The organism is Serratia liquefaciens (genome assembly GCF_027594825.1).
GTDB lineage: Bacteria > Pseudomonadota > Gammaproteobacteria > Enterobacterales > Enterobacteriaceae > Serratia > Serratia liquefaciens_A.
In genome coordinates, this window is sequence record NZ_CP088930.1 from 2,658,807 (window position 1) to 2,716,477 (window position 57,671).

Here is a 57,671-nt window from a genome sequence, read left to right on the forward strand (position 1 = left end):
GCTGCAAGGCAGCGTCTGCGGCCTTTAGCGCGCGGTCGATAGCGGCATCATCCAGGCGTTGCCGCCCCGCCAGCGTATCGGCAATGCCCGCCAGCAGACGCGGGCGATCGGCTTCAATTCCCAAACGGCGGTTCTCTTCCTGTAAATGCATAATGTCACGCCCCAGCGAAACCCCGGCGGCGTAGGCCTGCTTATCCGCATCGCTGACCAGCTCCGGCGGTTGTCGCTGCGCGGCTAGCTGACGGTTGAGTTGCTGCAACTGCAGCTCTTGCTGCGTGGCGATCCGTTGTTGCCGGGCCAGAGCCGTCGCCATGGCGATCAAGTCTGGCGGTGTGGTGATGGCCTGACGAACACCTTTCAACGCTGCCACCAGCGGCCGGATATCAATAGGATCTGGCTTGGGTGTTGCCTTGATGGCTGGCGCCGCCGGTTGAGCCTGAGCTGCCAGCTGCTGTTCCAATTGGCGGATGGTCTCGGCCTGCCGTTGCAGGGCCTGATTCAGCGCGGTCAGACGGGCGTTGTCTCCGCGCGCAACAGCGGCGGGTTTGGGCTTGGCAGTCACCGGCGGAGGCGCTACAGGTGCAGTTTCCACCACCGGCGCCGCCTGCTGTTGCTGGGCAAATTTCAGCAATGCGGGAATGCCGTCATCCTTGCCAGGTGCAGTCTCTGCCGCCGATGCAGCGCCACATGCCAACAACAGCAGCAAAGCCGCGGCTCCTTCCGCGCACTTTTTCATGGTTACAGGCTCTCCACCCGGCTCGACAGATCGGACATCAGCTCATGTTCAACGTCGGCGCAGAATTTCTCGGTTTTATATTTATAAAGCGCATCTATGGCTTTACGGGTGCTTTCATCGACATTACTGCGAATGCCGGCATATCCCGAGGCGTTGGACAACAGCCCGTTAAAATAAGCAATCCGTTTTTGATAGCTTTGCGGATTAATATTCTTAAGTGAGTTGACCCGCTGCTGACAAAGCGCGATCCGTTGCTCATCAGTGTTTTCCTTAGGATTACTCTGTGAAACTTTTTTCATGGCAACCGTACCGGTGCCATTTTTTCCTACGCAACCGGACAGCAGTAAACAGGACATTATCATCACCGCCGTAGCGACGGCGGAACGGCGAGTTGAATCATTAATTATGGTAATCATTCCGTTTATCATCCCTTAATTATCACTTAGGTCATTATTATGTCGCGAAGCCCTGTTTTATCTGACTGCTTCTGATTAATCCTAACGAGTTAAATAACAGAAACGCACAATAACAGTCGGGTATTGGTAATAATCCGACACACATCTGTATTGTTATGTTTTTGTTAAAATCCAAAAAGGAATTATCGTAGTCACAATGAATGAATGTCACATCCCAGGCCCGTATTACCGACCTGTTCATCCATAAAAACAAAGAGTTAACTTTTTACCCGCGATTAACGCGCAGAATTCATCTTCTGCTGTCTGAGGGCGATATTATCAAAACAATATTGCTAATTGTAGTGCGAACACTAATTCTGGCGATCTAATATCTCGCATATTGCTATTTATATAGTCATTTATTCTGGATAATATTTGTATACGATCTATTGATTTTCAATTATATATATTTCTTTTTCCTTTTGGTTTTATATTCTGTATTTGACTTAACTTAATAAAAGCTATTTCCAACCGCACCTATTATTTGCAAGAATAATCCCAGCAAGACGCTATGGTGATATACCTATTTTTCTTTTATGGATTTCGCTTGTACGACTTCCAAAATATTTCGTTATTCACCCATGAATAACGGAGGGTGGCGTATTGCCCAGAGCAAAAGGATCTGGCTCCAACTACGGCGTCGGCGACATGACGTTGCCGCTGTTGTGGGGGATTTAGATGTGCTGTTCTTTTTATTTAAATACTCTCTACAGGAACTTGAGAAATGAAACTGAATAAATTAATGCTGGCAACCGTGATTGCTTTCGCTTCTGCATCTGTTGCTCACGCCGCATCTAACCAGGGCAGCGGTAAAGTCACTTTTACCGGTGAAATTATTGACGCGCCATGCAGCGTAGCACCGGAATCTGTTGACCAAACTGTCCCTATGGGCCAAATCAGCAGCCGTCTGCTGGCTAAAGAAGGCAAATCCAGCTCTGAGCCATTCAGCATCGAACTGAAAGATTGCTCCATTGCGACCATGAAGAACGTCCAGGTAACCTTCACCGGTACACCGGATCCAGACAACAGCAAACTGCTGGCACTGAGCGGCACCGCAACCGGCGCTGGCATCCGCATCTATGACAACCTGCACTCCAAAGACGTTGAACTGGGTACCGCGACCGATGGTCAGGGTCTGACCGAAGGTAACAACTCCCTGAAATTCGCCGCTTATCTGCAAGGCAGCAGCGCTTCTGGCGCCGTGGTCCCAGGCGAATTCACCAGCGTTGCAAACTTCACACTGGCTTACCTGTAATCCCCCCCTCGGGGACGCCCTTTAGGTGTCCCCGTTTTACCTGCACGGACATTGGGTAACGGGACCAACGGCTACAGGGAGACGCCAGCATGACAAACCGGATTTGGCGCGTACTGCTTATCGCGCTCAGCTTTTGCAGCGCAGAGGCGACGGCGAAAAATCAGGGCCACGGCACACTCAACCTGGGTGGAGAGATCGTCGAAACCCCTTGCGGGATAGCCAGCGAAAGCCTGGACCAGACCGTTGATTTCGGGCTGATCTCGATGACCGATGCGGCATTGGATACGCAGCCGGTGCTGATCGGCAGCCGCCGCAACTTTGAGATCAAGCTGGTTAACTGCGAATTGGCCAGCATCGTGAAACCCGACTTTATCTACCGCGCGGCCACCGTCACTTTCAACGGTATCGCCGACAGCCGGGATCCCGATCTCTTGGGGGTTTATGGCGAAGCGCAGGGCGTGGCCATTGAATTACTGACCGCCAACGGCGTTCAGATACCGCTGGGCAGTACCACCGCGGATTACCAGATTGTCGCCGGCGACAACACGCTGCGCTTTGGCGCTCAGTTACGCATTCATCCCGACAGGGCCAGAGCCGGCGGATTCAGCTCACTGGCGAAATTCACCCTGTCTTATCTGTAAGTAACGCCTCGTTAGGCGGGTGCCGCCGTCAGGCACTGAATGACATCACGTATTACGTATTCAGGTCGTACAGGATGACCTGCTATTGGGCGCGGATTTGCCATGAGTGATTATTCTATGACGTCATTACTGACACGGAAAAAAATACCCCTTACCGTCATTCTATCTTTCCTCTGGGTGCATTCGGCTTTTTCCGCCACGGAATTCAATACCGACGTATTGGATATTGGCGATCGCAGCAAAGTGGATTTATCGCGTTTTTCCGACGCCGATTACGTCATGCCCGGCGCCTATCTGCTGGATATCAAAATCAACCAGAAAACCTTGCCGCAGCGCAGCATTCAATATTATCCGTCGCCGGATAAAAAGGATCGCTCTCGCGTCTGCCTGCCGCCGGATCTGGTCGAGAAAATGGCGCTGAAAGAAGACGTCCTCAAAAAAATTACGCTGTGGCACGACAACAGCTGCGCCGATATCAGCGGCATCAAAGGGGCGACCATCTCCGACCGCATCGGCGGCGGCGTATTGGCCATCACCATCCCGCAGGCCTGGATGAAATATTCCGACCCGGACTGGACACCGCCGGAGCAGTGGGACGACGGCATTCCCGGACTGTTGCTGGACTACAGCATCAGCGGCCAGGTCGGCAAGCAGAGCCACAATAACAATACCGCCGAAAACCTCAGCAGCTACGGGACGGTGGGAGCCAACCTGGGTGCCTGGCGCCTGCGCGCCGATTATCAGGCCAATTACAATCAGCAGGCCGGCGAGCGCGACAACAACTTCGACTGGAACCAGATCTACGCCTACCGCGCGCTGCCAATGCAGGCTGCCAAGCTGACGCTCGGTGAAATCTTTCTCGACTCGGGGGTCTTTGATTCTTACCGCTTTACCGGTCTGAATCTGGCCAGCGACGAGCGCATGCTGCCGCCAAACCTGCAGGGTTACGCGCCGGAAGTGCGCGGCATCGCCAAAAGCAACGCCAAGATCACCGTCTCGCAAGAAGGCCGTACGCTGTACGAAACCACCGTTCCCGCCGGGCCGTTCGCCATTCAGGACCTCAACAGTTCGGTACGCGGCCGGTTAGACGTGAAGGTAGAAGAACAAGACGGCAGCGTCTCCACCTTCCAGGTCGACACCGCCACCATTCCTTATCTGACGCGTCCCGGCTATGTCCGCTACAACGTCGCGGTGGGCAAACCTTCGGCATACGATCACCGCACGCAAGGACCACTGTTTTCCGCCAGCGACTTCTCCTGGGGGCTGACCAGCGCCTGGTCGCTGTACGGCGGAGCCCTGCTCGGCGGCGATTACAACGCCTGGGCGCTCGGCCTGGGTCGCGATCTTAACGTGTTCGGCGCCATGTCGGTGGACGTGACGCAGTCCATCGCCCGTTTGCCCAATGAACCCACCGCCAGCGGCATGTCGTTCAAGGTCAACTACGCCAAGCGTTTCGATGAGCTCAACAGCCAGATCACCTTCGCCGGCTACCGCTTCTCACAGCGCAAGTTCATGAACATGTCGCAGTATTTGCAAGAGCGTTACAACGACTACGACGAACGCTACAACGGCCGCCAAAAAGAGCTGTACACCATTACCGCCAGCAAAACCTTTATGGCGGAAGACAGCGCCAAGGCGATCACCGCTTACCTGACCTATTCGCACCAAACCTATTGGGATGCCAGGGCGCAGGATCGTTACGGGTTATCCGCCAGCAAACTGTTCAACGTCGGCAATGTCAGCAACGTTACCGCCTCGCTGTCGGCCTACCGTACCACCTATCACGGCCGCACCGATGACAGCGTGATGCTGAACTTCAGCATACCGATTGGCGATCGCCGTCGACTGGGTTACTCACTGCAAACCAGCAACAGCGACGTGACGCAGATGGCGTCTTACAACGACTATACCGACCCGAACAACACCTGGCAGGTCAGCGGCGGCTTTAACCAGTCCGGCAAATCGCTGGCCCGTGGCTACTACAGCCATAACGCCTCGTTCGGATCGCTCAACGCCAGCGCCTCTTACCAGCAGGACAGCTATTCGTCGATCGGCGGGACCTTCCGCAGCGGCATTACCGCCACCCGACACGGCATAGCCGCCCACCAGAACTCCAGCAACGGCGGCAGCCGGATGATGTTGGACACCGACGGCATCGCCGGGGTGCCGATCAACAACGGCCGCGCCTACAGCAACCGCTTCGGCCTGGCGGTGATCTCCGACATCACCAGCTACTACAACACCGACACCCGCATCGACGTCAATACCCTGGCCGACGACGTGGAGGCCACCCGAGCGGTGGTGCAGGGCACGCTGACCGAGGGCGCCATCGGTTACCGCCACTTTGATGTGGTGAAAGGCAGCAAGCTGTTGGCCACCATCAAACTTGCCGACGGCAGCGAACCGCCGTTCGGCGCCACCGTGCTGAGCGAAAAAGGCCGCGAGGTGGCGGTCGTGAACGACGGCGGCTCGGTCTACCTGACCGGCGTACAGCCGCAAGAGCAGCTGGACGTCGCCTGGGAAGGCCAACGCCAGTGCCGCATTGTTATACCGGGCGCCGCCAAGCCGCTGGACCAGCTACTGCTGCCGTGCGCCAAACTGTAATCCGTAACGCAGAGAATTGATGATTATGAACAACTTTCCGTTAGCAAAAATGGCCGCACTGGGCCTGGCTTTGACCGCTGCAGTACCGGCCGCCAACGCAGCGATATCGCTGGATCGTACCCGCGCCGTTTACCTCAGCGACGCGAAATCCATCAGCCTGAATATCGTCAACGAAAACAAGGAGCTGCCTTTCCTGGCGCAGTCCTGGCTGGAAAACGAGCAGCACCAGAAAATCACCTCGCCGCTGGTGGTGTTGCCGCCGTTGCAACGGGTCGAGGCCAGCGAGCGCAGCGTCGTGCGCATCACCAAGACCCCGGAGGCCGACCGTTTACCTCAAGATCGCGAATCGGTGTTCTATTTCAACCTGCGTGAAATTCCGCCGAAAAGCAGCAAAACCAATGTGATGCAGTTGGCGCTGCAAACCCAAATCAAACTGTTTTACCGGCCAAAGGCCATCGTCGCGCCGAAAGGCGAAGTGTGGCAGGAAAAGCTGGTGTTTCGTAAAAGCACCGGCGGTTTCACCGTTGAAAACCCTACGCCGTTTTACATCACCCTGACCGGCATGACCCGCCAAACGCAGAAACAGGGCGGCGGCGCGCTGGGCGACTTCCAGCCGGTGATGCTGAAACCGAAATCGAGCGAAACCGTTAAAGTGCGCGACAACGGCCTCAACAGCTTTGTCGTTACCTATATCAATGACTACGGCGGTCACCCGGAACTGCGCTTCGCCTGTAACGGCAGCGTGTGCAACGCCGTGCCCGAGACCAAAAAATAAGGAGATTCCGCATGGCTGAATTCACCGGCGGCCGCCTGCGGCCCCTGCTGATCGCCGCGCTGCTGGTTAGCGGCAGCGCGACGGCGGCAACGCCATTGGGCGTGATCCAAGGCACCACCGGCACCGTCAGCTTTCATGGCGGCCTGCTCAGCTCCCCGTGCAGCCTGACGCCGGACAGCCAGGATCAGTCGATTGATTTGGGCGATGTTAACGCGCGCGACTTCCAAAATGCCGGCGATCAGAGTACGCCGGTGCGTTTTCGCCTCTCGTTCCGCAACTGCCTGCTGGGGGCCAAAGCCTTGGCGGATAACCCGGCCGGGCAGCGCAACGGCGATGCCGGGCAGCTCTACTTGCAGGGTGAGCAGGCCGCCACGCTGGTGTTTCTCGGCGAAAGCGACATCAACAACCCCGATCTGCTGAAACTGAACGGCGGCGTACAGGGCATCGGCCTGCGTTTGAAGGATCAGCAGGGCCATGCGCTGTCGCTCAACCAGCAGAGCCGGCCTTACATTCTGCAGCCCGGCAGCAATACGCTGTGGTTCAGCGCCAGCGTGGAGTCCACGCAGCGAGCGGTGATGGCGGCCGGTTTTTCCGGCGTGGCGCACATTCAGGTGATTTACCTGTGAGGTTCACAAACGCGATGAAAAAAACCTACCTTAACTCCTGCCTGCCGCTGGCACTGGCGCTGACGGCTCCGGCCGTCTGGGCCAACGGCTACGTGACGCCGGACGGCGGGGCAAAACAGTTTTATATCGACCTGAATGAAACCAACATTACAAATACCGTCGGTTTCACCAAATTGTTTCCCTATAATCTGGGCGGTACTTATACCGGTAAGGTCTATTGCGACACTCCCATTCCCCTCAGCCCGCATTTTTATAAATCGGATTCGGCTTTGCCGCCTTCCGACTACGGTAACGGCTATTTAAAACTGAATGATTTTCTGGACCTAAAAGCCGAGGTTTGGATCGCCGGCAATAAAAATGCCTATATCACCGTGCCGTTTTATAACGAGTCCAATCTGCTCAACCAGCACTCCTGTAAACCACCTTATTTACAGGTCAATAACTATGGCAGTGGTTCCAAAGGCAAAATCACCTTCCGGGTGCGCAAAAAAATCATCAACGGCGTACAGATCAACGACCGGCAGATCATCGAGATGTATGGCCGTTTAGGATCAACCGACGCCGGTTTCGGCCCCAACCCGATGGCGCAGGTCTTTATTCAGTCCGCCATTCTCTACGTGCCGGATAAATGCGTGGTGAACGAAGGCCAACTGATCAACGTCGAGTTCGGCGAAATCGGCGGCAGCAACCTGAACGGTGCCAGCTACCCGCAAAGCATCCCGGTGCGCTTCCAATGTGAAGGCGGCAGCTTCGAGGACGGCACGCTGAATATCAAACTGGCGGTCTCCGGCACCCCGGCGCCCTTCACCAATAACGCATTTAAAACCGATAAAACCGACCTCGGTATCGAGATCAAACATAACGGCCAGTTGGTGATCCCGAATGAATTTTACCCGGTGCCGAATATCGGTAACGGCGGTAGCTGGAACCTGGTTGCCGCGCCGTTGGCCAACGGCGGTAAAGAAATCGCGGAAGGGGAATTCAACGCCTCTGCCACCATTGTGGCGGCCTTCGAGTAATTCAGGGAGAAACAGACGATGCGTTTACGCGCTTTAGCGATGCTCAGTTGCACGCCGCTACTCTTTTCGGCACTGCCGACGCTGGCGGACACCGAGCTGGTCGGCTCACCGCTGCAGTTCCACGGCACCGTGGTGAGTCGCCCCTGCAATATCGAACCGCAGTCGGCCGATCAGGTGGTGGAAATGGACACGGTGATCGTCAAAACCCTGTACCGCTACGGCCATAGCAACCCGGTGCCGTTCAACATCAAGCTGACCGACTGCAAAACGGCGGTGTTCAAAACCGTCAATGTCACCTTCAGCGGGAATGAGGACAGCGAACTGCCGGGCAAGCTGGCGATCAATAACGGCGCCAACGGTGCCGCGATCGCCCTGTTTGACAGCAAGGGCGCGGACATTGATTTGAACCAGGCCACCAGCGCGGTGACATTGCAGGACGGCGCCAATATCCTGAATTTCACCGCCTATGTGCAGGGCCATCCCAGCGCGATACAGAATAAAACCATTACCGAGGGTGAATTCAGCTCGGTAGCCAATTTCGTACTGGCTTATCAGTAAGTCGGCGCCGCAGGAACACGTCATGATGTCCAAACCCAAAGTGGCCTGGTTATTCGGGCTGGCGGCATTTTATTGCCTGATCGCCATGCACATTTACTGGCCCAATCGCGGCGGCAGCGGATTCTATCTGCCGTGGAACCTGGTTGGCGGGATCTTTATCGCCCTGTTGATCATGGGTGCGATGCTGTTCAGCCGTCCGCCGCTGGTCACCTCCGGCTTCTTTAACCTGCTGGCGTCAGGCAGCCTGATTTTGCTCTTGCCGCTGTTGTGGGCTCAGCAGCCCTGGCTGAGCGAGGCCCTGCCGCGCCTGATGGGGCTGGCGCTGGGCGTTCTGGCCTACTTTGCGCTGCTGCAAATTCCACTCGACCGCCTGCGGCGGCGCAGGCTGTTGATGCTGCTGCTGGCAGCGACGGTCATCGAAGCCTTGCTGGGGCTGGTGCAATACAGCCTGCTGCAGCCGGGCAACTGGATCGGCTACAACACCCTGAAAAACCGCCCTTACGGCATCTTCCAACAGTGGAACCTGATGGCCAGCTTTATGGCCACCGGCCTGGCGCTGGCACTGTATCTGCTGAGCACCCGTCGCCCTTTGTCGCGCAGTCTGCAATGGCTGGCCGCCGCCATGCTGCTGCTGGCACCGCTGTTGTTAATAGTTATCGCCTCACGCGTCGGGCTGCTGGCGGCGGCGCTGCTGTCACCGCTCCAACTGTGGATGTTGTACCGCCTTAACCGCCGCCGCGCCGGCGTCGCCCTGCTGTTGTTGATGGCCGGGGTAACCGCCGGACTGTTGCTGGTGATGCTAAATGGCGCCACGCGGGCAATCACCGTGGCGGAGCCGATTTTTTATCGGCTGGCTTACTGGCAGGAGGCCCTGCGCATGATCGCCGAACGCCCTTGGCTGGGCTGGGGTTACGGCCATTTTCAGCACGATTTTCTGCATCATTTCTACACCACTCACAGCAGCGGCATGGAAAGCGTTGCCATCAGCCACCCACACAACGAACTCTTGCTGTGGGGCATCGAAGGCGGCCTGTTGTGCCTGATCGGTATCGCCCTGATCGTCTGGGGGCTGTGGCGTTTGCTGCGGCGTACCCGCGCCCTGGCGTTACGACCTGCGCCCTGGCTGGCAGCGTTGCCGATCCTGCTGCACATGATGGTGGAATACCCGCTTTACCTCTCCGCCGCCCATGCGGTGCTGCTGCTGGCTATCCTGCGCGTTGGCGACGTTCCTCGCCGTTTGCCGCTGCCCTCCCGTTTGCAACTCCCGCTGCGGCTGACCACCGCGGGCATCGCTGCATTGCTGGTGCCGTATCTGCTTAACGGCCTGCACAGCGCGCTGATCATTACCGCGGTGGAAAAAAGCGGCCTGCGGCAATTCGGCTCCATGAGCCAGGTCGTCACGCCAACGCCCTGGCAGGTCCGTTACGACTATGACGTCCAGTTACGGCAGCTGCTGCAATACCCGCAAACCCGCGATGTCGCTACGTTGCTGAACTACCGGCAGTGGGCAGAAAACGAAATCCTCGTACGGCCGGACGCCAATATTTACATCAATTTGATGGCGGTCAGCCGGTTACTGCAACAGCCCCAGCGAGCCGCCGATCTGCAACGCCAGGCCAAGCGACTGTTTCCGCACGATGCGCGCTTTGAGGAGTAACTATGCTTAATATCCGGTTCACCTTGTTGGGTAGCGATAAATTTTATCAGCTCGGGCTGCGCCTGCTGGTGGAAGATTACCTTCATAACCTGAATGCAAGCAGCCGCAGCGCCTCGGCCGGCTTGCAGAGTATGGAGCCGATAGAAATCGTCTTTCGCACGCTGGAAGACAGTTGCGGCTGCGCTCACTGCTATCAAAGCCCTTATCAGATACCCCGCCACCGGCAAATGACCGTGCTGATCCTCAACGACCGCGATGCCCACTACGAGCACAAGCACCCGGCGCTGTTTAGCATTCATCGGCGCGATGATGACGCCGTCATCCGCGCCAAACTGCAGCTGGCGTTGGAGCGTTTCTGCCAGCAACCCTGGATCGCCCTGCACGCCAGCGGCATCTGGAAATGCCGACAGTGCCGTATTGCCGCCCTGAGCAGCTGCGAAAAAAAGGTGCTGAAGCTGATGAGCTCCGGTATGTCCGCCTGTACCATCGCCGGCATGCTGCAGCGCAGCCAGAAGACCATCAGCGCCCATAAGCGCTCGGCGATGCGCAAACTGAACGTCCACAAAAGCATCGAATTGAACAAAATGCTGCTGAATCAATTGGGATTGAACTGAGCGGCCGACGGGGTTCAGGCCGAGGCGAGTTTCCGTGGCAAGAAAATCTCCGCCAGCATGCACCGCGCCCCGCCGCCGCCCAGATCTTCAATGATATCAATCGGCCCGAGCGCCAGGCGGGCATAGTCGCCGATCAGAGCCTGTTGCTGCGCAGTGAAATGGGACCAGGCCCGGGTAGACATAGCGTAAACCGGGTGGCCGTCTTTGGCCTGCAGCTCCAGTACGTTGCAGGCAAAGGCTTCCATCTGGGCAAAACTGACGTCAACAATGGTTTTCCCGCTGCGTTGCAGCGTGGCGATCAGCGTGCCTTTTTGGGCTTCGTTGCGAATGCTTTCAAGGCAAACGATGGCATATTTCACCCCGACGCTCAGCATCACGTTGGTGTGATAGATGGGCCGATTATGGCGGTCCGCAGCCTCAAACCAGACAATCTGATAGCCAGAGTGCCGTTCAAATTCGCGGCCCACCTCCGGCGAGCTGCGTGACGACAGACAGGCATAGGCCAGCTTATGCGGATGATCCAGGATCAGCGAGCCGGTGCCCTCCAGAAAGTGCCCCGCCAGTTCGTGGGCGGAAAGATCAATTTGCCGTTCAACCACAAACGCATTGGCAAGCTGCGTGATAATGTCCTGACGGCGCTCCCGTCGTCGGTTCTTCGCTTCCATCGGGAAGGTGAACAGGCTGCCGTCAGCCAGCAGTGCAATCCAGTTATTGGGAAATAGCGCATCCGGAGTTTCTTGCCCGCCGGCATCGTCAATCACCGTGACGTCGATACCGGCTTGCGTCAGTGCATCGACGTAGTCATTAAAGGCAATTAATGCCCCCATCGCCTGATTTTCATTATTTTCCGTGGTTTTTTGGAAGAAATTGCTGTGCCGGGTTTCTTGATTGGCGGCGAAGCCGAATGGCCGCACCATTAAAACGGATTGGGTGGTTTGCATGATGTTTCTCACAGGGTTCGGGATAGCGACGCCGCCCTATTATGGAAAATCAATTTGACGCCAAACAGTGTGATAACTGGCTAAATTGCTCTATATTTTTACAAATCGCCACTTCGAACCGACACTTTGACACCATGAACGATACCGACCGCCAAATCCTCGCGCTGCTGCGCGAAAATGCCCGTAGCTCGGTGACCGAACTAGCCAATAAGGTCCGGGTTTCACGCGCTACGGTGCAAAAAAGAATTGAGGCGCTGGAGGCGCAAGGGATCATTACCGGCTACACCATCCGTGTAAAACCGGGGGTGGAACATAACCGCATCCGCGCCTGGATGTCCGTGGCGGTCGAAGGCACCAAGGCGCAAAGCGTGTTGCAACAGCTACGCGGCGAGCCTGCGGTGTTTACCCTGCACACCACCAACGGCAAGTGGGACATTCTGGTGGAGATCCGCACCGACAGCCTGGAGAACTTCGACAAAATCCTCGGCCGTATTCGGCGCATTGCCGGCATTTCCAGCACCGAAACCAGCATCCTGCTGTCGACGCACAAGGCCTAGCTTACTGCTTAGCTCGACGGAACATCGCCTCAAGCATTTCCAAAAACACGCCCATTAAAGCAAGAGGTGCCTTTTTACGCCTGTCCTTGGCCGTTTGCCGCTTTAGTTCGCAGGTTACCATGACCGTTTATGCGTTTATCGGTAACAGGATAAGGTGCTTGGCAGTGGGAAAACCCTTTTTACGCAGTGGCCGTTTGGATGATGTGCTCGCATTGGGCGAGAATGGACAGCCGGTTTACGCCTGCGCGTTGCAGCTGCGGGAAACCCTGCGCATTCGTCAACAGCAGCCGGCCGCTGATTGTCTGGCGATCCCGCAGCCGAACGAGGCGGGCACTCACATTGACTGGTACTCACCTTTCCCGGGAAAAGTCACCTCCTGGCTGGCGGCGAACGAGGCTCAACGCGCTCAGGCCGTGCGCCAATTGGAGCGCAGCCTGGCAACCTTCAATGCCCTGATCGCCGAGACGCAGACGACCGACCATCCCAGCCAACGCCTTTTCGGCGCCTTGTTAAGCAAGGCGATGCAAATACCCGATCCCAACCATGTCTATCTGGTCGGCGATAAACCGGTGCTGACCTTTTGGGGCTTTATCAGGCCACAGGCACAGTGTCAGGACGATCCGCTGGCCTGTCTGCGCCCAGCCGAGGAGCCGACAGAAAAACCGATGCCCATTGCCGCCACTCCGCGCGCAGTCGCCGCCCCCGAGCCGCAACCTGCTGCGGAACCCGAAGCCCTGACGCCAGAGATTATCCCCGCGCCGGTGCGCAGGCCGTGGCGCCACTATGTGTGGATGGCACCGGTGATGCTCCTTATGGCCCTGCTGGCAGGCTGGCTGTACCAGGCAAACCGGCAACCGATCACCTCTCCGGCGGTGCCATCGCGCGCCCCACTGCCGGCCCGCGTCGCCAAACCGATCCCCAAACTGCATCTGCCATTGGCGCACGCCACGCTAATGCCGCCGCCGCCCGTCCCGGTGGTGTTGCCGCCGGCGGACAAAAATTCGCTGGTACTGCCAGCCGAAGCGGTCAAGGCCGGCTCCACCCGTTTTCTCAACGGCAGATGGCGCGCGACGGTAGCGTTGAAAGATCCGCTGACCGGCAAACGGCCCAGCCTGCAATACCGTCTCAATAACGGCAAAGGCACCGCCAGCATCACCTACGGCGACGCCATCACCTGCCGGGCGCCGGTAGAGGCCGGGCTGATGCAGTCAGGCAATCTGGTGATCAACAGCCGCACCAAAGCGCGTTGCAGCGACGGCAGCCGCTACCCACTGCCGGAAATCGTCTGCAGGCAAAATGAGACCGGCCCGGCGGAATGCACCGGCCGTTACGCTGCGGACACGGTTTATCCCATGACGTTAAAGCGCGAGAGTAAATGATGCTGGCCTCCCTTATGGACTATAAAAACGCCATTACGCTGATTCAGGACAGCGGCATCCAATTTCTGGACTTTGCCCTGACGCCGGTTTTGGATGCCGACTTCCCGGGCAAGTTTGTCCGCCAGACGGCAAGCGGCCCGCTATTGCGCCTGCAATGGCATACCGACAGCGGCAAATACCTGTTGCCCGCGCAGCCGGGGCAGGCCGATGAAGTGGTGCGCCCTGAATTCAGTTATCCCCTGCAGCAATCTTTGCGCCTGTTGGATAAGACCTGGCTGCCCCTGCCGTTCTTTCGCTACACCCCTTCTGGCGCGTTTCTGGCCGGACCGGACAACTGGGCGCGCATGCAGATCCTTCAGTTGGACACCCCCGATCAGGACGGTAACTCGCTGCGGGTGGTGCTGGCGTTCGATACCCGTATCGCGGCACCAGGCCAGGAGCCATTAGCCCCGAGCGAAAGCGATCTCGACACCGGACTAAGCTTTGCGCTGGCCCACCGCAATCACGATCTGGGCGAGTTTCTCGATCTGACCTGGGTGGACGGTTGGCTGCGAGAGGTCTTTACCGAAGCCGCAGCCACGCTGGAACAACGTGCCGAAGCTCAGGTCTACACCGGGTTGAAAACTTTCGAATATCAGGCGCACTACCTCAACGTGTTGAATATGCTCGGCGACCAACTGACGGTGCCGCAGATAAAAATTATTGCTGCCACGCTGCAGCAGCCCGCGGTCAACGTGGACGTGATTCTGGACGTCGGCAACTCCCACACCTGCGGCGTGTTGGTCGAAGACCATCCGGAAGAAAGCAACGGCCTGAAGCAGACCTATGAACTGCAGCTACGCTCGCTCAGCGCGCCGCACTGCGTGTACAACGAACTGTTCGAAAGCCGGGTCGAGTTTTCTCAGGTCTCGTTCGGCAAACCCGGCCTCTCGTTCCAGAGCGGGCGCGACGACGCCTTTGTCTGGCCTTCCATCACCCGCGTGGGCCGCGAGGCGGCACAGCTGGCACAGCAAAGGCAAGGCAGTCAGGGCACCACCGGCATTTCCAGCCCTCGTCGCTACCTGTGGGACGAAGAACGCTATGCGCCGGGCTGGCGTTTTAACGGCAAGCTGGAGCCGATGGCCACCGCCGCGCCCTTGACCACTCTGTTAAACGACGAAGGCGTTCCGCTTTCTGCGCTGCCCCTGGCGGAACGGCTACCGGTATTCGCCGCCCATTACAGCCGCAGCGCCGTCATGACGCTGATGCTGACCGAGTTGCTGGCGCAGGCGCTGATGCAGATCAACAGCGTCGCCCAACGGGCAAAAATGCCGAATGCCACCGCCCCGCGCCGCCTGCGTACTATCATCCTGACATTGCCTTCGGCGATGCCGAAACCGGAACGGGAAATTTTCCGCCGCCGCATGCAGGAAGCGATTGGCCTGGTGTGGAAAGCCATGGGCTGGCACCCGCTGGACGCGCCGTTCGACGGCCAGCAAACCCGCTTCCCCGTTCCGCAGGTGCACATGGAATGGGACGAAGCGACCTGCGGCCAAATGGTTTATCTGTACAACGAAACCCAGGTGAACTTCGCCGGCCGTACCGACGCCTTTTTTGCCAGCATGGCCCGACCGGATCGCCCTTTGGCAGCCGATGAGCCGGCAGGAAAAACGCTGCGTATCGCCTCCATCGACATCGGCGGCGGCACCACCGATCTGGCGATCACCCAGTACAGGCTGGACGATGGCGTAGGCAGTAACATCAAGATCAACCCTCGCCTGCTGTTCCGCGAAGGCTTTAAAGTTGCCGGTGACGATATTTTGCTGGACGTGATCCAGCTGTTTATCTTGCCCGCCGTGCAGCAGGCGATCGAAGACGCCGGGGTCGCGGCTCCGGCGGCCGTGATGGATAAGCTTTTCGGCAATGAAGGCCGCATGGACGGATTTTCCACCCTGCGCCAACAGGCCGCGCTGCAGATTTTCATGCCTATCGGGCGTGCGTTGCTGGCAGCCTATGAGGATTACGACCCGCTGGACGCCCAGGCAGAAATGGCCGCCAGCCTGGGCGATCTGTTGTCTCAAACCCCAACCCCGCAAGTGCTGGCGTTTATCAACGGCGAGATCCAGCGCGAAACCGGCACTTCTTCTTTCGATATTTTGCACACGCCGCTGGTCGTCCGCCTGGGTGACTTACACAGCGCCTTCCTGTCTGACCGGATTGGCATTGGCCGCTGCCTACGGCTGCTGTGTGAAGTGGTGGCGCTGTACGCCTGCGATGTGCTGCTGCTAACCGGCCGCCCGGCACGTTTCCCCGGCGTTCAGGCCCTGCTGCGCCATCTGCAGCCGCTGCCCGCCAGCCGCATCTTGCCGCTCGAGGGCTATCACACCCGCAGTTGGTATCCGTTTAACAAACGCGGGCGTATCGATAACCCCAAATCCACCGCTGCCGTGGGAGCGATGCTGTGCCTGCTGGCCATCGACCTGCGCCTCGAGAGTTTTTATTTCAACGTCGGAGATTTCCAGCCTTACTCCACCGTTCGCCATCTGGGCATGCTGGACGGCAATAACATGCTGGCGGACGATAACGTCTACTATCGCGACATCGATCTGGATCGCGCCGATTTTGCGCTGGATCCCGCCGGGTGCTTCCAGCTGCGCGGTCCTTTGCGCCTGGGGTTCCGTCAGTTGGACAACCCGCGCTGGCCGGCATCGCCGTTATATACGCTGACCATCACCGACCCCCTGTTGGCACGCAAGCTGGCAGGCGATGCGGTCATCAGCCTGCGGTTGGCCATTACCGGCAGCGAAAAGCAAGGTGCCGAGGGCGTTAAAATTGCCCAGGCCATGCTGGCCGACGGCAGCCCGGTTCACGCGCATCAGCTACAGCTTAAACTCAATACCCTGGCTGCCAGCGCCTCTGGCGCAACCCATTACTGGATCGACAGCGGGAGCATTTATCAACGATGAAACCTATCACCACTGATCCGATAAACCGCCTCAGCGACGGGATCCTCCAGGCCATTGACTGGGTCGCCGGCGCACGGCAACAGTCCACACGCCTGGACCGGGAAGCCGATAACCTGACCGTTCGCCTGCGCCGCAGCTACAACAAAGCCCGCAAGCTGGAAGCCGCCACGCCTCACCGCGTCGCCATCGGCCTTTATGGCCATAACGCGGGCGCCAAGGCTCACCTTCTGACGGCATTGGCCCCCGGTGCCGAGCTGCTATCAGAGGATTGCGCGCTGGCAGTACGCTACTGCGTGCCCACCGTCGTAACCCCTCCAGCTTATCCGGTGGTCATCACCTTGCTGGATAACGCGCAATTGCTCGCCATGACGGCCAGTACAGCGTTGAACAACGGCTTTCGCCCGGATGGAGACGCACGAGCTATTGCCGCACACCTGAATACATTGGAACGCCATCGCCAGCCGATGGCGATTGACGGCATGGACAGCAATGCCATCGTGGCGCTGTGGGACACTCTTCGTTACCACGGGGGCAAATGGCAACAGGCGCTGGACCGGCATTTCTGGCCGCAGGCCGTCTCACTGGCCCCCTATCTGAGCATTGACGACCGGGCTCGCCTGTTCGCACCGCTGTGGGGTGAAGACCCGGCGCTGACCATGTTTTATCGTCAGCTAGCACATAGCCTGCAAGCGTTGGGATGTAGTGAACGCGTGCAGGCTTCGCAGCAGGCACTGGATCAGGAAGTGGGCATTCAGCATGCCCACGCGGTCAACACGCCAGCCGAGGTGAGACTCTCCGTGCTGACAGAAAAGGGCGCCGTCGTGGCGATCCCACAGGCCGATCTGGCGTGGTTGGCTGCCGAAGTGACGATACCTCTGCCCACCGGGCTGCCCGCCGACGTTGAGCTTCTCGATATTCCAGCCAGCCTCCGTCGTTCAGATGGCGATCTGACATGGCGTATGCAACAGGCCAAACGCGCCAATCTGCTGGCCCACTACGCCGATAATCTGCAGGCCAGTCTGTTGCTGGTCAGCGATGCCGCCGGCACGCCACAGGAGGCCAGTCGAACCGGCCATGCGCTGGCCTACTGGGTTAAACGCACCCAGGGAGAAAATGCTGCGGTACGCAGCCGTCGTAAGCCCGGTTTAATCTGGGTAATCACGCCGTTCGACGCGTCGCGCGAAGGGAAAGCCCGCCCCGATGACGCCGTTCAGCGCTATGTCGGTGAGCCCGGCGACAGTTGGGCCACGCTGCTGGCCATGGATGAACGCGACTGCCGCCGCATGACGGACTATTTGATGGTGCAGGCGCGCCCGGCATTGAAACAGGCGCGCATTCAGGAACTGCAACAAGAATTGCGGCGTGAGCTGAGTGAAAGCCTGCTCGGCAACTGGCTTGTCGCAGCGGATCCGCAGCCTTTGCAACAGCGTAGCCAACAACTGCTGCGAGCCTTGCAGGCGCAGGCTGGGGCGCATGGCGAATTGCTGGAATGGCTGTTACCGCAGCGCGACAGGCTGCGCCAACTGTTCGTGCAGCAACAGCATGCTTCACCGGCGCCGACTGTCGCCGCACCGCCCTTCGACGTGGAGATCGACCTGTTTGGTGAGGGGGATAGCGCCGCGGCCAGCTCGTTGGAACATGGGCGTTCGTCCTTTGCCCGAAAGGTATTCGCCGACTGGGTTAACCATCTGCGTTGCCTGCCGGACAATGCCCAACTGCTGACCCTGTTGGGCGTCGATAAACCGCAGCTGGAACTGCTGGTCGATGCATTGATTAGCGCCGCCTGCCGCCTGGAGATTGACGCAACGCTGGAGCGCGTATTGGCCGCGGGCACCCTGCCGGAACAAGGGGAGGATCGCCAGGTCAGCCAGGCGCTGACGGTATTGAGCGATTTCGTTGCCTGGCTGGGCTTCCAGCAGCGCGAGGCGGCTTTACGCCCCGCCAGCCGGATCAATCCCGGCCAGCCAATCTTTACCCCACCACCGCAGCCCGCGGTCGACTGGGGTAATCAGCAACGCCTGACCAAACTGGCGCCCACGCCGGCGAAAAATGCTGCCTTCTATATCTACGACTGGCTGGTCGGGCTGCAGCGGCTGCTGGCGGAAAATACGCAGGCGGGACCTACACTCGCAGCAGCGCCGCATGCCGCGCTGGAAGCCATAGTGGCAACCCTGGCTGGCAATGACGGGCACTGACAAATTCAGGTAGGGCCACGTAACTTAGTGCAGGTAACGACGCTGCAACGTGAAAGGCGACGGGTATATTATACTGATTAATTATCCGTCGATCTGAGGACATCAGCGTGCGCCCATTCAGCCTGAAGAAAATCGATCACCTGGTACTGCGCGTCACCGACCTGGAAAAAAGCCTTCAATTTTATACCCAGATACTGGGGTGTGAAATCGCCAGACGGCGTCCCGATCTGGGGCTGGTGCATCTGCGCGTCGGCGTTTCCATGCTTGATCTGGTCGACGTCGACGGCGTGCTGGGGAAAAAAGGGGGCCAGCATCCCGATGCTCGCCAGCAGAATGTCGATCATTTCTGTTTGCGCATCGAACCTTTCAACGAGGGCGAACTGCTGGCCTATTTGCGATCGCAGGGGATCAGCGTTGATCCCCCCGAGTCCCGATTCGGCGCAGAGGGCGACGGGCCGTCTCTCTATTTCACCGATCCGGACGGCAATCACGTGGAGCTGAAAGGCCCTGCAGCGGAGTGAGCCAGGATAACCCGCAGGGCGGAGTTTTATTGGCTGGTGCTGCCTGCTACGGCCCTATTCCCTGATAACGTGCAACGCCATCAGCGCCTCAACGCAGGGCTGAAACCGTCGCGATGAACTCGGGATCCTGTGCAGCCGGATAATTGCGTGTTGCCACGGTTCAGGAACCAGGCCATGGCTGCGGAACCGCTGTGTGCCAGGTCATTGATATTGTTATAGCGCAGAAAGCCATTGGCTTGTTTTGTTAACGCTGTAACCTGAATGGCTGGGGTAATAGGTCATTGCCGGGTAAAGAAAATGCCGTTCGCGACAATTTCTCACTCGAAAATATGAGAAATAATTATAGGTTAGGTTTTTATTTATTACGGAAAATAAAATACTGATTGAATTACGTTGTTATTTTAATTAATTAAAAATCATTAATACGGAAACCATCTGAAAATACTCTCTATTTGAAATCATTTTAAAGGGCGTTTTAAAAATTATCTCATCACTCTATTTTTCTCATGGCGTACGATATTTAATTCATCTTTACGCCATAAATTTATTTACCGCGCAGGTTCCGATCCCACGCAGCAAATAGCGGTTTTAAAAACATTCCGGCGGCGAGATTATTGCTTCTGCGCCACCAGCGCCTGAGCGCAGGCCCAGGCAGAGCTCCAGGCCCACTGGAAGTTATATCCCCCCAGCCACCCTGTCACGTCCACCACTTCGCCGATAAAGTACAGGCCCGGCACCTTGGCGGCCTCCATGGTCTTGGAGGAAAGCTCTTTGGTGTCGACGCCGCCGAGCGTCACTTCCGCCGTGCGGTAGCCTTCGGTGCCGTTGGGTTGCACACGCCAGTTCTGCAACGTTTCGACCAACGCGGCCTGTTGCGTCGGGTTCAACTGCTTGAGCGTGGCTTCCGGCAGTTGCCCCAGCGTCTGCAAACATTCCACCAAGCGCTTCGGCAGATGCAACGCCAGGGTGTTTTTCAGACTTTGATTCGGGTGTGCCTGACGCTGCTCATTGAGGAAGCCCGCCAGATCAAGCGTAGGAAGTAAGTTAACGCTCACAAACTCTCCAGGCTGCCAGTAGCTGGAAAGTTGCAATACCGCCGGGCCGGACAGGCCGCGGTGGGTAAACAGAATGCTTTCGCGGAAGCTGACGCCGTTTTCTGCGGTGATCACCGCCGGCACAGACACGCCAGAAAGGGTTTGCAGGTGCTCCAGCAGCGGCTTATGCAGCGTAAAAGGCACCAGCGCGGCACGCGTCGGCAGGACTTTCAGGCCAAACTGCTCCGCCAGCTTATAGCCGAACGGCGTCGCGCCCAGGCCCGGCATCGACAGCCCACCGCTGGCCACCACAAGTGAGCGAGCGCTCACTTTCTCACCATTCAGCGCCAGTTCGAAGCCTTCTGCGGTTTTCTCTACGCCCAGCACTTCGCTGCGCAGGCGTGTCGTCACCTGACCCTGCTCGCACTCTTTCACCAAGAGTTCGACCACCTGCTGCGCCGAGTCGTCGCAAAACAGTTGTCCCAGGGTTTTCTCGTGGTAGGCGATGCCATGACGGTTGATCAGATCGATAAAGTCCCACTGGGTGTAACGCGCCAGCGCCGACTTGCAAAAATGCGGGTTATTCGACAGGTAAGCGGCAGGCTCCGTGTACATGTTGGTAAAGTTACAGCGTCCGCCGCCGGACATCAGGATTTTGCGCCCCGGTTTTTTGCCGTTGTCGAGCAGCAGCACCCGGCAGCCGAGTTGCCCTGCCTGCGCCGCGCAAAACATGCCCGCTGCGCCTGCACCTATTACCACGACATCAAACTGTTCCACCTGCGCCTCTCTGAATAAAAACCACAATCGCGACAAAAGGCCGCCATTTTACGCCGTTTCGCTGCCGGTAACCGACAACTTTACGGCGGCAGATTGTAAAGCCATGCCGCCCTCAACGCCATAGTAAGAAAATATTACAGCGAGCCATTCAGCATAACGCGCTGATATTTCATGTATTTGTCATACCAGCGCCATCGTTTCGTCATATCGAAATCAAAAAAACGTCATATTTTCCTTTTCCCCGGCCCCGGTTGTCACTGATAATGCGCGGCGTTCATGTCCACAAACTGGCGTAACGCTTATGCTGCATTTGTTCGCTGGCCTGGATTTCCATACCGGCCTGATGTTAATTCTCGCATTGTTGTTCGTGTTGTTTTATGAAGCCATTAACGGTTTTCATGACACGGCCAATGCGGTTGCTACTGTAATTTATACCCGTGCCATGCGCTCGCAACTTGCGGTTGTGATGGCTGGCTTGTTCAACTTTCTTGGCGTTATGCTCGGCGGTTTGAGTGTTGCTTACGCCATTGTTCATCTGCTGCCAACCGATCTGTTGTTGAACGTCAGTTCAGCGCACGGATTAGCCATGGTGTTCTCCATGCTGCTGGCGGCTATCATCTGGAACCTCGGCACCTGGTATTTCGGTCTGCCGGCCTCCAGCTCTCATACGCTGATTGGCGCAATTATCGGTGTGGGTTTAACCAACGCACTGATGACCCACACTTCGGTAGTGGATGCGCTTAACGTCCCGAAAATGATCGGTATTTTCCTGTCATTGCTCATCTCGCCGCTGGTAGGCATGATGGTCGCCGGGTTGATGGTGTTTGCTTTGCGCCGCTATTGGAGTGGTACCAAGAAACGCCAGCGTATGCACATGACCCCTGCGGAACGTGAAAAGGTCGACGGCAAACGCAAGCCGCCGTTCTGGACCCGTATCGCACTGATCCTGTCAGCCATCGGCGTTAGCTTCTCGCACGGCGCCAACGATGGTCAGAAAGGCATCGGCTTGATCATGCTAGTGCTGATCGGCGTTGCGCCGGCCGGCTTCGTGGTCAATATGAATGCAACCGGCTATGACATCACCCGTACGCGTGATGCCGTGACCCACCTGCAGCAATATTACCAGCAGCACAGCGACGCCTTGGCGCACGTGGTCACTCTGACCCCACTGGTGCCAAGCCCGGATGAGGACGTCTCGCCGGATAAACCTATCGAGTTCCACTGTGACAGCGCTCGCGCCATGCCGGCGATTGAGCTGACTCAGGGCTTGCTGAACAATCTGCAAAGTTACGATCAACTGACGGTAGAACAGCGTAGTCATCTGCGCCGCCTGCTGATGTGCGTAACGGATACCGCAGACAAGATCGCCAAGCTGCCGGAAACCTCGGCCCAGGACCAACGTTTCCTGAAAAACCTGCGTCAGGATCTGCTGCAAACCGTTGAGTATGCACCGATCTGGATTATCGTCGCGGTTGCTCTGGCGTTGTCGCTCGGTACCATGGTCGGCTGGCGTCGCGTCGCCACCACCATCGGCGAGAAAATCGGTAAGAAGGGCATGACCTACTCTCAGGGCGTGTCGGCTCAGATGACCGCAGCCTTGTCGATTGGCGTTGCCAGCTATACCGGCATGCCGGTTTCCACCACCCACGTACTCTCTTCGGCGGTAGCCGGGACGATGATTGTGGATGGCGGCGGCGTGCAAAGCAAAACCGTGAAGAACATCCTGTTGGCCTGGTTGTTAACCCTGCCAATCTCGATTCTGCTTTCCGGTTCGCTGTACTGGTTGGCGCTTAAGGTGATCTAAGCAGTTTGCCCGGTGAGAAAGGCGGCCCTGGTGGCCGCCTTTTTCTTTGTCTGTTGCAGACAGAATCGGTCGGATTCAATACCAAATCATCAGCGCAACCAGGCTGATAACCACCAGTCCGCACAGGGCTGAGGTCAGCATAAACTGCCCGCGCACTCGCTCACAGCGGCGGATAAACTCCGGATCATGATGCTCGACATAACGCTGCGAGAAGATATAGCGTACCAGCCGTATCTGCTTGCTCGGCTGGCCATGAGCGGTAAAGAAACCACCGCCGTCGACATATTGATACAGCAGCGGGTCACAGCCGCGCAGAACCACCAACAGCGCGCGCAGAGAAGAGTAATACCGCACCATGTTTAACACACACACCACACACAGAGCCCAAAACAGCGCGACGGTACTGATCATGATTGCCTCCTCAAGGCGTTGTTATCCGCGGCGCTCCGCCGGGTCCAACTGCCCTACCTCGATACCCATTACTGCTGGAGCCTACCGCTCCGATCCCCTTTACACCGTACAGGCCGCGCATAACCCACCGCCTCTGGAGACAGCCTATCGCCATGCCGATGCGCACGCGTAGGTTTGATTCAGAGGAGAAATGATAAGGCCTATAGTCATTATTGTAGGTTAATGAAACGCAAACTGGCCTGAGCAGTAGATAAAATTTACCGCAACCCACCCATTTGTCATCCACCTATTGGTTATAACTGATAACCGCCCCGCCAGACGCCGCCGGTCTTTTCCACTGCCCCTGAGGGCATTTGGGGCTATACTCTGTTTAAGAACGCTTATATTTCAATCGGTCAACCCAGCAACCGCATCATGGGCGATAGGCTTTTCTGCCCAGCGGGTGTAAAACTGACGGTAGAGAGATAAAGAGAGTTTTTTGATGCGGTGCATTGTGATCGCCCCAACATATCATTGCGTTATCTGAATGATAAAATGCAGGTAAACCTGAAGCGCCAGGCTGGTACGCTAAATGCCTGCTAACCTTTTAATCGGCATTATATGGAAGGAGTATTCTCATGGCTTACAAACACATTCTGATTGCGGTAGACCTGTCCCCGGAAAGTAAAATCCTGGTGGAGAAAGCCGTATCTATGGCGCGTCCTTACAACGCCAAAGTTTCCCTGATCCACGTAGATGTTAACTATTCCGACCTGTATACCGGCCTGATCGACGTTAATCTCGGCGATATGCAAAAACGCATTTCCGAAGAAACTCACCACGCATTGACCGAACTGTCGCAAAATGCCGGCTATCCAATTACCGAAACCCTGAGCGGCAGCGGCGATTTGGCGCAGGTATTGGTTGATGCCATCAAGAAATACGATATGGACCTGGTCCTGTGCGGCCACCATCAGGATTTCTGGAGTAAGCTGATGTCCTCCGCACGTCAGTTGATCAACACCGTGCACATCGACATGCTGATTGTGCCGCTGCGTGACGAAGACGAAAAAGCCGAAGATTAAGTCGGCGCCGCTAAACAGACTTGCCCAACGCCCGCGATTGCGGGCGTTTTTCATTCCGCCAACCTAATTAATCGCTTGATAATCAACCGCCCTCCAGTGATATAGTCGCTAAAGACACAACATCCTCCCCCAGGTTTTATCCATACCCATATTTATAAAAATAATGGGGGAAATTAACAGTATTACCCTATGAATTTCGGGCTGTGGCCGGGCTACAACGCTACAGTTTGGAAGGCAACGGGTATAAAGGAGTTATCCATGGAAAATACCGTATCGGTAGAGTCTTTCTTGTCCTCGCTTCAACAACATAATCCCCATCAACCGGAATTTTTACAGGCGGTCAGGGAAGTCTTCACTTCGCTGTGGCCTTTTATCGAGCGTAATCCGCGCTATCGCGAATATGCGCTGCTGGAGCGTTTGGTAGAGCCCGAGCGTACCATCCAGTTCCGCGTCAGTTGGGTGGACGATCGCGGCCAGGTGCAGGTCAACCGCGCCTGGCGCGTGCAGTTCAACTCCGCCATCGGGCCTTATAAAGGCGGCATGCGCTTTCATCCGTCGGTCAATTTGTCGATTCTGAAGTTCCTCGGCTTCGAACAGACGTTTAAAAACGCGTTAACCACCCTGCCGATGGGCGGCGGAAAAGGTGGTTCTGACTTTGATCCAAAAGGGAAAAGTCAGGCGGAAATCATGCGTTTCTGCCAGGCGCTGATGACCGAGCTGTACCGTCACCTCGGACCGGATACCGACGTGCCCGCCGGGGATATCGGCGTTGGCGGTCGTGAAGTCGGCTTTATGAGCGGCATGATGAAGAAACTGTCCAACAACACCGCCTGCGTGTTTACCGGCAAGGGGCTGTCATTCGGCGGCAGCCTGATCCGTCCAGAGGCCACCGGCTATGGGCTGGTCTATTTCACCGACGCCATGCTGCAACGTCACGGGCTGGGTTTTGAAGGCATGCGGGTTGCGGTATCCGGTTCAGGTAACGTGGCGCAATACACCATTGAAAAGGCGCTGGAGCTGGATGCGCGCGTGATCACCGTATCAGACTCCGGCGGCACCCTGGTCGATGAAGCCGGTTTCACCACCGAAAAACTGGCCCATTTGGTGGAGATCAAGAATCAGCGCTATGGTCGGGTGGAAGATTATGCCCGCGAACGCGGCCTGACCTATCTGGCCGGCCAGCAGCCCTGGAACGTGCCGGTGGATATCGCTCTGCCGTGCGCCACCCAAAACGAGCTGGATTTAGCCGCGGCACAGACGCTGATCCGCAACGGGGTCAAAGCTGTGGCTGAAGGCGCAAATATGCCGACCACCATTCAGGCGACCGATGCGTTCCTGGACGCCGGGGTACTGTTTGCGCCAGGCAAGGCGGCCAACGCCGGTGGGGTTGCCACCTCTGGGCTGGAGATGGCGCAGAACGCCGCGCGCATTGGTTGGCGCGCCGAGAAAGTGGATGTACGTTTACAACATATCATGGCGGATATTCATCACGCCTGCGTGGAATACGGCGGCGAGGGTAAGCAAACCCACTACGTACACGGCGCCAATATCGCCGGATTCGTCAAGGTAGCCGACGCCATGCTGGCACAGGGCGTGTTGTAACAGGTTCATAAGGTGATCTTGTTCACATATTGCTAAAATGCTTCAATGCCGGCGCTCAGTCCGGCATTTTTTCCCCTATAAAACCCGATTGCTCCGCCTAATTTGTTTTAAATATGTAAATAATTATGGTTTTTATTGTTAATTTTATGATGATTTTTCGTGGTAAAATTACCACCACTGAATTATTCAACATTTAATTAACATTAAAAACGTCATAATTTTACTTCAACGTGCACAGATCACAATTCCCCAACTATCGTTACGCCCCCTCTTCCATTCCTTTGTAATCTGCTCAGGTGGAAAAACAGCCACCCCTACAGATAAAAAAGGTACAGCGAATGAAATTTAACCTCGCATTATTAAATGCATGTGTGGTTTCTGCGTGCATGTTATCGACAACACCTGCCTTTGCTGCTGAAAAGTACGAGATTGCCGTGGTTGCCAAAGTGACCGGCATTCCCTGGTTCAACCGCATGGAAGTCGGCGTTAACGACGCGGCCAAAAAGCTCGACGTCAATGCCTACCAGACCGGGCCGTCCACCCCAGACCCGGCCGCACAGGTGAAAGTGATTGAAGACCTGATCGCCAAGAACGTCAACGCCATCATCGTGGTGCCTAACGACGCCAAAGTGCTGGAACCGGTGCTGAAAAAGGCGCGCGAGAAAGGCATCGTGGTGCTGACGCATGAATCCCCGGACCAGCAGATTGGCCAGTGGGACATTGAAACCATCGACAGCGAGAAGTATGCGCAGGCCAACGTCGATGAGCTGGCGAAAGACATGGGCGGCAAAGGCGGCTATGCCATTTACGTGGGTTCGCTGACCGTGCCGTTGCACAACGCCTGGGCGGATTCCGCCATCAAGTACCAGAAAGCCAAATATCCGGACATGTTCGAAGTCACTTCGCGCCTGCCGGTGGCGGAAAGCATCGATAAATCCTACGCCACCACGCTGGATTTAATGAAAACCTACCCGCAGATGAAAGGCATTATCGGTTTCGGCTCGCTCGGCCCGATCGGTGCCGGCCAGGCAGTCGCCAAGAAACGCGCCAAGGACAAGATCGCCGTAGTCGGTATTGCCATGCCGGCGCAGGCCGCGCCTTACCTGGCACGCGGCGACATCAAGAAAGCCCTGTTGTGGGATCCGAAAGACGCCGGTTATGCCCTGGTGACGGTGGCCGATCAGCTGTTACAAGGCAAAGAAGTGACCAAAGATTTGTCGATCGAAGGTTTGGGTAAAGCCGACGTCGACATGGATAAAAAAGTGATTCGGTTTAATAAAATTCTTGAAGTCACTAAAGATAATGCCAAATCGCTAGGATTTTAATTTTCAGTAATATTACGCCACACCGGGAAAGTCATGAAACAACGAAGGGCGCAATATATGCGCCCCGAGTTTCAGTCACGACCATAATAAAAACCTGCACAGGTTAACGCTATGACCACATCCACCGCATTTATCACCCTGGAAAATATCAGTAAGCGATTTCCAGGCGTGCTGGCCTTGGACCAGATCAACCTGACGCTAAATATTGGCGAAGTGCACTGCCTGGCCGGGCAAAATGGCTGCGGAAAAAGCACCATCATTAAAATTATTTCCGGCGTTTATCAGCCGGAAAAAGGCGCCAATATTTCGCTGGAAGGTAAACTTTTTCATTCTCTGACGCCGCAGCTGTCCGGCTATTACGGTATTCAGGTAATTTATCAGGATCTGTCGTTATTCCCCAACCTGACCGTGGCGGAAAATATCGCCATTCACCGCTACCTGCCCGGCGGCCATTTCTGGGTGCGCAAACAGGTGATGCGCCAGACGGCGCTGGATGCCATGGCGCGCGTCGGCGTGCATATCGATCCCGACAAGAAAGTTGAAAAACTGTCGATTGCCGATCGCCAACTGGTGGCCATATGCCGCGCCATTGCCGCCGAAGCACGGCTGGTGATCATGGATGAGCCAACCGCTTCGCTGACGCGGCAAGAGGTCGACGGCCTGCTGCGGGTGGTCAACGAACTGAAAGCGGCGGGCATTTGCGTGGTGTTTGTCAGCCACCGGCTGGATGAAGTGATGGAGGTCGCCGACCGCATCAGCGTGATGCGCGACGGCAAGCTGGTCGGCACTTATCCGGCCAGCCAGTTGGACAGTCATGAACTGGCGTTCCTGATGACCGGCCAACGCTTCCATTACAGCCAACTGCCAGCGCTGGCGTCCACCGACAGCGCACCGTTGCTCGAGGTTCGCAATCTCAGCCGGCGCGGAAAATACCAGGACATCAATCTTTCATTGCACGGCGGCGAGATCGTCTCGATCGTCGGGCTGCTTGGCGCGGGCCGTACCGAGCTGTGCCTCAGCCTGTTCGGCATGACCCGTCCCGACAGCGGAGAAATTCGCATCGACGGCCATCCGGTCCAGCTGCACAACAACCGTGAAGCGGTACGCCAGGGTATCGGCTATGTGTCGGAGGATCGTCTTACGCAAGGGCTGATCATGGAGCAGTCGATCTACGACAACACCATCGTCACGGTCTTTGATCAACTGCACACCCCGCTCGGGTTGCTGGACCATGCCAAAGCGACCGAGCTGGTTGACCGGCTGATTCGCGATCTGAACATCAAGGTTTCCGACAGCACGCTGCCGGTAAAAACCCTGTCGGGCGGTAATGCGCAACGTATCGCCATCGCCAAGTGGGTAGCAACGCAGCCGAAGATCCTGATCCTTGACTCGCCCACCGTCGGGGTGGATATCGCCAACAAAGAGGGGATCTACCAGATCGCCAAAGATCTGGCCGCGCTCGGTATGGCGGTACTGATGATCTGCGACGAGATCCCGGAAGCCTATTACAACAGCCATCGGGTGATTGTGATGCGCAAGGGCGAGCTGATCGCCGAGTTTTCGCCGCACCACAGTACCGAACAACAGATCGCCGAGGTGGTGAATGGATAAGTCATTATTGGCCCGCCTGGCCGGCCGGCACGAGTTTTATCTGGGCCTGCTGGTGTTGTTGCTGGCAATAGGGCTGAGCATCAGCACCAGCGAGTTTCTGACGCTGGGTAACCTGACCGACGTCGCCACCAGCTACGCCATTCTCGGCATTCTCGCCTGCGGCCTGTTCGTGGTGCTGATTGCCGGCGGCATCGACATTTCATTCCCGGCAATCACCGCCATCGCGCAGTACGTGATGGCCAGTTGGGTCATTCAACACGGCGGCGGCTTCCCGCTGGCGTTCGCACTGGCAATGGGCGTCGGCCTGCTGCTCGGGCTGGTGAACGGTTTCCTGGTCTACTGGCTGAAGGTGCCGGCGATCATCATCACCATCGCCACCCTGAACCTGTTCTACGGCTTACTGGTGTACGCCACCAACGGCACCTGGCTGTACGGTTTCCCCGACTGGTTTATGGATGGCATCAGCTGGTTCTCGTTCCAGGGGTCCGACGGTTATGACTACGGCCTGACGCTGCCGCTGCTGTGCCTGCTGGCGGTGATTATCGTCACCGGCGTACTGATGAACTTTACCCGCCTCGGCCGCCAGATTTTCGCCATGGGCGGCAACCGCGATGCGGCGTCGCGCCTGGGGCTTAACCTGCTGCGGCTGCACTTCTACGTTTACGGCTACATGGGCATTCTGGCGGGTATCGCCGCGGTGGTACAGGCGCAGATAACCCAATCGGTAGCCCCCAACTCCCTGCTCGGTTTTGAGCTGACGGTGCTGGCGGCGGTGGTGCTGGGCGGCACCAGCATGACCGGTGGGCGCGGCTCCCTGACCGGCACGCTGCTGGGCGTGGTGCTGTTGGCCTTCCTGCAAAACGGCCTGACGCTGCTCAGCGTGTCGGCCTATTGGCACCAGGTGTTCAGCGGCGCGATCATTCTGATCAGCATCAGCAGCACCGCCTGGAATGAAAAACGCAAGCTGGCCAAGGAGCTATGACATGATCCAGTTAACCCGTCTGATCCCCAACGATCGGATCATCCGCCTGCAAAGCGCGATCATTATCGCCGTAGCGCTGCTGTTCGCCGGGCTGCTCGGATCGCGCTTCTTCAGCCTCGGCAATTTCCAGTCAATCGCCTCGCAGCTGCCTATCCTCGGCATGCTGGCGCTCGGGATGGGCATTACCATGCTGACCGGCGGCATCAATCTGTCGATTATCGCCGGTGCCAACGCCTGCTCGCTGGTGATGGCGGCGATTATCGTCAGCCATCCTGACCAGCCGCTGTTTCTGGCGCTGGCACTGCTGGCCGGGCTGCTGGTCGCCGTCGCCATTGGCGCACTTAACGGCGTGCTGGTCGCCTGGATCGGCGTTTCGCCCATCCTCGCTTCGCTCGGCACCATGACGCTGATCACCGGCCTGAATATTCTGCTGTCCAACGGCGCGGTGATCTCCGGTTTCCCGGCGGCGATTCAGTATCTCGGCAACGGCAGCCTGCTCGGCATCCCGGTGGCGCTGCTGCTGTTTCTGCTGGTATCCGTTGGCCTGTGGCTATTGCTGGAGCACACCACGCTCGGGCGCAGCCTGTATCTGATTGGCTCCAACGAACAAGCCACCCGTTTTAGCGGCGTAAACACCGCCCGGGTACAGATTGCGGTCTATATTTTGTCCGCCCTGCTCGGCTGGGGTGCGGCACTGCTGATGATGGCCAAATTCAACTCGGCCAAGGCCGGTTACGGCGAATCCTATCTGCTGGTGACCATTTTGGCCTCGGTGCTGGGCGGCATTAACCCGGACGGCGGGTTTGGCCGGGTGCTGGGTCTGGTGCTGGCGCTGATAGTGCTGCAAATGCTGGAAAGCGGCCTCAACCTGCTGGGCGTCAGCAGCTATCTGACCATGGCCCTGTGGGGCGGTGTGCTGATCCTGTTTATCGCATTACAGAATCGAAAAGCCTGACTGGAGAAAAACAATGGCGAGCTATTTTATTGGCGTAGATGTAGGCACCGGAAGTGCGCGCGCAGGGGTATTCGATCTCAACGGCCACATGGTCGGGCAGGCCAGCCGAACCATCGACCTGTATCGCCCGAAGGCGGACTTCGTTGAACAGTCTTCGGACAATATCTGGCAGGCGGTGTGCAACGCGGTGCGCGATGCGGTCAACCAGGCCGACATCAACCCGATTCAGGTCAAAGGACTGGGTTTTGACGCCACCTGTTCTCTGGTGGTACTGGACAAAGAGGGCCAACCGCTGACCGTCAGCCCGTCCGGCCGTACCGAGCAGAACATCATCGTGTGGATGGATCACCGCGCCATCACCCAGGCCGAACGCATCAACGCCACCAAACATCGGGTGCTGGATTTCGTCGGCGGCATCATTTCGCCGGAAATGCAGACCCCTAAAATGCTGTGGCTGAAGCAGCATATGCCGACTACCTGGGCCAATGCCGGTTACCTGTTTGACCTGCCGGACTTTCTCACCTGGCGTGCCACCCAGGACGCGACCCGCTCACTGTGTTCGACGGTGTGCAAATGGACCTATCTCGGCCATGAACAGCGCTGGGACAAAAGCTATTTCAAACAGATTGGATTGGAAGACGTGCTGGAGCACGATGCCGCCAAGATCGGCAGCGACGTCAAAATGATGGGCGAACCGCTCGGTCACGGCCTCACCCAGCGTGCCGCCAGTGAAATGGGCCTGATTGCCGGTACGGCGGTCAGCGTCTCGATCATCGACGCCCACGCCGGGACGCTCGGCACGCTCGGCGCTACCGGGGTCTCCGGTGAAGTGGCAGACTTTAACCGCCGTGTCGCGCTGATTGGCGGTACCTCCACCGGCCATATGGCGATGTCCCGTACCGCCCGTTTTATCGGCGGCGTATGGGGGCCATATTACTCGGCGATCCTGCCGGAATACTGGCTGAACGAGGGCGGTCAGTCCGCCACCGGCGCGCTGATTGACCATGTGATCCAGTCGCACCCTTGCTATCCGGAGCTGCTGGCGCAGGCAAAAACCCAGGGGCAGACGATTTATGAAGTGCTGAATGCCCTGCTGCGCCGTATGGCCGGTGAGCCGGAGGAGATTGCCTTCCTGACTCAGGATATTCATATGCTGCCGTATTTCCACGGCAACCGTTCGCCACGCGCCAACCCGACGCTGACCGGTACCCTGACCGGGCTGAAGCTGTCGCGTACCCCGGAAGACATGGCCTTGCATTATCTGGCGACCATCCAGGCGATCGCGCTGGGTACCCGTCATATTATTGAAACCATGAACCAAAGTGGCTACAGCATCGACACCATCATGGCCAGCGGCGGCGGCACCAAAAACCCGATTTTCGTGCAGGAACATGCCAATGCCACCGGCTGCGCCATGCTGTTGCCGGAAGAGAGCGAGGCGATGCTGTTGGGGGGAGCGATGATGGGCACGGTGGCGGCCGGGGTATTCGACACGCTGCCGGAAGCCATGAGCGCCATGAGTCGTATCGGTAAAACCGTGACGCCACAGACCAACAAAATCAAACGCTATTACGACCGTAAATACCGCGTGTTCCATGAGCTGTATAACGACCACATGAAATACCGCCAACTGATGCAGGAGGAGGCCTGATGCAGCAGGAATGGCAGCGGGCCGCTGAAGCCTGGGCAATCTACAGCCGGGAACTGGCGCAGCTAAGCCAGCGCATCGACGCACAAAGCTGGCAACGGCTGCTGACGGCATTGGCCGAGTGCCGGGGGAAAATCGTGGTCACCGGCGTAGGAACTTCCGGTATCGCGGCACGCAAGATAGCCCATATGCTGGCCTGCGTAGAGCGCCCGGCCATCTACCTGAACGCCACCGATGCAGCGCATGGCGATCTGGGCTTTTTGCGCAGCGATGACCTGATGATCCTGATTTCACGCGGCGGTAATTCCGACGAATTGACCCGCCTGCTGCCAACGCTGCAGGCCAAGAATGTGCCGCTGATCGGCGTAACGGAAAACCCGGATTCGGCGATCGCCAAAGCGGCACGGTTGGTGATCCGCACCGGGGTGGAAAATGAGATAGATCCGCTGAATATGCTGGCAACCACGTCTATCGTGCTGGTATTAGCAATCTTCGACGCGGCCTGCGCCTGTCTGATGGAGCGCAGTGGCTATAACAAAGAAACGCTGCTGGCGGTACACCCGGGGGGCGATGTCGGCAAGCGTTTACTGCAGGGTAAGTAATCCACGGGTATTGGTAGGGCTCAGCATACCTACGCCGAGCCCATTATCTCTATCAGGCTTTATTAATCGCCTCGATAATCACTAACCGATCGCTCAGGCGTTTTTTCGCCACCGGATCGCTGGCGGCGGCCATTTCTGCCTTCAATGCCGCCTGTTGCTGCTGACGGGCCTTCGGCTCGCCGATCAGCAGTGGCTTCACGTTGAACGACGCGACATTGCCGTAACGCCCATCTTCACTGGTAGGTACGCTGATTTTGCCGTCATTCAGCAGTTTTTCGACGATTTTACGCTCACGCTCGTAGCCTTCCAACCCAACCAACTGCCAGCGCTGCACCGCCTGTCCCTGATACTGGCCTTTTTTCACTTCGGTCAGATAACGGATAGTCAGGTTGCGGATAGTTCCGGCCTCTTCGCCATATTCAGCCTTGCTGTCCGACAGTACCGGGAACTGCATGCCCTCCAACGCGCCGCCTTTTTGCGTCAGGTGCCCCATGCGGTAGCTGTTCATGCCCAGACGGATTGGCGTGCTGTCAGTCACCGGCGTGCCGTCGGCCATCCGCAGATCGCGGATGCGCTGCCCGACCGGTTGGCGCAGGTCGATTTTATAGGTCACGCCATCGAAGAAATCATTGGTGGAATACTTGGACGCGCGGCGCTGCGGGTTAAAGCTGTAGGTGACATCGCCGTCCTGCAGCTGATTGAAGTAGCCCGCCGACCATTCCATGTACTTCTTCAATTCTTTGCCGCTGAGCTGATAAACCGTGATCTCACCGCCGGCATATTGGTAATTGAAGGCGATATCTTTGGCCGTGATGGTGCCGACGTTTAATTTTGGCCGGTCGTTATCAATCTGCAGCGCGATCACCTGCGCCTGTGGCGCATAGTAACGGCTGGCTTCCTGATACAGTTTGCTGATGCCGGTATCCTGCACGTGCACCTGCGGGATCCCCTTCACTGCATCCGGCGGCACCAGATCCTGGCCGCTGAGCTGAGCAATAGGCCGGTTGGCGTTGGCGCGCAAAATCTTGTGATAAGGCTGATAAATCTCTTCCAGCTTTTTATCCGACGCGATGCCTTTGATTGGATAGGTATAGCTGTCTTTGTTGATCAGCACGTACTTGCCGTTGTGTTGCTCAAACTGCAAATCGATGCGCGAAAGCGCACGGCCATATTTGTCCGGTTCGGTGACGATCACGCCGTTAATCACTTCTTTATCGACTTTGACGTGCATATGCCCGGCGACGATCGCCGCCAGTTCCGGGTTCGCGCGGGCGATATCGCCAACGCCGGTGCCTGGGCGCTGGTTCTCGTTGTCGATGCCCATGTGCGCCACCAGCACGATCGCGTCCACTTCACCCTGAATTTGCTGAATGACCTGCTTCACCGCCTGCACCGGATCGGTAAAGTTCAACCCTTTCACCCGGTCGGTGCCTTTGGCGAACTCTGCGGTCATCGGCGTATCCATGCCGATAATGCCGATTTTCACGCCCTGGCGTTCAATGATTTTATACGCCGGCAGGTAGGGTTTGCCGCTCTCCCACAGAATATTGCCGGCCAATGCCGTGCCCTTGAACTGGTTCAGTGAGGTGGAAAGCGGTTTGAGGCCGAAATCGAATTCATGATTGCCCATCACCCAGACGTCATAGTCCAGCGCGTTAAACCCGAGGATCATCGGGCTGGTTTTGTCGTTTTTAAAAGTCTCGACAAAGTTGCCCTGAATGGTGTCACCGGCATCGACCAGGATCACGTTCGGCTGCTTCGCACGAACCTGTTGCACCTGGGTGGCGATTTGGCTCAGGCTGCCGGCCAGGTTTTCGGTGTCGGTCGAATAATCCCAGGGCACAAAGGTGCCGTGCAGATCGGACGTGCCGAGGATGGTGATATTGACTGGTTCAGAAGCCATTGCAGAGGTACCCAGGCAAAGCAAAACAGCAAGAAGTGTCTTCTTCATTATCATCTAATTATAGGAAGGGGAACGAACAGGAATCATGCGATCTGGAACACAAGCTTGCCAGTATCTTTGCAAGGTAAAAAATAAAATTGGGAGGTGGATCAATGAATACCTCCCTATTTCGCCCTCTATGCCCTAAATCATTGGCGTTGTATCAAGGCGGCTTGTAGGGGCGCAGCATGCTGCGCCCAAATTAACGAGGATAGGGCATATATATATCGAAACGATGGCTCTTGGTGGTCGAGGCCGCATGCGCAGGCACGTTAGCCAATGGCGGAGCGTAATCCGGCCGCTTGACCACCACGCGCTTGGTCGCCAGACGGCGTGCCGGCTCCAGCAGACCATCGGCATCGTCGTCGCTGCCCACCAGCGACTGGAACACCCGCATCTCTTTCTTCACCAGCGCGCTTTTCTGCTTGTGCGGGTACATGGGATCCAGGTACACCACCTCGGGTGGTGAGTCGAGCTCGGCTAACGCCGTCAGACTGGAGGCATGCAGCAGAGTCATGCGTTCGCGCAGCCATGGGCCGATTTCCGCATCCTGATAGCCACGTTGCAGTCCGTCGTCCAGCAAGGCAGCCACCACCGGATTACGCTCCAGCATCCTCACCCGGCAGCCCAGCGATGCCAGCACAAAGGCATCACGCCCCAGCCCGGCCGTGGCATCCACCACGTTTGGCCGATAGCTGCCCTTGATGCCGACCGCCTTCGCCACCGCTTCGCCACGCCCGCCGCCGAAGCGGCGCCGGTGCGCCATAGTGCCGGAGATGAAATCGACGTAGATCGCCCCCAGCTTGGGTTCGTCACGCTTACGCAACTCCAGACGTTCCGGCGTCAGTACCAGCGCCATCGTCGCGTCGTCGTCCGAAACCAACTGCCAGCGTTCCGCCAGAATAGACAAGGCGCCGGGATCGGCGCCTTCTTCACACAATAAACACACGCTCACCGGTGGGGTTATCCTTTAATGCCGTAATGGCGCAGCATAGCATCCAGCTGCGGCTCACGGCCACGGAAGCGTTTGAACAGTTCCATCGGCTCTTCGGAACCGCCACGCGACAGAATGTTGTCGAGGAAGGATTTGCCGGTTTCGGCGTTGAAAATCCCCTCTTCTTCAAAGCGCGAATAGGCATCGGCCGACAGCACTTCTGCCCACAGATAGCTGTAGTAACCCGCTGCGTAACCGCCGGCAAAGATATGGCTGAAAGCATGCGGGAAACGACCCCAGCTTGGCGAAGGCACGACCGCCACACTCTTTTTCACTTCTGCCAGCGTTGGCAGGATCTGCGCACCTTTCTCTGGGCTGTATTCGGCGTGCATGCGGAAGTCGAACAGGCCAAACTCCAACTGGCGCAGGATGAACAGCGCCGCCTGATAGTTTTTCGCCGCCAGCAGCTTGTCCAGCATCTCTTTCGGCAGCGGTTCGCCGCTTTGATAATGGCCGGAGATAAATGCCAGTGCTTCCGGCTCCCAGCACCAGTTTTCCATAAACTGGCTTGGCAGTTCGACCGCATCCCATGGCACACCGCTAATCCCGGAAACACCGGCGGTATCGATTTGGGTCAGCATATGATGCAGACCGTGGCCGAACTCGTGGAACAGCGTGGTCACTTCGTTATGGGTGAACAGCGCCGGCTTGTCGCCCAGCGGGCGGTTGAAGTTACAGGTCAGGTAGGCAACCGGTTTTTGCAACTCGCCATTAGCCTTGCGCAGGCTGCCGACGCAGTCGTCCATCCAGGCGCCGCCACGTTTGTTTTCACGGGCATACAGGTCGAGGTAGAAGCTGCCGCGCAGCTCACCGTTAGCATCGAACAGATCGAAGAAACGCACCTCTGGATGCCAGGTATCCACATCTTTGCGTTCTTTGGCGGTGATGCCGTAAATGCGTTTGACCACTTCGAACAGCCCTTCCACTACGCGCTGTTCCGGGAAATAAGGGCGCAGTTGCTCGTCGCTGATCGAGAACAGGTGCTGTTTCTGCTTTTCGCCGTAATAGGTAATGTCCCAGGCTTCCAGCTCATCCACACCGTAATGCTGTTTGGCGAAGGCACGCAGCTGAGCCAGTTCCTGTTCGGCCTGTGGACGGGCGCGTTTGGCCAGATCGCTAAGGAAACCCAGTACCTGCTCTGGGTTTTCCGCCATTTTGGTCGCCAGTGACTTGTCGGCATAGCTGTCAAAGCCCAGCAGCTGGGCCAGTTCGTGGCGCAGCGCCAGCGTTTCCGCCATCACTTCACTGTTGTCCCATTTGCCGGCATTCGGCCCCTGATCGGAGGCGCGGGTGGCAAAAGCGCGATACATCTCTTCACGCAGCGCACGGTTATCGCCGTAGGTCAGCACCGGCAGATAGCTTGGCATATCCAGCGTCAGCAACCAGCCGTCCTGCTCTTTGGCCTGCGCCATCGCCTGGGCCTGAGCCAATGCACTTTCCGGCAGGCCGCTCAGCTCGGCTTGATCGGTGATCAGCTTGCTCCAGCCCATGGTGGCGTCGAGCACGTTGTTACTGTACGTAGAACCCAGCTCGGACAGGCGTGCCACGATCTCGCCGTAGCGACGCTGTTTTTCCGGCGACAGGCCAATACCCGACAGTTCGAAATCACGCAGCGCGTTTTCAACCGACTTGCGCTGCGGCGCGGTCAGTTGCGCAAAGGCTTCGCCCTCTTTCAGGCTGCGGTACGCCTGGTACAGCCCTTCGTGTTGCCCTACCCAGGTGCCGTACTCGGACAGCAACGGCAGCGCCTGCTCATAGGCGGCGCGCAGTTCCGGGCTGTTTTTCACCGAGTTCAGATGCCCTACCGGCGACCAGATGCGCGACAGGCGATCGTCAGACTCCGCCAGTGGCTGACACAGGTTATCCCAGGTAAATGGCCCCGGCTGCGCGACAACGCGCTCTACCGTAGCGCGGCAGTCATCCAGGGCGGATTGCACCGCGGGCACGATATCTTCTGGACGAATGGCGGAAAACGGCGGCAGGGAAAACGGGGTCAGCAACGGATTTGTCATAGGGCAGTCCTGATTAGCGTTGGGGCCCGCCACGACGGGCAGGCCTTAAAATGCGTATGAATATCTAACATGGAGCCAAGCAGCAGGAAAATCAATGGCCCGACGTTGATAGATAGTGCCTTAAACGGCACTCTGGCGGATCTTCGCGGCCAGCGAGGCCAGATGCTGGTCGTCGGCGCGCGCCGCGTCGTGGGACGAAAGGTAGCCTTCATAGCGGTCGAAGAATTTCGCCGAGGTCGATTCGATAGGCTGCCACTGCTCCAGCGCAGCGGTACCGTGCATCGGGATCAGCTTGGCATGCACATGGTCGACGCCAAAACCTTCGAACACCATGCCGCAGCGTCCCACGTCGTCAAACGCCCGGTCGAGCAACTGCGCCACTCGCTTGGTCGCCAACATCAGCTCGCTGAGCACCTCGTCCGGCAACGCAAAGGCGTAGCTCTCGTAGTGCGCCTTGGGGATCACTACGCTGAACCCCTCGGTATTCGGATAGATGGAAAGGAACGCCATATGACTCTCGTCCTCCCAAATTTTATGGCACGGCACTCTGCCCGCCACCATTTCGCAAAAGATGCAGCTCATTGTCTCCTCCTGAATGGTACGGCGAGCCAAAAGCCCGCCGTAAAAAGCCTTTCAGCAACATAGCGGATATTTTGCCTTTTGACTGCTATTCCCCCGCATTTCCTGCCCAAATAGCCGGGCGCCGTTGATGCCAGGGCGCTGCCCGCTCCAGTTGCCCTGCCAATTGCAGCAGCTGATCTTCACGGCCAAAACCGGCGACGAATTGCATGCCTATCGGCAGATTGTGTTGCGCATCATGCGCCAGCGGTACCGACATCGCCGGCACGCCGGCTACGTTAAACACTGGCGTGAACGGCGAATGGTCGAACAAGTGTGCGGTCCACTCCAGGCCACTCATATCCGCCGTTCCGGTACCGTAGCGACCGATCCGCCAGGGCAAGTCAGGCATGGTCGGGGTCAACAACAGATCGTACCGCTGGAAATAGGCGCCCACGGCACGAGTCACCCGGTTACGCACTTCAAGCGCCGCAACCATATCCACCGCCCTGGCGGTCAATCCGTAGCGGTAACAGGCCAAGGTTTCCGGCTCCAGCATGTCGGTTGAAATCGCCCGTCCGGTGGTTTGGCTCAGCCCCTCGACCCAACCGACCAGATTGGCACACCAGATCTGCGCATTGGCGAATACCAGTTCCTGCCAGCTGACGCCGATCGGCATCTCCGCCTCGGCGACCTGATGGCCCAGCTCGCTCAGCAGCACTGCGGTATCGTTGGTGGCCTGAACGATTTGCGGATCGGTTTTCCCGCCATTCCAGGCCTGGGTCATTATGCCGATATGCAACCGGCCAGGGTCTCGGGTGACCTGCGACAGCCAGGACTCTGCCGACGGTGTCGTGTAATAAGGTTCGCCGGGATGGGGGTGTTGTAGCGCATCCAGTAACGCGGCGCTGTCGCGTACCGTGCGACTCAGCCCCAACTGAACGCCAAAACCGTTGAACACTTCATCCATCGCCGGGCCATGTGATACCCGACCGCGCGTCGGTTTAAGGCCGAACAGCCCATTCGACGACGCAGGCACGCGAATAGAACCGGCGGCATCAGTGGCATGTGCCATAGGCACGACCCCGGCAGCAACCGCCGCACCGGCTCCGCCGCTGGAACCTCCGGCGCTGAAATCAGGGTTCCAGGGATTGCGCGTAGCACCGTACAACACCGCTTCGGTGGTGGTGCTGAACGCCATCTCCGGCGTGGTGGTTCTGCCAAAGGTCACCAGCCCTGCGCGATGGATATTACTCATCAGATAGCTGTCTTCCTCGGCAATCTGCCCCTGTGCCAACCGGCTCCCCAATTCAAGGCGCTTACCGGCCATGCTGATAGCGATATCCTTGATCAGAAAGGGAACCCCCGACAGCGGGCCCCGCTTCTCCCACTGCGGCTGCAACCAATGTTCCACCACCGCATTGATCGCCGGGTTTACCGCCTCAACCGCAGCCCTCGCCGTCTGCTGTAGCTCCTGCGCACTGACTTCACCCGCCTGTACCAATGCTGCCAACCCCAGCGCGTCGTAGCTGACGTACTCGCTCAGTTTCATCGTCTCTTCCTTCATCCGTTATGGTTTCGCCGGGTTTTCCGACGTCCGTTCCACGGTAGGAGGATTGGCGCTATAGTTGAAATTGATAGATTTAATACGAGGAATAGTTATCAACAATTTAAAGCGGGTCGATCTCAACTTGCTGGTCACGCTGGAAGCGCTGCTCAGCGAACGCAATGTGACGCGGGCGGCGGCACGCCTCAATCTGAGCCAGCCGTCGGTCAGCATTCAACTGGCCAAGCTGCGCGAGATTTACCACGATCCCCTGCTGCTGCCCGGCCCGCGAGGGATGTTGCCCACGGCACGCGCGCTAAGCCTGTTGACGCCTCTGCGCCAGACGCTGGCCGACCTCGGCCGCCTGCTGGCGCCGGAACGCCCGTTTGATCCGCTGCTGGCCGAAATGACCTGGCAGCTGGCCGCCGCCGACGCCGCCGAATATGCCATCCTGTTGCCGATGCTGCCCCAACTGCGGCAGGCGGCCCCCAAATCTCGCCTGGCGATCCGCGAGGCATCGCCGAAACACATGAGCCGCGATCTGGCAGACGGCGTGATCGACCTCGGTTTTTTGTCCCGGGAAGAAGCCCCCGCCGAGCTGCGCCATCGACAGTTGTTTCGCGAGCAGTACCTGCTGGTAGGCCGTCGTGACCATCCGTTGTTGCAAAGCCCCCCTTCGCTGGAGCAGTTTTGTCAGTTGGAGTTCGTGATGGTTTCGCAAGACGGCGGCGGGTTTCGCACCCTGATAGACACGCTGTTGGAAGCGCAGGGATTAGCGCGACGCGTCGTGATGTCGCTGCCGCACTTCCTGTTCATCCCCGCGCTGCTGGCAAGGTCCGATATGGTCGCGATGCTACCTTCGCGCATGCTGGGCGAACTGCTGGGCGACCTGCGCACCTGGCCGGCGCCGTTGGAAATCCCCGGTTATGACATGGTGATGGTATGGCATGAACGCTCGCACCGCGATCCGGCCCATAGCTGGCTGCGTGAGCAAGTGGTTGACGCCCTGGAGGGCTCGGCGACGCCACTATAAAACCTCAACCAGCTCAAACTGTTGAAACACCAGCCACATCTGGGGCGAAAAAGTGCCTTCACGCGTAAAAAAATCCTGGTGCCCTTGCCGCCAGAACGCGAGGCTTTTATCCCCCTCACCCTCCTGTGCCGCCATCTCGGCCGTAACGTCGCAATAGCGAGTCAGCCTCAATGACAGGATCCTGATGACGCAGGCCGGTTCGCCGCGACCGTCAAGCACGACGTTGTAATCCCCAACCCTGGGTTCTTGCTCTTGCTGATAAGAAAGATAAGAACAGCAGGTGGCAGTTTTCTGCCCCTCGAGCACCCGTTGCAACAGCTCGTCTGCCAGCGCCGGGCTGTCGCCGAATGGCCAACGAGACGCGCCGGGATATTTAGCCAAAATGGCCGCTTTAGTCATTGTCCTGCTCCTTGATAGAAGGTCTGAGGTAACGCATTTCACTTTTTCCCGCCCAGACAGTTTATACTGTGCAGAATATAAGCCTTTATTCTGTTCAGCAGGCTCCGTCGGGAGCACAAGGAATTACCACAAGCCATGTTAAGTTACCGCCACAGTTTCCACGCCGGCAACCACGCCGACGTGCTTAAGCACACCGTTCAAAGCCTGATCATCGAATCGCTGAAAGAAAAAGAGAAGCCGTTCCTGTACCTGGATACCCACTCCGGCGCAGGACGCTATCAGCTGAGCGGTGAACACGCCGAACGCACCGGGGAATATCTGGAAGGCATCGGTCTGCTGTGGCAACGTGATGACCTGCCGCAAGAGCTGGCAGCCTACATGAGCGTAGTGCACAACTTTAACCGCACCGAAAGGTTGCGTTACTACCCAGGTTCGCCACTGATTGCCCGTCAACTGCTGCGTCCGCAGGATAAAATCCACCTGACCGAGCTGCACCCGAGCGACTTCCCGTTGCTGCGCAGTGAGTTCCAGAAGGACGAGCGTGCCAAGGTGCAACGCGCCGATGGCTACCAGCAGTTGAAATCCCAACTGCCGCCGCTGTCGCGCCGCGGGCTGATCCTGATGGACCCGCCTTACGAAATGAAAACCGATTACCAGGACGTGGTAAAAGGCCTGCAGGAAGGCTACAAGCGCTTTGCCACCGGCACCTACGCGCTGTGGTACCCGGTAGTGATGCGCCAGCAAATCAAGCGCATGCTGAAAGATCTGGAAGCCACCGGCATCCGCAATATTCTGCAAATCGAACTGGCGGTAAGACCCGACAGCGACCAGCGCGGCATGACGGCCTCCGGCATGATTGTGATTAACCCGCCGTGGAAACTGGAACAGCAGATGAACAACGTGCTGCCGTGGCTGCACAAAACCCTGGTGCCGTCAGGCAACGGTCACCATTTGGTGAACTGGGTGGTGCCGGAATAAGCTTCCGGGGCGCGGCCTGCCGCGCCTTTACCCCACCTATCACAGCCATCGACGCAATCTTTGCGACAAACCTGCATCAGGCGTTAAACTCTTACGCTCTTCGATTCACACAATTCATGGAAATCCCAGATGACCAAACATTACGATTATCTAGCAATTGGCGGCGGCAGCGGCGGCATCGCATCGATCAACCGGGCAGCCATGTACGGCCAGAAATGCGCACTGATTGAAGCCAAAGAACTGGGCGGCACCTGCGTAAACGTGGGTTGTGTACCGAAAAAAGTTATGTGGCATGCGGCGCAAATCGCCGAGGCCATCCACCTGTACGGCCCGGATTACGGTTTCGATACCACCGTCAACGCGTTTGACTGGAAGAAGCTGGTCGCCAACCGCACCGCTTATATCGACCGCATCCATAATTCCTACGACAACGTGCTGGGTAAAAACAAAGTCGACGTGATCAAAGGCTTCGCACGCTTTATCGACGCCCACACGGTGGAAGTGAACGGTGAAAAAATCACCGCCGACCATATCCTGATCGCCACCGGAGGCCGTCCAAGCCACCCTGACATTCCAGGTGCAGAATACGGCATCGATTCAGACGGTTTCTTCGATCTGGACGCCATGCCAAAACGCGTTGCGGTGGTGGGTGCTGGCTATATCGCGGTAGAAATCGCCGGCGTGCTGAACGCGCTCGGGGCCGAAACGCACCTGTTCGTACGTAAACACGCGCCACTGCGGACTTTCGACCCTATGGTTGTCGAGACCCTGGTGGAAGTGATGAACACCGAAGGGCCAAGCCTGCACACGGAATCCGTGCCAAAAGCCATCGTCAAAAACGCCGACGGCAGCCTGACGTTGCAGTTGGAAAACGGCAAGGAATTCACCGTCGACAGCCTGGTGTGGGCGATTGGCCGCGAACCGGCGACCGATAACCTGAACCTGGCCGCTACCGGGGTGAAAACCAACGAAAAAGGCTATATCGACGTCGATAAATACCAAAATACCAACGTAAAAGGGATTTACGCGGTGGGCGACAACACCGGCGCCGTCGAACTGACCCCGGTCGCCGTTGCCGCAGGCCGTCGCCTGTCAGAACGCCTGTTCAACAACAAGCCGGAAGAGCACCTGGATTACAGCAACATCGCCACCGTGGTGTTCAGCCACCCGCCGATCGGCACCATTGGCCTGACCGAACCGGAAGCGATTGAGAAATTCGGTGCGGACAACGTGAAAGTGTACAAATCTTCCTTCACCGCCATGTACAGCGCCGTGACGCAGCACCGCCAACCGTGCCGCATGAAGCTGGTCTGCGTGGGCAAAGAAGAGAAGATTGTCGGCCTGCACGGCATCGGTTTCGGCATGGACGAGATCCTGCAGGGCTTTGCCGTAGCCATTAAAATGGGCGCGACCAAGAAAGACTTCGACAACACCGTGGCGATCCACCCGACCGCCGCAGAAGAGTTTGTGACCATGCGCTAAATACCGTCACAGTACTGCATGGGTCATATGCTTAACCATATGACCCTTTTTTTAACTGCAGACTCAGCCATCAGCCGCGGGTATCCACCGTCACAGAGGCCGACAAGCCGCTGTCGATCTGCTCGGGATGGTCAAAGACAATTTTTACAGGCACACGCTGCACGATCTTGGTGAAATTCCCGGTAGCGTTATCGGGTGGCAATAACGCGAAGGTTGCCCCGGTGGCGGGTGAAACGCTATCGACTTTGGCGTAAAACGTTTTCCCCGGGTAAGCGTCAATGTAGACTTCTACCGGTAACCCTTTACGCATCCGCGCCTTTTGGGTTTCTTTGAAGTTGGCACTGATCCAAGGGGTTTTTCCGGACACAATACTGGCGATGGCTTGCCCCGCTTGCACCATCATTCCGACCTGCAGGCTGCGATTACTGATCACGCCGTCAATCGGCGCGACTATTCGTGTATAACTCAGCGTCAGCTTTGCTTGCTCTAGGTTAGCTTGAGCTTGTTCCACGTTAGCCCTGCCCTGTTCAATCTCGCTTTGTTGTACGTTAAGCTTATCGCTTTGCGTCCTCAGACTCGCTTGCGTCTGGGTGTATTTCGCCTCTGCCACCTTGTAACTGGACGTTGCATTATCCATATCACCTTGTGAAACATAATGTTTTTTATCAAGAATTTGAAAACGAAGGTATTGTTGGCGCGCGTACTGCAGACTGGCTGCCGCGGAACTTACGTCGCTACGGTATTCCTCTATGGTGCTTTTTTGCATCTGATAACTGGCTTGGGCATTGGTCAATGCAGCCTGGCTCTGCGCCAACGTCGCCACCGCTTTTTGTACGGCGACAACAAACTCCCTGTCGTCCAACTGCGCCAACAAATCACCTTTTTTTACTCGATGGTTGTCCAGAATATTTGAATTAACCACCACAGCACTGATGCGAGCGCTGATATTGGTAATGTCAGTTTGTATATAGGCGTTGTCGGTGGTTTGGAAATAACGCCAATAAAGAAGCCAATAAAAAAAACCGGCCAGCACCACTATCAGGGCAAGTAATAAAGCTATTTTCCTAGTGTGTTTCATAGCTGATTCCAATAAGCTGAATGGCGTTCGAGCGCCATTCAGGTTTAAAAATGGGTCATCTTGGGTGCAATATTCACTTTTCTCGTTATCACATCCGTATCAATTGCTTGCCTAAATGTTTGCCATTGAGCAAGTCAATAAATGCCTGGGGGGCATTTTCCAGTCCGTCGGCTATCGTCTCGCGGTATTTCAACTGACCTTTTTCTGCCGCATTCAATAAGAAGGTGTCCGACTCAAGGTAATCCTTGAACCATTCAGTCACCAGGAAGAAACGATTCACAGGAGCGTCGGGCAGGGAGGAGAAAAAGGCCGCAGGACTGGCTGCATCAACCTCAGTGCCCAGATTGTAATTAGCGGCATTCCCGCAGATGGGCACCCTGGCACCTTCATTCAGTAATTTGGCGACAAACAGCGAAATGCGCCCGCCAACGTTCTCAAAATAGATATCGATACCTTGTGGACACGCGGCGCGAAGATCGCGTTTGAGATCCGCAGTTTTATAGTTCAGGCAAGCATCGAAGCCCAACTCCTCAACTGCATAGCGACATTTTTCGTCGCTCCCAGCCAGTCCCACAACGCGACAGCCTGCCAGCTTGCCGAGTTGCCCCACTACCGAGCCCACCGACCCCGAGGCGGCAGAAACCACCAGCGTCTCACCCGGCTTAGGCTTCGCTATTTTGTTCAAACCAAAATAAGCCGAACGGCCAGGCGTACCCACCACGCTGAGAAAAATAGTGGGAGACAATGCCGTTGGCGGCAAACGATGAACGGTAAAATTTTGCGCATCGCCAACATAATATTTCTGCCAACCGGAGAAGCTAAATACGCGATCACCAACACTAAACAGAGGATTACGGGAGGCAACAATCTCACCAATAGTTTCCCCCTGGATCACCTCCCCTAACTTGATCGAACTAATATAACCGGTGCTCTTATTGAGCCTTGCGCGAGTATAAAGGTCTATCGATAACCACTTATTCTCGACCAGGAACTCGCCTGGATGTAATTCACCTACGGTGTCAGTTTCGACCCTGAAATTTTCCAGCGTTGCGGCCCCATCCGGGTGGCTATTTAATACGATCGATGTATTCTCAAACTGACTCATGTCGTTCCCCCTCTAAACTGCATATGAAATGATTTTCAGAGCCGGCAGCAATACTCGGCCAGGCGCGGTTAACGTCCTTTGGCGCGCAAATGGGATGTCCACCGGTATTTTGGCCAATAAAAACTGAACCACACCATCAGTAAGGTCAGCGGCCACCCACTCATAAAAATAATCGTATCGACAGGCAAGTCCTCCCTGTGCGATAGCGTATATACCCCGATAGCCTTCAGCAGAAACACCAGGATCCACGCCAGAGAAACTTCATGCCAAACCTTGGCATATTGTGGAGTGCCATAGGCTGGAATGCTTTTCAACATTGGCATCGCCTGCTCTGCCAGCGTGCGAACCATGGGTTTCCCTATCAGGGAATAGAATGCAAACACTATCACCACGGAGAGTGCACCACTCACCGAGAGAAATACGTTTTCTTTCTTGATGGCGAATGGAGCGTATCCATGCAAATAAACGTAGTGACTGAACCCTGACACCAGGATTAATGCAATCACCGACAAAGAACCGCTGCGTTTGGTCAGGAGCTCCACAGCGCCGGAATAGAGAGCCGTCACCAATAATGCAAGGCCCGCCCCCCCCCACCAGAAAGCAATGTTATAAAGCACGATAGGGGCAATAATGGTGATGCGCGCGTCGCGCGATAGCAGGTAATGCCAGACAGTCATCGATTTTTGACTCATCGTCCCCCCTCTTTTTTTGCATACAAACGAAAATCATGAGAAGAGAACAAGACGAGCAGCGCCGTTGCCAGCATCATTCCTCCCATGATCAGAAACAAATCGTTAAATGCCATAATCTCCGACTCACGAGCGATCCTTTTACCCAGCAACGCGCAAGCCGTACTTTTGACACTTATGGCATCGGCCGCCAAACCGCGTTCGATCAGAAGGCTTTTTATGTTGCTGAGATATCCCGTAAACGCATTGCTGCCTGAAACCAACGAGGTCTTGATGACATCAACATGGGTGTAAATTCGCGTGATGAAAAACGTGCTCAGGATAGCTGTGCCACAAGAACCGCCGAGGCTGCGAAAAATATTGATCAACACGGCAGAGGAAGCGCTGTCCTTTTGTTGGACATTTCGGGTGGCGAGGAGGGAGAGAGGCACCATGATAAAAGGTTGCCCTAATGCGCGGATCAACATAGACCACGCCATCTGCGGCCCGGCAAAATTGCCATCCATCGAACAATCCATAAATGCGCTGATGGCCAGGCCAACAAACCCAATGCAGATCAGATATTTGGGGTTATAGCGTTGAATGAGCCGAGGAATAAACGGCAGGATGATCAACTGAGGAAAGCCCATCCAGATCACAACCGTGCCGATTTCGGACGCATTGTAATCATGCACCATCGTCAGATAGTAAGGCACCAGGAACAACGTGCCATAGATAGCCACACCTAACATGGCGAAAATTACGATGGCGCACGAAAAGTTATAGTCACGAAACAGCCTTAGATTGATCAGCGGATGGGGGTGCGTAAGTTGGGAGTACATGAATATGATAAAGCTGATGCCAGAGGTTATCGCCAGCACGCAGATCATATTGGACTCCAGCCAGTTTTCCTCTCCCCCCTTTTCGAGAATGACCTCCAGCGCACCCAAGCACAGCATGACGGAAACAATGCCGACAAAATCCCCATGGCGAATGATGTTCCAGTTAATAGTTGGGTGTTTTAAAGCGTACTGAATCAGTCCCCACGACAGCAGGGCCGGAATGGCATTGATATAAAATATGGCGTGCCAGGAAAAATTATCGGTCAACCAGCCACCCAACGCGGGCCCCACCGCCGGCGCAAATGTGCCGATAATACTGAATAAGGACATACCTAAAGGCCGCTTTTCCATCGGCAGGATCTCGATAATCAAGCGAAATGAAATCGGGATCAGCGCACCGCCGCTGAACCCTTGCAACGCCCGAAATACAATCATGGAGCTCAGGTTCCAGGCGGCGGAACAGAGCAACGATGCCCCGAGAAAACCGGCAATACACCATAGAGCATAGCGCCCCGTGCCCAGCGCCTGGCAAAGCCAGCCGCAAAGCGGGATAGCTACAATTTCGGCGGTGAAATAAGAGGTCATCAGCCAAGAACTGTCGTTCAACGTCGCGGAAAGCGCTCCCTGGATCACTTTCATTGATGAGTTGGCAATTTGAATATCCAGGATGGCCATAAAGCCCCCTATCAACCCGCCGATAATGGCGCACCACTCACGACGGGATACTCCGCCCTTCTCGGCCGGGGTATCCCGTGCCACCGCAGTGGTACTCATGACAGCACCTTACATAACTGACTGGCTGTCTGACTGATTTGCGGGGTATTCATCATTGAAATGTGATTACCTGGTGCGTTTATGACCGTCAGTCCCCCTTTTGCCAGCAACGCCCAGCCGAGGCCAGGGGTCTCCTGACGAAGGCGATCGGCCAGAATATCTTCGGCCTCTGCGACAACGATTTTGCCGGTATATTCTGCGCCCTGATAACCGTCTGTGGCGGAAATATGGGCCTGCAAGATCGTCAGGAAATGCTGAAAATGAAGGCTGCTGATGTTATCCGGTACCAGATTTGCTCGCTTGAATTCTTGCAGGAAGAGTGCAGAACGTTGCGTTTCAGACATCGCCGCCAATGCCGGGCCGGCAATCGCGAGTGAAATGCCGGTAAAGCGCTCGACCTTACGTGCAAAATAGGCCAGCCGTTCGTACTCATCCAACGGCATCGCACGATCAACCTTAACCTGGGGCGCTGGCTGGTCCAATACCAGCACCGTCGGCGTCGATCCAATGGCTGACTGCAGTTGTTGAGCCATTTCGAAAGCAATGGTCGCACCTAAAGACCAACCGCCCAAGACCAGATTCGGCCGTTGGACTATCTCTTGCGCCTGTAGCAGATAAAATGCAGCTAATGTTTTGATATCGTGGTTGTAGGCCTCATCTTTGCTAAAGTCAGCCACCTGCAAACCATACACCGGATACTCCGTCCCCAACTCGCGGGCCAGCGGGTGGTAACACAAGATGTTGCCACCTGCAGGATGAATCAGCAGCAAGGTTGGTTTACTTTCCACGTTCCCTGGATTAAGTAACACTAACGGTGATAACTCTCGGGGTTCTTTTTGCGTTAGCAGGGCCGCAAGCTGCCGGATGCTGCTGGATTCAAACAGCTCACCCAATGATAAAGAGCTGCCAAAATGCTGGTTTACCTCAATAATCAACTTCAATGCAGTGACTGAGTTTCCCCCCAGTTTGAAGAAATCATCTCGCGTATCCAACTGCTCGCGTTGCAGCACACGACAATAAATACCGTAGAGATGCTGTTCTATCGCGCCTTCCGGCTCCTTAGCCTGTTGAGACATATCAACGGAAGCGAAGGGCAGAGCCGCATAGTCGATTTTTCCGCTGGCCGTCAGCGGCAGCTTTTCCAACCATACCCATTGATCCGGCTGCATATAGTGAGGGAGTTGGTGTTGCAAAGCCGCCTGCACCTGAATGCATCCTTCCTTCATCACACCACAACAGTAAGCCACCAGCCGCGTTTCGCCTTCGCTTAGCGGCCATTGCTTGACGGCAGCTTGTTCAACGCCAGGCTGTTGCAGTATCACATGCTCTATTTCGCCCAGCTCCACACGGTAACCGCGTACTTTCACCTGGCGATCGAGCCGTCCCAAAAATTCAAGATTGCCATCCGATAACCAGCGCCCCTTGTCACCAGTACGGTAGAGACGTTCGCCAGCCAAAAAAGGGTGGGGAATAAAATGAAGACGATTTTGCGTTTCAAGCCCCACATAACCGGCGGTCAGGTGCGCTCCCCCCAGATAAATCTCGCCGGGCAGACCTATGGGGACTAGCTGTTGTTCAGGATCAAGCACTAACACATGGCTGTCCGCCAAAGGCTTGCCCACCGGTAAATAGTCACCAACGCCACAGTCAATAACGTCAGGGAGGGTATAGGTAGCAACACCGACGGTGCATTCAGTTGGCCCATAATGATTAACAATTCGGCAATTTTCCCGCCATTGGCGGACATGCTTGACCAACGAGAGCGGTACCCTTTCCCCTCCCAGAACCAACAAATTACGCGGCAGCAATGCGATTGCCTGTGGAGAGGTCAATAATGCCGCCAGATGCGTCGGCGTTATTTTCATGCAATCCAGCGGTTGATCGGCCAGATAAGAGAATAATGCCTGGGGATCGTTGAGCAGTTGGACACTGATCACCTCAAGCTGCCCCTGATTGATCAGCGCGGGGAACAACATGGTGTGTGCCAGATCGGTGGTGAAAGAAGAGAACATGCCATATCGTGCACCCACCGGTTGGTTGAGAACCGGGGTGATCGCCTGACAATATTGGCTCAGATGGCCATGGTTTACCCTGACGCCCTTGGGTTTTCCGGTACTGCCGGAGGTATAGATAATGTACGCGGGTGCATCCACAGATGCTTTCGATGAAGCGGGATTGCCGCTGGGTAGCGCATCGAATATCTGATCTATTGGGATTACAGGCCTTGAGATGTCGGGGGAATCCGCATCCACCAATATGAAGCGCACCGCAGAATCCTGCAAAATAAACTCGACCTGTTCCGCAGGCAGACCCGTATCGATGGGAACATAACATCCGCCCCCTTTCAATACGGCCAGCAGGGCCACGACGCTACGCTCGCTTTTTCCCATGAAGAGCGCGACAGGCTGCCCCGGCAATAGACCCTTCACCAGCAAATGGTGCGCTAAACGATTGGCTTGCTCATTGAGCTGTTGATAACTCAGTGTGCGACCGGCACAACGTACTGCCAGCAATTCAGGAGATTGAGCCGCCTGACGTTCAAATTGCTCATGAACAGCCTCGGGCACGTTATGGGGAGTAGGCTTGCATCCACTCAGCAACTGCAGGCGCTCCGCCCGGCTCACCAGCGACAAATCTTGCACCCTGAGTTGGGGGTGTTCGATGAAGGCTTCCAGCAGAGTTCGCAAATCGTTCAACATGCGCGTTATCGTGCCCCGATTAAACAAGTCAGGGTTGTAGTTCATGGTAAACAACAAGCTACCGCTGTCTTCCTCTACCCACAGATTCAAATCCAGTTTTGACACGCCGTAATCAACCTTGAGCGGCTTATAGGTGAACCCTGTGGTGTTATGGAAATGCGGAAATACCTGATAGGTGAGCGCGGCCTGAAAAAGCGGGTTGACCTGCGGGTTACGCACATAGGCTATTTTGTCGAGAATATCATTGAGTGGGATCGCCTGATAAATCTGAGCCTGCTCACTCTCTTCACGAGCGCTTTTGACGATTTCCTGGAGCTTCGACACCGGACTTACCATCAAACGCAGGGGCAAAGTATTCATAAACAACCCCATCATGTTCTGTGTCTCGGGTTGATTACGGTTTGCGAAAGGCACGCCGATAACGATCTGTTGTTGTCCGCTATGCTTATGCAACAGGAGCGTATAGGCTGCCAGGATCACGTGGAACGGAGTGGCCCCCTGTTGCGCCGCATACGACTGAAGGCGCTGGATGAACCCCTGATCGAAATACTGACCAATCATACTGCCAGCCGTGCTCATCCTCGATGGCCGCGGGCGATCGGTCGCTATCTCAAGCGCTCCTCGCATGTCTTTAAGCTTATTTGCCCAATGCATCAGCCCTTGTTGGTAATCCGTGCTGGAATACCACTGCTGTTCGGCCAGTGCATAATCGGAGAATTGCAGGAAACCTTCGGTCTGCGGCATATCGCCATTAAGCACTCGGAAATAGATCTCCATAAATTCTTTGAAGAATAAATTAACCGTCCAACCATCGGAAATAATGTGATGAAAGGTCAGTAACAAGACATACTCATGATGATTGGTTTTAATTATTCGCCAATACGAAAGCGGCCCATGTGCCAAATCAAAATGCCGACGACCTTCCTCGCGCGCTACTTTTTCTATCCAAGCATCCCGTTCATCGTCAGGCATCGACGTAATGTCGTCATAGTGGAAATTAAGCAGGAGTTCATCGCTGACACACTGACACACCTCGTCGGTGACTACTTTGAACGTGGTGCGCAGAATGCTGTGCTTTTGCGTTAAGCAGGCCAGCGCTTTTTTAGCCACCGCCATGTCGATATCCTGCTCAACCCGACAAGTGATGGCATAAGGATTGTTATATGCCTTCGCATCATCAAGATATTGGTCAAGCACCCACAGGCTTTTTTGGGCACCGGTCACTGGAAAGTGCGTTCTGCCAGACTCACTGTTTTTCTTGATGATTTTACCGGATGCAGCGGCCCCCGGAGTTTTTCTCTCTCTGGCAATTTTTTTCAATTCATCCAGGCTCAGCGATTTGAGCATGGCGGTACTGATTTTAGTCATCATCGAATCCCGCTCTTGTCTGATTAAACATATTTGCCCAAGTGAATGCCCCCATGCACATGCCTGGGGGCGGCGGGATTATTCGCCTTGCAGCAACGCCTCCAGCTCCGCAAGTATCAGCTTCGATAGACCTTTAACCGTTTGATCTTGATAGAACAAATCGACACGAATATCGATTTCGAAAATACCCGAGACAGTCGAAACAACCTGAACCGCCAACAAAGAATTGCCGCCGAGCTCAGTGAAATTGTCGTTTACACCAATCCCCGAAATACCGAGGATCGACTGCCAGACCTTAACGATTTCTTTTTCTATTTCGTTTTCCGGCGCCACATACTCCACCGACAATGCGGGCCTGACATGGCCATCTGCTGCCGTCTCACTCACTTCTTCCTGCACAGTTTCCTCTTGCGCTGGGATTGACTCATGGATCAGTTGCCCAAGGTCGCTGGTGACAATCACCAGCTGTTCAAATTCCAGGTGAGAAAGTTGCCGCTTCAAGGCATCAAGCCCCTCGTAGAATAGAATGTCCTTGTCAGCCAGATTAACTTTTACCTCCGGTGTAGCCTCTTTATCGGCCTGTTCTACCACCTGGTTATCCTGGGTCATTTTGATCAACGTATAATTTTCCAGCGTCAATAACGGCATACCGGTATGCGACAAGAAGACAATATCCATCGTAATAGCGCTATCTTGCGGCTGATAAGGGCGTTTCAGCTTGATATGGGCATAGCAATCCGCAGCTAGCGGCGCATGGTAGGTTATTTTGCCGTAGCTGATCGGCAGGAAGTTATCTCTGGTGATATATGTCAGGCAGCGGATCGCCGTGGCATCGATTAAGGCCGGGTGATACGGGTAACGCACGAAATCATCGAGGAACTCAGGACCCATCACCTTATGCATCAGCCATTCGTTTTCCCCACGCAAGATCCCCTGGTGATTATCCCAGCGCGGGCTTAATGACAGGAAAATATCGCCGGTATTAGCATTGCCAAGTTCGCGATCCAGCGGTTCGTAAGGTAATTCCGTTGCGCAGCGTTCACGAATAGCATTGATTGAAATCGGCACTGTTTCTGGCTCTGCACTGGTACGCCCCACCGTACCCAACGCATGTTCCTGCCAGCCCAGCTCCAATACTCCGCGGCTTCTCAAACTGAATTTGTAGCCATTGCTCTCCGTGGTAACCAGCAGGTTCATCATACGTGGCCAGGCGTTGTGATAAATGACCGGCTTCGTCAGCAACAGGTTCTTAACCTGCAGCTTCTCTTGTGGCTTGAAGCGGCTCATCCATTCGTGCAACATCGAGAGTATGGTCGCCCCCACCAATGACGGTTGATGAGTCAAACGGTGTTCATCAATAACCCAATCCTTTTGCACCGCAAGATTAACCTGATAGACCTCTTGCAACCCTTCTCGGCCGACCAGGGTTAGCAGGTCGCCGACGACCTCTTCAAATACGGCGGACCTACTATTATTCTTCTTCTCCAACAACTGTTTGTTCCAGCGCACAGCCATACCAATATCGCCCCATTTTCCCCAGTTGAGGGACACGGTACGGCCCGAACGTTGTTGGTTGCGATAGTGAGCGAAAGCATCCATGAACGCATTGCCTGAGCAGTAATCAATGCGCGCCTCATCGCCAACGATAGAAGTGATGGAGGAAAACAGAATGAAGAAATCAGGCTGTTTGTCCTTAAGCAGGTCGTCCAATATCAGGCTGCCGATCACTTTTGGATCGAGCACAGCTGCGCAATCTTCGTCACTTTTCAGCGGGATAATTCCACCGCCGGCAATTCCTGCGGTATGGAATACACCATCAATACGAGCAAAAGTAGAGAGCATATCCCGCATACCTGCATAATCGCAGACATCGACCTGAGCAAGATGCACGGTATTTCCTCGTTCCTCCAATCGCAGTATCCCGGCGAGCTTCTCACTCATCGGATCGTCTACCGGATGTTGTTGCAACCAGGACTGCCATTCCTCACGGGGAGGCAACGCGGAACGGTATGTCAGAATCAAAGTGGTATTGCCAACCTCTGAAAGATAGCCGGCAACCAGCATGCCCAAGCCACCCAATCCGCCAGTAATCAGATAGACACCGCCCTCTTTCACCGCTGCAAACAGGCCTGTATCATCATGTTTCAGTTGAACAGCCTGGTAATCTTCCTCCCAGCGGTTACCTCCACGATAGGCCACCAGATTTCCGTGTGTATCAATGTGACTTTCGGCAATCAGTTGTTGAGCGATATCTTGAGGGACGGCGTAACCAAATAAATCCACATCTACCACATGACACTGTACTTCGGGATACTCGTGATAAAATACGCGGGCAGGCCCAATCACCAGCGCTTTTTGCGGCGAATACAGCTGTTCTTCCGTCACATTAAAAATGTTATTCGTCACGAACAGGAGATGCAGATTTTCCAACAGGTTCTCACTCACCAATGCCTGCTGTAAGTAGAGCGGACTGTAAAAGGCATTGACCTGCAACGCACGGCGACAACCAATAAATTGTGGTTCCACGTTATCAGCGGACAAGTTCCACAGGTTGATGATGCGAGTTGGACGTAATTCTCTTCCTTTGACACTTTTTAACAAGCGTACGTAATCTTCACTTTTCGCGGGATCAATCACATAGCAGTCATTGGCCAGATCTTCCTGATAGTGGTTCCCTCGCCAAACGGCCAGCACGTTATGCCCGGCTGCAACTAATTGTTTTTGTATATGTTCAGCGATCACCATGGCATCAACGAACAGTAACCAGCATTCTGTTGCCGAATCGGTAGACTCTCCCGCCATAAACCTGGCCGGAATGGTGCGCTTCCAGGTTGGCATGTAGAACCACTCAGCAATGTCAGCCTTTTTTCGTTTGCGGGCATTGAGGGATTTCGCATCTTGCGACGAGCCACCTTCGTGACCGTTCTGAAGCGCTGGCAATTTGAACGCCTTACGCTCAAAGGGATAACCAGGTAACGGTAATCTGCGGCGATGTTCACCGCTGTAGAACTTGGTCCACGAAATTTCAACGCCGCTTGCCCACAAATTTCCTAACGTAGTGAGCAGGTATTCACCGGTTAAATCCACCTCTTTCGCGGTAGGTAGTGAAGAGTAGATCAGCGTTCCTTCATCCGCTTTGAAATGCTGCTTGGCGGAGGACTCCAAAGAACGACCCGGACCAACCTCCAGGAAGATATACTCCTGATGCTCTTCAGACATCAACGTTTTGAATGCATGAGAGAACAGCACTGGATTGCGCACATGTTTAACCCAATAATCACTGTCCGTAGCCAGCGCATCGGTCATCCAATCGCCACTCACCGTCGAAACGAATGGGATTTGTGGGGCGTGCAATTCAATGCCGTCAATGACTTCTTTAAAGGCAGGTAAAACCGGCTCCATCATGTATGAATGGAAGCCGTGTGAAGTATCCAGATGCTTGCAGAAGATATTGCTGTCTTCCAATTGCTGTTGGAATATTTCTACCTCATCCAACTCCCCGGCCACCACACACAGACCCGGGTAATTCACCGCTGCGATTTCCAATTTGCCGCCCTGCAATCTACTACGTAGCGACTCTTCGTCCATCAACACCGCTAACATGGCTCCTGCAGGTAATGCTTGAACCAGCTTCCCGCGTAGCGCAACCGCACGTAGCGCATCTTCCAATGAAAATACGCCGGCAATACAGGCCGCTACATATTCACCAACGCTATGACCTATCATTGCATCAGGTTTTATGCCCCACGACATCCAAAGCTGCGCCAGGCTAAACTCCACGATAAATAACGCGGGCTGGGTAAACTGTGTTTCATGAATGCGCGATTTTCCTAAACCCTCCTCCCCCTGGAAAATAATCGATTGCAGGTTCACGCCCAAGATCGGATCCAGATAACGACAACAGTGATCCATCACTTCGCTAAACACTGGGTAAGCGGTATACAGTTCACGCGCCATATTGACATACTGGTTACCCTGGCCCGGGAACATGAACACTACGGGTTTACGGCTCTTACCGGTGGTTGAAATGATGGAAGAGGGTTGGCTGAGTTTCTCCAGTAACCTTTCTCTGCTGTTACCCACCAACACCGTGCTGTGTGCGAACTGCTGACGCCCCACCTGCAGGGTATAAGCAACATCCGCCAGGCTAACGTCCTTATTCTCGAACAGATAGTCATGCATGCGTTGTTTCATGGCATCCAACGCAGTTCGACTCTTGGCCGAAAAAGGCAGCATTATCAGCCCATCATGCCGATCGCTGTTCTCCCTTTGCGGCGGTGCTTCGAGAATAACGCAGGCATTGGTCCCGCCCACACCAAAAGAATTCACTAAAGCGCGGTGCGGTATTTCTGAAGTTTCCAGTTTGCTCAACTCGGTATTCATCACAAACGGGCTGGTTTCAAACTCGATATTGGGGTTTGGCGCAAGGTAATGCAGTGATGCGGGCAGTTCCCCGGTTTCCAATGCCAAAGACGCCTTGATGAGACTGGCCATTCCGGAGGCAGCATCCGTATGCCCAATATTGGTCTTTACCGATCCGAGACGACAATACTGCGTTTTATCGGTGAATGCTTTGAACGTCTGGCTCAGTGAGGTGAATTCAATGGGGTCACCCAATGCAGTGGCGGTGCCATGCGCTTCAACAAAACTGATAGTCTCAGGATCAACTTGCGCATTGGCGAAGGCCTGTCTGGCTACCGAGATCTGGCCTTCAATACTGGGTGCGGTATAGCCCGCTTTCAGATTTCCGTCATTATTAATCGCTCCGCCTTTCAGCACCGCGTAGATATGATCGCCATCGCGCAGCGCGTCATTCAAACGTTTTAATATCACCACGCCCGCCCCACGGCTAAATACGGTCCCGTTGGCACGAGAGTCAAAGGCGTAGCAACGGCCATCA

At 56.0% G+C, this 57,671-nt stretch carries 43 protein-coding genes (2 of these 43 cut by a window edge); 26 read left to right on the top strand and 17 right to left on the bottom strand.

What is annotated here, in order from left to right:
- Together LQ945_RS12150 and LQ945_RS12155 are read right to left on the bottom strand one after the other, a co-directional pair.
- Positions 1 to 736, bottom strand: the 5' portion of a protein-coding gene (locus tag LQ945_RS12150; protein ID WP_270102944.1) for an FKBP-type peptidyl-prolyl cis-trans isomerase N-terminal domain-containing protein. Its footprint begins 431 nt before the window's first position; only the first 736 of its 1,167 coding nucleotides appear in the window; its start codon is at positions 734 to 736; the stop codon falls past the left edge of the window.
- Between the two features lie 2 nt (positions 737 to 738).
- The gene (locus tag LQ945_RS12155; protein ID WP_044554824.1) at positions 739 to 1,152 is read right to left on the bottom strand and encodes a hypothetical protein; all 414 of its coding nucleotides are present in this window, start codon (positions 1,150 to 1,152) and stop codon (positions 739 to 741) included.
- Between the two features lie 763 nt (positions 1,153 to 1,915).
- On the opposite strand from LQ945_RS12155, the gene LQ945_RS12160 reads away from it, so the two are divergent.
- The 9 genes from LQ945_RS12160 (at position 1,916) to LQ945_RS12200 (ending at position 10,940) form a co-directional block, all read left to right on the top strand.
- On the top strand, positions 1,916 to 2,446 hold the full coding sequence (locus LQ945_RS12160) for a fimbrial protein (RefSeq protein ID WP_020837413.1): 531 nt from the start codon (positions 1,916 to 1,918) through the stop codon (positions 2,444 to 2,446).
- 89 nt (positions 2,447 to 2,535) lie between these two features.
- Positions 2,536 to 3,087: a fimbrial protein gene (locus LQ945_RS12165; RefSeq protein ID WP_262241780.1), complete on the top strand. Its 552-nt coding sequence runs from the start codon at positions 2,536 to 2,538 to the stop codon at positions 3,085 to 3,087.
- 102 nt (positions 3,088 to 3,189) lie between these two features.
- Positions 3,190 to 5,691, top strand: coding sequence for a fimbria/pilus outer membrane usher protein (locus tag LQ945_RS12170; RefSeq protein ID WP_044554826.1), 2,502 nt, complete (start codon positions 3,190 to 3,192; stop codon positions 5,689 to 5,691).
- A 19-nt stretch (positions 5,692 to 5,710) separates the two neighbouring features.
- Positions 5,711 to 6,466, top strand: coding sequence for a molecular chaperone (locus LQ945_RS12175; RefSeq protein WP_081835901.1), 756 nt, complete (start codon positions 5,711 to 5,713; stop codon positions 6,464 to 6,466).
- An 11-nt stretch (positions 6,467 to 6,477) separates the two neighbouring features.
- Positions 6,478 to 7,092 carry a fimbrial protein gene (locus LQ945_RS12180; protein WP_044554827.1) on the top strand — a complete coding sequence of 205 codons (615 nt, stop codon included), beginning with the start codon at positions 6,478 to 6,480 and terminating at the stop codon, positions 7,090 to 7,092.
- A 14-nt stretch (positions 7,093 to 7,106) separates the two neighbouring features.
- Entirely contained in the window at positions 7,107 to 8,111 is a 1,005-nt protein-coding gene (locus LQ945_RS12185; RefSeq protein ID WP_044554828.1) for a fimbrial protein, read from the top strand.
- Between the two features lie 18 nt (positions 8,112 to 8,129).
- The gene (locus LQ945_RS12190) at positions 8,130 to 8,669 is read left to right on the top strand and encodes a fimbrial protein (RefSeq protein ID WP_020837420.1); all 540 of its coding nucleotides are present in this window, start codon (positions 8,130 to 8,132) and stop codon (positions 8,667 to 8,669) included.
- Between the two features lie 22 nt (positions 8,670 to 8,691).
- Complete coding sequence (locus LQ945_RS12195) at positions 8,692 to 10,326, top strand: PglL family O-oligosaccharyltransferase (RefSeq protein ID WP_270102945.1); 1,635 nt, start codon at positions 8,692 to 8,694, stop codon at positions 10,324 to 10,326.
- Positions 10,327 to 10,328: 2 nt separating this feature from the next.
- Positions 10,329 to 10,940, top strand: coding sequence for a helix-turn-helix transcriptional regulator (locus LQ945_RS12200; RefSeq protein WP_270102946.1), 612 nt, complete (start codon positions 10,329 to 10,331; stop codon positions 10,938 to 10,940).
- 14 nt (positions 10,941 to 10,954) lie between these two features.
- Here LQ945_RS12200 and ctlX read toward each other — a convergent pair whose 3' ends face one another.
- Positions 10,955 to 11,881 carry a citrulline utilization hydrolase CtlX gene (gene ctlX / locus LQ945_RS12205; protein ID WP_270102947.1) on the bottom strand — a complete coding sequence of 309 codons (927 nt, stop codon included), beginning with the start codon at positions 11,879 to 11,881 and terminating at the stop codon, positions 10,955 to 10,957.
- A 41-nt stretch (positions 11,882 to 11,922) separates the two neighbouring features.
- On the opposite strand from ctlX, the gene LQ945_RS12210 reads away from it, so the two are divergent.
- The 5 genes from LQ945_RS12210 (at position 11,923) to LQ945_RS12230 (ending at position 19,478) form a co-directional block, all read left to right on the top strand.
- Positions 11,923 to 12,438: an Lrp/AsnC family transcriptional regulator gene (locus tag LQ945_RS12210; RefSeq protein ID WP_020837427.1), complete on the top strand. Its 516-nt coding sequence runs from the start codon at positions 11,923 to 11,925 to the stop codon at positions 12,436 to 12,438.
- A gap of 164 nt (positions 12,439 to 12,602) precedes the next feature.
- Entirely contained in the window at positions 12,603 to 13,817 is a 1,215-nt protein-coding gene (locus LQ945_RS12215; protein ID WP_270102948.1) for an SrfA family protein, read from the top strand.
- Positions 13,817 to 16,762: a virulence factor SrfB gene (locus tag LQ945_RS12220; RefSeq protein WP_270102984.1), complete on the top strand. Its 2,946-nt coding sequence runs from the start codon at positions 13,817 to 13,819 to the stop codon at positions 16,760 to 16,762. Before LQ945_RS12215 ends, LQ945_RS12220 begins: the two co-directional genes overlap by 1 nt.
- Positions 16,759 to 18,957, top strand: a complete 2,199-nt coding sequence (locus LQ945_RS12225; RefSeq protein ID WP_270100866.1) for a virulence factor SrfC family protein — start codon at positions 16,759 to 16,761, stop codon at positions 18,955 to 18,957. The genes LQ945_RS12220 and LQ945_RS12225 overlap by 4 nt, the downstream gene beginning before the upstream one ends.
- A gap of 107 nt (positions 18,958 to 19,064) precedes the next feature.
- Positions 19,065 to 19,478: a VOC family protein gene (locus tag LQ945_RS12230; RefSeq protein WP_182824171.1), complete on the top strand. Its 414-nt coding sequence runs from the start codon at positions 19,065 to 19,067 to the stop codon at positions 19,476 to 19,478.
- Between the two features lie 611 nt (positions 19,479 to 20,089).
- Here LQ945_RS12230 and LQ945_RS12235 read toward each other — a convergent pair.
- The gene (locus tag LQ945_RS12235) at positions 20,090 to 21,289 is read right to left on the bottom strand and encodes an NAD(P)/FAD-dependent oxidoreductase (protein WP_270100867.1); all 1,200 of its coding nucleotides are present in this window, start codon (positions 21,287 to 21,289) and stop codon (positions 20,090 to 20,092) included.
- Between the two features lie 301 nt (positions 21,290 to 21,590).
- Between LQ945_RS12235 and pitA the strand changes: the two genes are divergently transcribed.
- Entirely contained in the window at positions 21,591 to 23,093 is a 1,503-nt protein-coding gene (pitA, locus tag LQ945_RS12240) for an inorganic phosphate transporter PitA (RefSeq protein ID WP_044554835.1), read from the top strand.
- 75 nt (positions 23,094 to 23,168) lie between these two features.
- Here pitA and uspB read toward each other — a convergent pair whose 3' ends face one another.
- Complete coding sequence (gene uspB / locus LQ945_RS12245; RefSeq protein ID WP_020837437.1) at positions 23,169 to 23,504, bottom strand: universal stress protein UspB; 336 nt, start codon at positions 23,502 to 23,504, stop codon at positions 23,169 to 23,171.
- Positions 23,505 to 24,121: 617 nt separating this feature from the next.
- Between uspB and uspA the strand changes: the two genes are divergently transcribed.
- The 8 genes from uspA (at position 24,122) to LQ945_RS12285 (ending at position 33,293) form a co-directional block, all read left to right on the top strand.
- The gene (gene uspA / locus LQ945_RS12250) at positions 24,122 to 24,568 is read left to right on the top strand and encodes a universal stress protein UspA (protein WP_012147365.1); all 447 of its coding nucleotides are present in this window, start codon (positions 24,122 to 24,124) and stop codon (positions 24,566 to 24,568) included.
- Between the two features lie 258 nt (positions 24,569 to 24,826).
- Entirely contained in the window at positions 24,827 to 26,170 is a 1,344-nt protein-coding gene (gene gdhA, locus LQ945_RS12255) for an NADP-specific glutamate dehydrogenase (protein ID WP_020837438.1), read from the top strand.
- A 338-nt stretch (positions 26,171 to 26,508) separates the two neighbouring features.
- Positions 26,509 to 27,495: an autoinducer 2 ABC transporter substrate-binding protein gene (locus LQ945_RS12260; RefSeq protein ID WP_020837439.1), complete on the top strand. Its 987-nt coding sequence runs from the start codon at positions 26,509 to 26,511 to the stop codon at positions 27,493 to 27,495.
- A 111-nt stretch (positions 27,496 to 27,606) separates the two neighbouring features.
- Complete coding sequence (locus LQ945_RS12265) at positions 27,607 to 29,106, top strand: sugar ABC transporter ATP-binding protein (RefSeq protein ID WP_270100868.1); 1,500 nt, start codon at positions 27,607 to 27,609, stop codon at positions 29,104 to 29,106.
- Entirely contained in the window at positions 29,099 to 30,088 is a 990-nt protein-coding gene (locus LQ945_RS12270; RefSeq protein WP_270100869.1) for an ABC transporter permease, read from the top strand. Before LQ945_RS12265 ends, LQ945_RS12270 begins: the two co-directional genes overlap by 8 nt.
- Before the next feature lies 1 nt (position 30,089).
- Positions 30,090 to 31,043 (top strand): ABC transporter permease, encoded by a 954-nt coding sequence (locus LQ945_RS12275; protein ID WP_020837442.1) that lies wholly within the window; start codon positions 30,090 to 30,092, stop codon positions 31,041 to 31,043.
- Between the two features lie 13 nt (positions 31,044 to 31,056).
- Positions 31,057 to 32,694, top strand: coding sequence for an FGGY-family carbohydrate kinase (locus LQ945_RS12280; protein ID WP_044554839.1), 1,638 nt, complete (start codon positions 31,057 to 31,059; stop codon positions 32,692 to 32,694).
- A complete protein-coding gene (locus LQ945_RS12285) occupies positions 32,694 to 33,293 on the top strand; it encodes a KpsF/GutQ family sugar-phosphate isomerase (protein WP_270100870.1) in 600 nt (199 codons plus the stop codon). The genes LQ945_RS12280 and LQ945_RS12285 overlap by 1 nt, the downstream gene beginning before the upstream one ends.
- 52 nt (positions 33,294 to 33,345) lie before the next feature.
- Here the strand turns inward: LQ945_RS12285 and LQ945_RS12290 are convergent, their stop codons facing one another.
- The 5 genes from LQ945_RS12290 to LQ945_RS12310 form a co-directional block, all read right to left on the bottom strand.
- Positions 33,346 to 35,244, bottom strand: a complete 1,899-nt coding sequence (locus LQ945_RS12290; RefSeq protein ID WP_270100871.1) for a bifunctional metallophosphatase/5'-nucleotidase — start codon at positions 35,242 to 35,244, stop codon at positions 33,346 to 33,348.
- Positions 35,245 to 35,437: 193 nt separating this feature from the next.
- Entirely contained in the window at positions 35,438 to 36,190 is a 753-nt protein-coding gene (gene rsmJ / locus LQ945_RS12295; protein ID WP_044554842.1) for a 16S rRNA (guanine(1516)-N(2))-methyltransferase RsmJ, read from the bottom strand.
- A gap of 8 nt (positions 36,191 to 36,198) precedes the next feature.
- The gene (gene prlC, locus LQ945_RS12300) at positions 36,199 to 38,241 is read right to left on the bottom strand and encodes an oligopeptidase A (RefSeq protein ID WP_122080428.1); all 2,043 of its coding nucleotides are present in this window, start codon (positions 38,239 to 38,241) and stop codon (positions 36,199 to 36,201) included.
- A gap of 120 nt (positions 38,242 to 38,361) precedes the next feature.
- The gene (locus tag LQ945_RS12305) at positions 38,362 to 38,823 is read right to left on the bottom strand and encodes an HIT family protein (protein WP_270100872.1); all 462 of its coding nucleotides are present in this window, start codon (positions 38,821 to 38,823) and stop codon (positions 38,362 to 38,364) included.
- Between the two features lie 85 nt (positions 38,824 to 38,908).
- Positions 38,909 to 40,351, bottom strand: a complete 1,443-nt coding sequence (locus LQ945_RS12310; protein WP_270100873.1) for an amidase — start codon at positions 40,349 to 40,351, stop codon at positions 38,909 to 38,911.
- A gap of 109 nt (positions 40,352 to 40,460) precedes the next feature.
- On the opposite strand from LQ945_RS12310, the gene LQ945_RS12315 reads away from it, so the two are divergent.
- Complete coding sequence (locus LQ945_RS12315; protein ID WP_270102985.1) at positions 40,461 to 41,378, top strand: LysR family transcriptional regulator; 918 nt, start codon at positions 40,461 to 40,463, stop codon at positions 41,376 to 41,378.
- On the opposite strand, the gene LQ945_RS12320 is transcribed toward LQ945_RS12315, so the two are convergent.
- Entirely contained in the window at positions 41,373 to 41,777 is a 405-nt protein-coding gene (locus tag LQ945_RS12320; RefSeq protein WP_262242357.1) for an ASCH domain-containing protein, read from the bottom strand. The two genes, LQ945_RS12315 and LQ945_RS12320, sit on opposite strands and share 6 nt — an antisense overlap.
- 135 nt (positions 41,778 to 41,912) lie before the next feature.
- Here LQ945_RS12320 and LQ945_RS12325 point away from each other — a divergent pair, with 135 nt between their 5' ends.
- Entirely contained in the window at positions 41,913 to 42,755 is an 843-nt protein-coding gene (locus LQ945_RS12325; RefSeq protein ID WP_044554847.1) for a 23S rRNA (adenine(2030)-N(6))-methyltransferase RlmJ, read from the top strand.
- Between the two features lie 129 nt (positions 42,756 to 42,884).
- Positions 42,885 to 44,237, top strand: a complete 1,353-nt coding sequence (gorA, locus tag LQ945_RS12330) for a glutathione-disulfide reductase (protein WP_044554848.1) — start codon at positions 42,885 to 42,887, stop codon at positions 44,235 to 44,237.
- A gap of 70 nt (positions 44,238 to 44,307) precedes the next feature.
- Here the strand turns inward: gorA and LQ945_RS12335 are convergent, their stop codons facing one another.
- The 6 genes from LQ945_RS12335 to LQ945_RS12360 all read right to left on the bottom strand — a co-directional run.
- Positions 44,308 to 45,315 carry an HlyD family secretion protein gene (locus LQ945_RS12335; RefSeq protein WP_270100874.1) on the bottom strand — a complete coding sequence of 336 codons (1,008 nt, stop codon included), beginning with the start codon at positions 45,313 to 45,315 and terminating at the stop codon, positions 44,308 to 44,310.
- A gap of 88 nt (positions 45,316 to 45,403) precedes the next feature.
- Positions 45,404 to 46,420, bottom strand: coding sequence for an NADP-dependent oxidoreductase (locus LQ945_RS12340; RefSeq protein WP_270100875.1), 1,017 nt, complete (start codon positions 46,418 to 46,420; stop codon positions 45,404 to 45,406).
- A gap of 68 nt (positions 46,421 to 46,488) precedes the next feature.
- On the bottom strand, positions 46,489 to 47,112 hold the full coding sequence (locus tag LQ945_RS12345) for a hypothetical protein (protein WP_270100876.1): 624 nt from the start codon (positions 47,110 to 47,112) through the stop codon (positions 46,489 to 46,491).
- Positions 47,109 to 48,704, bottom strand: a complete 1,596-nt coding sequence (locus LQ945_RS12350) for an MDR family MFS transporter (protein ID WP_270100877.1) — start codon at positions 48,702 to 48,704, stop codon at positions 47,109 to 47,111. Before LQ945_RS12350 ends, LQ945_RS12345 begins: the two co-directional genes overlap by 4 nt.
- Positions 48,701 to 52,774, bottom strand: a complete 4,074-nt coding sequence (locus LQ945_RS12355) for a non-ribosomal peptide synthetase (RefSeq protein WP_270100878.1) — start codon at positions 52,772 to 52,774, stop codon at positions 48,701 to 48,703. Before LQ945_RS12355 ends, LQ945_RS12350 begins: the two co-directional genes overlap by 4 nt.
- 75 nt (positions 52,775 to 52,849) lie before the next feature.
- Positions 52,850 to 57,671, bottom strand: the 3' portion of a protein-coding gene (locus tag LQ945_RS12360; RefSeq protein WP_270100879.1) for a type I polyketide synthase. It continues 683 nt past the right edge of the window; the window shows 4,822 of its 5,505 coding nt (coding positions 684-5,505); its start codon lies off the right edge, out of view — the gene reads right to left on this strand; the stop codon is at positions 52,850 to 52,852.

Excerpts from the sequence above, each read along its gene's own strand:
- uspA (WP_012147365.1), top strand. The coding sequence starts at position 24,122 with ATGGCTTACAAACACATTCTGATTGCGGTAGACCTGTCCCCGGAAAGT.
- LQ945_RS12170 (WP_044554826.1), top strand. The coding sequence starts at position 3,190 with ATGAGTGATTATTCTATGACGTCATTACTGACACGGAAAAAAATACCC.
- LQ945_RS12155 (WP_044554824.1), bottom strand. The coding sequence starts at position 1,152 with ATGATTACCATAATTAATGATTCAACTCGCCGTTCCGCCGTCGCTACG.
- LQ945_RS12210 (WP_020837427.1), top strand. The coding sequence starts at position 11,923 with ATGGAAAATCAATTTGACGCCAAACAGTGTGATAACTGGCTAAATTGC.
- LQ945_RS12355 (WP_270100878.1), bottom strand. The coding sequence starts at position 52,774 with ATGATGACTAAAATCAGTACCGCCATGCTCAAATCGCTGAGCCTGGAT.
- LQ945_RS12175 (WP_081835901.1), top strand. The coding sequence starts at position 5,711 with ATGATTATGAACAACTTTCCGTTAGCAAAAATGGCCGCACTGGGCCTG.
- LQ945_RS12265 (WP_270100868.1), top strand. The coding sequence starts at position 27,607 with ATGACCACATCCACCGCATTTATCACCCTGGAAAATATCAGTAAGCGA.
- LQ945_RS12180 (WP_044554827.1), top strand. The coding sequence starts at position 6,478 with ATGGCTGAATTCACCGGCGGCCGCCTGCGGCCCCTGCTGATCGCCGCG.
- gorA (WP_044554848.1), top strand. The coding sequence starts at position 42,885 with ATGACCAAACATTACGATTATCTAGCAATTGGCGGCGGCAGCGGCGGC.
- LQ945_RS12305 (WP_270100872.1), bottom strand. The coding sequence starts at position 38,823 with ATGAGCTGCATCTTTTGCGAAATGGTGGCGGGCAGAGTGCCGTGCCAT.
- LQ945_RS12280 (WP_044554839.1), top strand. The coding sequence starts at position 31,057 with ATGGCGAGCTATTTTATTGGCGTAGATGTAGGCACCGGAAGTGCGCGC.
- LQ945_RS12285 (WP_270100870.1), top strand. The coding sequence starts at position 32,694 with ATGCAGCAGGAATGGCAGCGGGCCGCTGAAGCCTGGGCAATCTACAGC.
- LQ945_RS12310 (WP_270100873.1), bottom strand. The coding sequence starts at position 40,351 with ATGAAACTGAGCGAGTACGTCAGCTACGACGCGCTGGGGTTGGCAGCA.
- LQ945_RS12350 (WP_270100877.1), bottom strand. The coding sequence starts at position 48,704 with ATGAGTACCACTGCGGTGGCACGGGATACCCCGGCCGAGAAGGGCGGA.
- LQ945_RS12200 (WP_270102946.1), top strand. The coding sequence starts at position 10,329 with ATGCTTAATATCCGGTTCACCTTGTTGGGTAGCGATAAATTTTATCAG.
- LQ945_RS12270 (WP_270100869.1), top strand. The coding sequence starts at position 29,099 with ATGGATAAGTCATTATTGGCCCGCCTGGCCGGCCGGCACGAGTTTTAT.
- LQ945_RS12225 (WP_270100866.1), top strand. The coding sequence starts at position 16,759 with ATGAAACCTATCACCACTGATCCGATAAACCGCCTCAGCGACGGGATC.
- LQ945_RS12185 (WP_044554828.1), top strand. The coding sequence starts at position 7,107 with ATGAAAAAAACCTACCTTAACTCCTGCCTGCCGCTGGCACTGGCGCTG.
- gdhA (WP_020837438.1), top strand. The coding sequence starts at position 24,827 with ATGGAAAATACCGTATCGGTAGAGTCTTTCTTGTCCTCGCTTCAACAA.
- LQ945_RS12220 (WP_270102984.1), top strand. The coding sequence starts at position 13,817 with ATGCTGGCCTCCCTTATGGACTATAAAAACGCCATTACGCTGATTCAG.
- pitA (WP_044554835.1), top strand. The coding sequence starts at position 21,591 with ATGCTGCATTTGTTCGCTGGCCTGGATTTCCATACCGGCCTGATGTTA.
- LQ945_RS12165 (WP_262241780.1), top strand. The coding sequence starts at position 2,536 with ATGACAAACCGGATTTGGCGCGTACTGCTTATCGCGCTCAGCTTTTGC.
- LQ945_RS12275 (WP_020837442.1), top strand. The coding sequence starts at position 30,090 with ATGATCCAGTTAACCCGTCTGATCCCCAACGATCGGATCATCCGCCTG.
- LQ945_RS12335 (WP_270100874.1), bottom strand. The coding sequence starts at position 45,315 with ATGAAACACACTAGGAAAATAGCTTTATTACTTGCCCTGATAGTGGTG.
- LQ945_RS12340 (WP_270100875.1), bottom strand. The coding sequence starts at position 46,420 with ATGAGTCAGTTTGAGAATACATCGATCGTATTAAATAGCCACCCGGAT.
- LQ945_RS12345 (WP_270100876.1), bottom strand. The coding sequence starts at position 47,112 with ATGAGTCAAAAATCGATGACTGTCTGGCATTACCTGCTATCGCGCGAC.
- LQ945_RS12260 (WP_020837439.1), top strand. The coding sequence starts at position 26,509 with ATGAAATTTAACCTCGCATTATTAAATGCATGTGTGGTTTCTGCGTGC.
- LQ945_RS12325 (WP_044554847.1), top strand. The coding sequence starts at position 41,913 with ATGTTAAGTTACCGCCACAGTTTCCACGCCGGCAACCACGCCGACGTG.
- uspB (WP_020837437.1), bottom strand. The coding sequence starts at position 23,504 with ATGATCAGTACCGTCGCGCTGTTTTGGGCTCTGTGTGTGGTGTGTGTG.
- LQ945_RS12290 (WP_270100871.1), bottom strand. The coding sequence starts at position 35,244 with ATGAAGAAGACACTTCTTGCTGTTTTGCTTTGCCTGGGTACCTCTGCA.
- LQ945_RS12320 (WP_262242357.1), bottom strand. The coding sequence starts at position 41,777 with ATGACTAAAGCGGCCATTTTGGCTAAATATCCCGGCGCGTCTCGTTGG.
- LQ945_RS12195 (WP_270102945.1), top strand. The coding sequence starts at position 8,692 with ATGATGTCCAAACCCAAAGTGGCCTGGTTATTCGGGCTGGCGGCATTT.
- LQ945_RS12160 (WP_020837413.1), top strand. The coding sequence starts at position 1,916 with ATGAAACTGAATAAATTAATGCTGGCAACCGTGATTGCTTTCGCTTCT.
- LQ945_RS12190 (WP_020837420.1), top strand. The coding sequence starts at position 8,130 with ATGCGTTTACGCGCTTTAGCGATGCTCAGTTGCACGCCGCTACTCTTT.
- prlC (WP_122080428.1), bottom strand. The coding sequence starts at position 38,241 with ATGACAAATCCGTTGCTGACCCCGTTTTCCCTGCCGCCGTTTTCCGCC.
- ctlX (WP_270102947.1), bottom strand. The coding sequence starts at position 11,881 with ATGCAAACCACCCAATCCGTTTTAATGGTGCGGCCATTCGGCTTCGCC.